Source organism: Cytobacillus firmus DS1 (genome assembly GCF_000565285.1).
Classification (GTDB): domain Bacteria; phylum Bacillota; class Bacilli; order Bacillales; family Cytobacillaceae; genus Cytobacillus; species Cytobacillus firmus_A.
Genome location: NZ_APVL01000009.1, coordinates 1 through 57,671, shown reverse-complemented (window position 1 = coordinate 57,671; position 57,671 = coordinate 1). Strand labels below are relative to the sequence as shown.

Here is a 57,671-nt window from a genome sequence, read left to right as displayed (position 1 = left end):
GAGCGCCAGTCGACAGCCCAGGAATATCTGTCCAGGGGTGATGCCCAGAAGAATGTTATTATTGCTGAAACAGACAGGACCGTCAGGGAAATGCTTGCGAAGGCCCAGGCAGATGCTGAAGTAATTCGGGCGGAAGGGGAAGCGGGAGCTGCGAAGGTCTACAATGAAGCCTTCTCAAAAGATCCTGAATTCTATTCCTTATACCGTACACTTGAATCCTATAAAAAGACTATCAATGGCGAGACTGTAATTGTTCTGCCTTCTGATTCACCATATGCCCGTCTGCTGATGGGGAATACTAATTAAATAGAATTAAAATGGAAGGCCGTTATTTTTCTTTCTCTATCTGCTCATGATAGAATAAAGGAAAATAACGGCTTATTTATTGTGGGCAAGGGCGCTTGCGCTTTTCTTTAGAGGAGGAGATATTAATTGGATAAAAAGAAGCTTGTTCTGATAGATGGCAACAGCATCGCTTATCGGGCATTTTTTGCTTTGCCGCTCTTAAACAATGATAAAGGAATACATACCAATGCTGTATACGGATTTACCATGATGCTGCAGAGGATTCTGGAGGATGAAAAACCGACGCATCTCCTTGTGGCGTTTGATGCGGGAAAAACAACCTTCCGCCATAAAACCTTTAGCGAATATAAAGGCGGCCGGCAGAAAACACCGCCTGAGCTATCAGAGCAGTTCCCTTATATCAGAGAACTTCTCGATGCTTACGGAATCTCCAGATATGAACTGGAAAATTATGAAGCGGATGATATCATTGGGACACTGTCCCTCCATGCCGAAAAAGATGGCTATGAAGTTAAAGTTATATCAGGGGATAAGGATTTGACGCAGTTAAGTTCTGATGCAGTCACAGTCAGCATTACCCGTAAAGGCATTACAGATATTGAAGAATACACACCAGCTCATATAGAAGAAAAATACGGAATCACACCTGACAGAATTATTGATATGAAAGGCCTGATGGGTGATAGTTCAGATAATATCCCGGGTGTGCCGGGAGTGGGCGAAAAAACAGCCCTTAAATTGCTGAAAGAGTTTGGTACCCTCGAAGAGCTCTTGGATTCTGCAGATAAGGTGAGCGGAAAAAAACTGAAAGAAAAGCTGGAAGAGTTCAAGGATCAGGCATTAATGAGCAAAGAACTTGCTACTATCGCGAGGGAAGCTCCCGTTGAAATAAAAATTGAAGATATTGAATATGAAGGTTTTGAAAAAGAAAAGGTTATAAGCATCTTTAAAGAACTTGGCTTTAACTCGCTGCTGGAAAAGATCGGCGGGGACACTGAAGCAATCGAAGAGGTACTGGATGAAATAGAATTTAGCATCGCAGACGAAATTAAAGAAGACATGTTTTCTGATGAAAATGCATTTTATGTTGAGCTTCTAGAGGATAATTATCATTATGCAGACATCATTGGTTTTTCCGTTGCAAATGATAAAGGGAATTTTTTCTTCTCAAAAGATAAGGCTTTAGAGTCAGACGTTTTTAAAAGATGGGCTGAAGATGAAACGAAAAAGAAGACAGTGTATGATGCAAAAAGATCTGAAGTGTCACTCCGGCATCATGGGATTCATCTAAAGGGTGCAGATTTTGATCTTTATATTGCTTCATATATTATTAACCCATCTCAGACTATTGAGGATATAGCATCTATAGCAAAAAATCATGGCTATCATGCCATTCAATCTGATGAAGCTTTCTACGGAAAAGGAGCAAAAAGGCGGATACCGGAAGAAACAGAACTTGCTGTGCATTTAGCAAGAAAAGCAGCAGCTTTGATGACATTGAGGGAAAAGCTCGATAGTGATTTAAAGGAAAATCAGCAATCCGAGCTGTTTTATGACCTGGAAATGCCCCTGTCTTTAATATTAGCAGATATGGAGTCAGCTGGAATTAAAGTGGATTTAGAACGCCTGAGGACAATGGGACAAGATCTGCTCTCCAAATTGGATGAAATAGAAAAGCGGATACATGAGCTTGCCGGGGAAGCCTTTAATATCAATTCTCCTAAACAGCTCGGTGTAATCCTTTTTGAAAAATTGGGGCTGCCAGTTATTAAAAAAACCAAAACAGGCTATTCCACTTCGGCGGATGTTCTTGAAAAACTTGAGAACGACCATGAAATAATCCGGGACATCCTGCACTACCGCCAGCTTGGCAAGCTTCAATCCACTTATATTGAAGGCCTGCTGAAGGTAGTTAACAAGGAAACAGGCAAAGTCCACACCAGGTTCAATCAGGCACTTACCCAGACAGGGAGATTAAGCTCAACTGATCCAAATCTGCAAAATATTCCAATCCGTCTGGAGGAAGGGCGAAAAATCAGGCAGGCATTTGTTCCTTCAGAACCCGGCTGGGCTATCTTTGCTGCAGACTATTCGCAGATTGAACTGAGAGTGCTGGCTCATATTGCAGATGATGAAAAGCTGATTGAAGCCTTTATTGAAGATATGGATATTCATACCAAAACGGCAATGGAAGTATTCCACGTTAATGCCGATGAGGTTACGTCCAATATGCGGCGCCATGCAAAGGCAGTTAACTTCGGAATAGTCTACGGAATCAGTGATTACGGCCTTTCCCAGAGCCTCGGAATCACACGGAAAGAAGCCGGAAAGTTTATTGACCGATATCTTGAAAGCTATCCTGGTGTGAAGCAGTACATGGACGATATTATCCATGAAGCAAAACAGAAAGGATATGTCTCGACCCTTCTTCACAGAAGAAGATATCTGCCAGAAATCACAAGCCGAAACTTTAACCTGCGAAGTTTTGCAGAACGCACCGCTATGAACACACCAATTCAGGGAAGTGCGGCGGATATTATTAAAAAAGCCATGATTGACATGGCTGACCGCTTAAGAAAAGAAGAGCTCAAAGCACGCCTTCTGCTGTCAGTTCATGATGAACTGATCTTCGAAGCACCTGAGGATGAAATAGAGATACTCAAAAAAATCGTACCGGACGTCATGGAAAATGCAGTAGAATTGAAAGTTCCGCTCAAAGTTGATTATTCCTATGGCCCAACATGGTTTGATGCGAAATAAAAGTTGATCTTGAGCCAATGTACTTTGCAAGTAATTCACCTATAATGATTTTCTTCTTGTGAAATGCTAAGTGCTATTAAGACCCCGGCATACAGGATTCAAAATATATCATAAAACAAAGTTCAAAGCATTTTTAACTGATTTACAAAGGGGGGATAACCATGCCGGAACTTCCTGAAGTTGAAACGGTCAGAAGAACATTGCAGGAATTGGTGATCGGCAAAACCATTGCACATGTTTCGGTTTTCTGGTCCAAAATGGTTAAGCATCCGGAAGAGCTTGCCCAATTCAAGGATGCTTTAGCAGGTCAAACCTTTCAGGACATTGGAAGGCGAGGGAAATTCCTAATCCTCTACACCAATGAGTATGCCCTAGTGTCCCACCTGAGAATGGAGGGCAGATACGGCCTTTTTTCAAAAGAGGAACCTGTTGAAAAACATACACATGTGATTTTTCATTTTACAGATGGCACAGAGCTCAGATATAAGGATGTCCGTAAATTTGGAACGATGCACCTATATGCAAAGGGCGAAGAATTTAAGACTCTTCCGCTGGCACACCTTGGACCGGAACCATTTGCAGAAGAGTTTACGGCAGACGACCTTGCTGCGAGACTTTCCCGTACCACCCGCAATATCAAAACTGCACTTCTTGATCAGAAAACGATCGTAGGGCTTGGCAATATTTATGTCGATGAAGCATTATTCCGTTCACGAATTCACCCTGAAAGAGCGGCGAATACTTTAACAAAAAGCGAATTGGAAACACTTCACAAAGAAATTGCAGATACCCTGAGAGAAGCGGTAGATAAAGGAGGGAGCACTATTCGCTCCTATGTTAATTCCCAGGGGCAAATTGGCATGTTCCAGCTTGAGCTTTTTGTTTATGGGCGAAAAGGGGAAGATTGCAAAGTCTGCGGAAGCACACTTGAGCGGATCGTAACTGGAGGCAGGGGTACAGTATACTGTCCGGCTTGCCAGAGAAAATAATAATCCGGAATAGAGCTGAAATTCGTTTCGAATAACATTGGATGGGCTTCTTCCATATACTATCGTAGCGATTGACAGGGAGGAGCTCTATTCTATGGCGCATATATTCTCACTTTTGATACTTGCTTTTGCTGTCAGTCTTGACAGTTTCAGTGTCGGTTTAACTTATGGCTTAAGGAAAATGAGAATACCATTTAAATCGATCAGTATTATCGCCTGCTGTTCAGCTATAACATTAATGGCTGCCATGACAATTGGCCATTTTATAGAAGCCTTTTTATCTCCGGCTTTAGCTGAAAGTTTAGGGGGAATCATTCTGATTTTTCTTGGTGCCTGGGTTCTTTATCAATTTTTCAGGCCGGAGAAGGTTAAGGATGTTCTGCCGCATGAAAAAACGATTGTAAACCTGGAGATCAAATCTCTTGGGCTTGTCATTAATATCCTGAAAAAGCCGATGTCCGCTGATTTTGATAAATCCGGAACCATCACAGGAATTGAAGCACTTATGCTTGGGCTCGCTTTATCGCTTGATGCTTTCGGAGCTGGAATCGGTGCAGCCATGCTTGGGTACTCGCCTTTTTACCTGGCAATGACAGTCGCCGTTATGAGTTCTCTGTTTGTATTTATGGGAATGCAGGTAGGATCCCTCTTCTCCAAAAGCGGATGGGTCCATAAGTTCTCATTCATCCCTGGGATTATATTAATCGTAATCGGGATATTAAAAATCTAGCATTTTATATGAAAGGAACTCCACTATGTCACTGACTGTAGGTTTGACAGGCGGGATTGCAAGCGGGAAAAGCACTGTTTCATCTCTCCTAATCGAAAAAGGGTATACTGTAATAGACGCGGATATAGAAGCCAGGTTAGCTGTTGAAAAAGGAGAGGAAGCTTATCAGGAAATTGTCCGTCATTTTGGGGAAAGGATTCTCCTCAGTGACGGTTCAATTGATCGTGCAGAACTGGGATCCATTATTTTTCATGATGAAACAGAGCGGAATACCTTAAATAGCATTGTACATCCTGCCGTCCGCAAAAGAATGACAGCCAAAAAGGAACAAGCTATCAGCCGTAATGAACAGCTGATTATTCTTGATATCCCGCTTTTATTTGAAAGTAAATTACAATACATGTGCGACAAAACATTATTAGTATATGCAGATGAAGATATACAGCTCCAAAGGCTGATGCAAAGAAATCAGCTGTCCGAGAAAGAAGCAATGGCAAGAATTCAATCCCAGATGCCTTTAAGAGATAAGAAGGCATTGGCCGATGCTGTAATCGATAATAATGGCACAATTAAAGAAACAGAAAAACAACTATGGGGGATTTTTAAAAAATGGAATGCTGTCTGAGGAGCCTGTGATAGGCTCTTTTTTTGATATGCCTAAAACCCAATTAGTATGACAAAAATAATCAACATACGTCTGTAAGTTAGACCATTACCTTATTAAAATGAGAAAAAGCATGGGCTGATATTTCTGAATTGTTGAACATTAAAAAATCCGCATTTTATTTATCACAAATGATTCTTAATATGTTATACTAATTACATCTTAAGGGAATAAAAAGTATAACACTAATGCGGAAGGGGCCGTAACATGAAGGCGAAAATAGCGATTAATGGTTTTGGAAGAATTGGACGTATGGTTTTTAGAAAAGCCATCCTTGATGAAAATCTTGAAGTGGCTGCCATAAATGCTAGCTATCCGGCTGAAACTTTGGCACACTTAATTAAATATGATACCAACCATGGATCATTCGAAGGAAGCGTTGTTCCGGAAGACAATGCTATTGTTGTGAACGGTAAAAGGGTTCAACTTGTCAGCAGCCGGAATCCTGAAGAACTTCCCTGGAAAGAAATGAACATTGATATCGTTATTGAAGCTACAGGAAAGTTTAATTCCCGTGATAAAGCGGCTCTTCACCTCAATGCTGGAGCTAAAAAGGTCATACTTACTGCTCCTGGAAAAAATGAAGATGTGACTATTGTTATGGGCGTAAATGAAAGCGCATTAAAAATTGAAGAACATGATATTATTTCAAATGCGTCCTGTACGACAAACTGCCTTGCACCTGTAGCAAAAGTCCTTGATGAACAATTTGGCATTGAAAACGGACTTATGACAACAGTTCATGCATATACAAACGATCAAAAAAATATTGATAACCCGCATAAGGATTTACGTCGTGCACGTGCTTGCGGACAGTCGATCATCCCGACTTCCACTGGTGCCGCTAAAGCTTTGTCGCTGGTATTGCCTCATTTAAAGGGCAAATTGCATGGAATGGCACTGCGTGTGCCAACTCCCAACGTTTCCTTAGTTGACCTTGTGGTAGACTTAAAGCGCGACGTTACAATTGAAGAAGTGAATGCGGCATTTGCAGCAGCTTCACAAGGATCTCTTCATGGTATCCTGGATATTACTGACGAACCATTGGTGTCGATCGATTTCAACACAAATGAACACTCTGCCATCATTGATGGATTATCTACCATGGTAATCGGCACCAGCAAAGTGAAAGTCCTTGCGTGGTACGATAATGAGTGGGGCTATTCCTGCCGTGTAGTAGACTTGACCAAATATGTTGCACAGGAACTTTTTCAGGCAACTGCCGTAAAAGTTGGATAATTGCCAATCTCTTTTAATATAAAACTACCCATACCCTTAAAGCCTGCCATTCCCCGGCAGGCTCCTTTTTTTGGACAAAATTAAATCCCGAGAAGGAAAAGTCTTCAGAAATTTTGCCGAAAAAAATGTAAAACAATGTGTTGCAAAAAGAAATTAAACAAAGTATACTAATCCTCGTGAACTTCTCCGAGGTTTTGGTATGGTAGCTACTTAAAGGGTTAGGACCTCTCTGGACTAACTTTCCCCCGTGGTAGTTATAGACCAGTATAAATCTGGAATTTCATTAATTAATAGCTTAAAAGTTTAAAGGGGGAAATTTGAATATGGAAACTATGGGTCGTCACGTAATCTCAGAACTTTGGGGATGCGATTTTGAAAAGTTAAATGATATGGATTATATTGAGCAGACATTCGTAAATGCTGCATTAAAATCTGGTGCAGAAATTCGCGAGGTTGCATTTCATAAGTTTGCGCCACAGGGTGTAAGCGGAGTGGTTATCATCTCTGAATCTCATTTAACTATTCACAGCTTCCCGGAGCATGGCTATGCCAGCATTGATGTGTATACGTGTGGAGATCTTGACCCTAACATCGCTGCAGACTTTATTGCAGAAGCGTTAGGAGCTCAAACGCGTGAGAATATCGAAATTCCTCGCGGTATGGGTCCAGTTCAAGTTAAACAAGCTCAAGTACTTTAATACAGAATGATCTTAGGCAATCCAGAGGTGTATTTAATACACCTCTTTTTATTTTGCCTGAAAACCATTGCCTTTAGTATCTTCATAAAAAATAGTACAATAAGGTTACAAATAATATACGGAGGAAAGAGAATGTCAATTTTCAGGCAGCTTGTCAGCCGCTATAAAAAGCAGTGTGAAACAAACGAAAACCACTCTGATCCTGAGCTCACTACAAGATACTATAGAACCAATACAGCACAAATGATGCAGACGATTGAAGAGTTATTCAAAGCAGACCATAATGTGAACATTCTCAGTATTTCCAAAGAACACGGCGAGATTGCAGCCGAACTTAAAAAAGACAAATCCTGTTTTGCCATTGTGACAGTCGTGACTGTCAAGCCTTTTGAAACGGCTGTAGATATCAATATTTCAACTGAGCAGTCCTCACCGGCAGGTGTGCATCCACTTCTTAAGAGAGAAGTTCTTTCGATATATGAAAAATTAAATAAACGGCATGATTTTCTCGGTTCTGCAAGAAACGCAGATAAATAGTTGTACTTGTACTGTCAACTCCTTTTTTATAAGATAAGAGTATCAAATAATATTCGGTAATTAGTCTAAAGCCAACTTATAAAAAAATTCGGAGCTGATTGTATGAGATGCCCTTCATGCCAAAACAATAATACCCGTGTGCTCGATTCCCGTCCTGTGGATGACAGCCGATCCATCCGCCGCAGAAGGGAATGCGAGAAATGCGGATACCGGTTTACGACTTTTGAGAAAGTGGAAGAAATTCCACTAATCGTTGTGAAAAAAGAAGGCACCAGAGAGGAATTCAGCCGGGAAAAAATACTGAGAGGCCTTATTAAAGCATGTGAAAAGAGACCGGTAGCCCTTAAAGACCTGGAGGACATTACTTTTGAAGTGGAGAAAGAACTCCGCAGCAATGGTGTCTCTGAAATAAAAAGCGATGAAATTGGCGAAATGGTCATGGACAGGCTCGCAAATGTGGACGAGGTCGCATATGTACGTTTCGCATCAGTATACAGGCAATTTAAAGATATTAATGTGTTTATTGAAGAACTCAAGGAACTAATTAAAAAAGAACAGTCATAATCAGGTCAGTTTTGCCGCGGCGCTGGTTTTTGATGAAATAGGCTGATGGGCTGAAGGGTTTTCTTTGGCTCTTTTTTTTGCGGGATATGCTTTTGATGAACAGTCTAATAAAAATTTTAATAGAAAAAGGTGAACACCATGGCCCAGCATTGGCAGGAGATGCTCCCCATTGATCGATATACAGTAGCAGCCAGCGGGCTTTTGCATGATTATGACCGGAAAGTGCTGACACTGTTATACCAGCCGCTCATTGGCTCTATGTGCTTCAGTTTGTATATGACTTTATGGGCAGAGCTTGAAGAAAATCGGCTATGGTCATCTTCAAATTCACACCATAGTTTAATGAATTTCATGGGGATGGGGCTTAAGGATATTTATGAAGCCCGCCTCAAGCTTGAAGGGATAGGACTTTTAAAGGTATATGTTAACAAAGAAGAAGAGACAAGGTCATTTATTTACGAACTGCTTCCACCGCTGACACCTGAACAATTCTTCCTTGACGGCATGCTCAATATCTATCTTTATAAGAAATTGGGCAAGAATCAATTCATGAGGCTAAAGCGATTCTTCTCAGATCAGAAGGTGCAGCCGGCCATGGGGTATGAGGAAGTAACGAAGGCTTTCCAGGATGTATTTCAATCCGGGCACCCTGGTTCGTTTGATGATGAAGTGATGCAGCTGATGAATGAAGCGGATGGGGAAGGGTATATTGGAAGACGGGAGCAGGAAGGCATTCAAATCGGAAATGAAGATTTTAATTTTGAATTGCTTCAGGCAGGGCTGAATGAATCGCTTGTACCAAAAAAAGCCCTTACAGTTAAAGTAAAGGAATCCATTAGCAATCTTGCCTTTTTATATGGAATCGACCCTATCCAGATGAAAAATATTGTCATCAGCGCCGTGAATGAAGATAATGAGATAAACATTGATGAATTAAGAAAATCGGCACGTGACTGGTATCAATTCCAAAACCACGATATGCTGCCATCCCTGATTGACAGGGTTCAGCCTGCCAGCCATCAATCTCAAAAAAAACAGCCTGAAACACAGGAAGAAGAATTGATCCGTTATTTGGAAATTACCTCACCAAGGCAGCTTTTAAAAGATATATCCGGAGGAGCGGAACCTTCGAAAGGCGATCTGCAGATTATAGAAGATGTCATGTTCCAGCAAAAGCTTTTACCCGGGGTAATTAATGTGCTGATTCAATATGTTATGCTCAAAACAGATATGAAGCTGACCAAAGGGTACGTAGAAAAAATAGCAGGCCACTGGGCAAGAAAGAAGATTAAAACACCCCAGGAAGCTATTGAATTAGCTAAAAAAGAACATCGCCAATACCTTGATTGGGCAGAAGGAAAGAAAACAGCAGGCCCAGCGGGGAACAAAAAGAAGCCGATCAGGACAGAGATGCTTCCGGACTGGTTTGATGAAAATAGCAGCAAAGCCGCCAAGAAGGAACAAGCCCAGCAGCAAAACAGCGAAAAGGAACAATATGAACGGGAATTGAAAAAAAGGGAACTTAAAGAAAAATTAAAAAAACTGCGATCACAGGAGGTGACTGATTGATGGAAAAAATTAACGAAACATTAAGGCGCCTTGCAGGCAATGAAGGTTTTCAAAAAAGATATGAAATGATGAGGAACCAAACGCTTAATCACCCTGAAGTGAAGGCTTTTATCCAAACTCATCGGGATGAATTGACATCTGAGATGGTTGAAAAGAGCCTTAGCAAGCTCTTTGAGTATACACAGCAGAGCAAGGAGTGTAATAAATGTCCGAGCTTGGAGGGCTGTGTGAATTTTATGCAGGGCTATCATCCGGAACTGGTGATTCAAAGAAGATCAATCGATCTGAAGTATGATAAGTGCCCGCGCAAGATCATGCACGATGAAAAGCGTAGAAATGAAAAACTAATCCAGAGTTTATATGTGCCGTCTGATATCCTTCATGCCACTTTTGATTCGATATATGATGATGACGACCGCATTGAGGCTGTGGATAAGGCGGCATCTTTTGTAATGGACTACCAGCCGGGGTCCAAGCAAAAAGGGATCTATTTTTATGGGAAATTCGGTGTAGGCAAATCTTATTTGCTTGGTGCTATTGCCAATAAGCTTGCAAGCCGGAAAGTATCCTCCATGATTGTCTATGTTCCAGAATTATTCAGGGAATTGAAAAATTCAATTGGTGATCAGACTCTGAACAGCAAGATGGAAACCATTAAAAAAGCACCTGTTCTAATGTTTGATGACATTGGTGCAGAAACCATGTCCAGCTGGACAAGGGATGAGATTTTAGGGCCGATTCTGCAGTTTCGCATGCAGGAAAGCCTCCCAACCTTCTTCACTTCCAATTTTGACCTCCAGGGCCTTGAACATCATCTCTCCTACAGCCAGCGCGGCGAGGAAGAGAAAATGAAGGCAAGAAGAATCATGGAACGCATTAAATACCTTGCTGAACCGGTGCTGGTGGAAGGACCGAACAGAAGAGTATAATCTGAAAGCTGCCGATCAGTGTCCGGCAGCTTTTATTATTAAATTTAGAATAGTTTAATACACTAAAAGGCTAATCACGCTTCTAACTTGGCCAAGTCCGCCATATACATAGAACAGAGATTTGTATAAAGGGGGGATTTGGTTGATCGAAATCATTTTCCAGAGCAGCACGGATGCGAGGAATTTTTATGAGCATCTTTATGAACAGCTGCAGTCTTTTAGTCACTGTGATAATAATATTCTTCATTTTGAAGATCAACATATAGTCAGAGTTTCTGTTGAAAATAGCGGCAATATCCTGAATACTGTTAAGACGGCATTTTTTCAATTTATCGTGAACCAGAAGCAGGATGATTGGTTTAAACGGATACTGATGGAGCATTATTATTATGAGGACGAAGGTGAGCAGCAGCAAATTCTTGAAATTATTCACTCTATCCTGGAAGGAAACCGTGAGGATCTTGCTGCGTTTGTCAGTGGCCTTGATGTAAAAGAAAGCTTAAAAAGTGCAATTGATCAGTTGTTTCAAGATAACATTTCCTTTTCTTTTGATTCATTCGTAAAATTTCGGATGCGCCCGCTTATGAATGAAATGACAAAGTACGTTGAAGTTTCCATCGATGAGTACAAAATGGAACAGGAATATCAGATGTTCATTCATACATTGAGAGATTTTCTGTCAGGCAGGCAGCCAAAAATTAATACGATCCATGTCCTCATGGATGAAGGTGTTTATTTTTATGACGAGCAATTGTGTGAAATTAAGCGCGGAGAGCTCTTAAGAATGATTGACCGCAAGCTATTATCCAATCATCCTGTATATGTGGATTCTGTTACGATTGCGCCGCTGCTCTCAATCGCACCTTCAGCTATTTATCTCTATTCAGATGATTTTGACCAGCCGCTGGTCAGAACAATCCGCAATATTTTTGAAGAAAGACTTCAATTAGTCTCTCTTGCAGCTTTTTATAATTATCAAAACGCCCATTCTTATGCTGATGATGAAAAATGTAAAAGATACCCTTGATTTTCCTGAAATAACAAACTATAATAACGTACATATTACAATAATCAAGCAAAAGTTGCGATGAGGATACGGGTATTCTAATACGGTTTAAAGAGAGGGAAGGCAAGGCTGAAACCTTCCTAACACGATCTGAATGCTTACCGCCTCTGAACTCCAGCCAGGAAATGGGCTGGCGGGAAAAGACCGTTATCTTACTACAGAGTCGCTTGTCTTCTAAGAAAGCGAGAAGTAGGGTGGAACCGCGTGTTAATAATAACTCGTCCCTTTTTAGGGACGGGTTTTTTTATTTTTTGTGTAAAACGCGTTTTAGGAGCAAAATCTGAATCCAGCTCCAGCGCCTAGCCCCTCGAGGTCACAAGTTTGTCTAGTTGCGGCTCCTAGGGACTCGAGACATAAACCAATCCCTTTCAGAAGGAGAAAACGCCTTCTTGCAGGGCTTGTCTTATGCTTGTCGTCCCTGGGCAGTCGCCTCCACATTTCGGGCAATCCTCCAAAAAAGGAAAGAACGCCTTTTTAGGAGGCTCGCCTTGTGCTTGTCGGGGCTGATCGAGGCGCTTGCGCTTTATAAAAAAGGGAGGAAATATCATGTCAGAAGTTGTTAAAGTTTCGTTTCCAGATGGAGCTGTAAAGGAGTTTCCAAAGGGAACGACAACAGAAGCTATTGCAGCTTCGATCAGCCCGGGCCTGAAGAAAAAGGCAATTGCCGGCAAGCTGGATGGAGAGATGTATGATCTTCGCCGTCCAATCGAAAAGGATGCTGCTATTGAAATTGTAACACCGGACTCAAGCGATGCGCTGGAGGTTCTTCGCCACAGCACTGCCCATTTGATGGCTCAGGCGATCAAGCGTTTATATAAAAATGTAAAGCTTGGGGTAGGTCCTGTCATTGAAGGTGGATTTTATTATGACATCGATCTGGAAGAGTCACTTTCACCAGAAGACCTTCCTGTGATTGAAAAAGAAATGAAGAAAATTATTAATGAAAACCTTGACGTTGTCCGAAAGGAAGTCAGCCGTAATGAGGCGGTTCAGATGTACAAGGAAATTGGTGATGAATACAAGCTTGAACTGATTGAAGCTATTTCAGAAGATGAAACAGTGACAATCTATGAGCAGGGCGAATTCTTTGATCTCTGCCGTGGAGTTCATGTTCCGTCAACAGGAAAATTGAAAGAGTTCAAACTATTAAGCATTGCCGGAGCATATTGGAGAGGCGACAGTGATAATAAAATGCTTCAGCGCATTTATGGAACAGCTTTCTTCAAGAAAGAAGACCTGGCTGAGCATTTGCGTCTCCTTGAGGAAGCAAAAGAGCGTGATCACCGTAAAATCGGCAAAGAGCTTAACCTGTTCATGAATTCGCAAAAAGTCGGACAAGGCCTGCCGATGTGGCTTCCAAAAGGCGCAACAATCCGCCGCAATATCGAGCGCTATATCGTCGATAAGGAAGAAAGACTGGGCTATGACCATGTATATACTCCAATCATGGGAAGCGTGGATCTTTATAAAACATCCGGCCACTGGGATCATTATCAGGAAGACATGTTCCCTGTAATGGAAATGGATAACGAACAGCTTGTTCTTCGTCCAATGAATTGCCCGCATCATATGATGATCTATAAGAATGGCATCCACAGCTACCGTGAACTGCCAATCCGTATTGCAGAGCTTGGAACAATGCACCGCTATGAAATGTCAGGAGCCCTATCCGGCCTTCAGCGTGTACGCGGCATGACTCTGAATGATGCACATATCTTTGTTCGGCCTGACCAGATCAAGGAAGAGTTTAAGCGCGTAGTACATCTGATCCTCGAAGTTTATAAAGACTTCGATATCAATGACTACTCATTCCGTCTTTCCTACCGAGATCCGCAGGATACTGAGAAGTACTTTGATGACGACGAAATGTGGGAAAAAGCACAGGCAATGCTTAAAGAAGCAATGGATGAAATCGGCCTCGATTATTTTGAGGCAGAGGGCGAAGCTGCTTTCTACGGTCCTAAATTGGATGTACAAGTTAAAACTGCACTTGGCAAGGATGAGACATTATCTACTGTCCAGCTGGACTTCTTGCTTCCTGAACGTTTTGACCTGACTTATGTAGGGGAAGATGGAAAGCCTCATCGCCCGGTCGTTATCCACCGCGGTGTTGTTTCCACTATGGAGCGTTTTGTGGCATTCCTGATTGAAGAGTATAAGGGAGCGTTCCCAACTTGGCTTGCCCCAGTTCAAGTCCAGGTCATTCCGGTTTCTCCTGATATTCACTTTGATTATGCAAAAAAAGTGCAGGAGCAGCTTCAGGCAGAGGGCTTCCGCGTTGAGCTGGATGACCGCAATGAAAAAATCGGTTATAAGATCCGTGAAGCGCAAATGCAAAAGACTCCATACATGCTTGTTGTTGGAGACAATGAAGTAGCTGAAAAAGCTGTCAATGTCCGCAAATATGGCGAGCAAAAATCAGAAACTGTTTCATTTGAAGATTTCATCTCATCACTAAAAGCTGAAGTTAAACGATAATGATTGAAAGGGCTGCACGGGCTGCAGCCCTTTTTTATGAGTTATTAGTTAGAATCTTTAAGAGCCCGATGAGACAAATGAAAGAGCTGGCATAAAATTCATTTTGAAAAAATATTAAAATCGTATTGCCAAAAGTGAATAATTTTGTTATGCTTTTCTTCGTTGTGATAAAAGTTATTCGTTTGACACGGAGTCATTCTTTGTGATATAGTAGCTAAGGTAAATTGAATACAGTTTGAGGAAAAGAAGAAGCACCCGCTTCTCACCTGATTGACGCAAAGTGCAGTTGGCAGGTTTTACGTGAACATTTTCTGTTTATATACGTAAGTGTGGGTGTTTTCATCCGCACTTTTTTATTTGGTTAAAAACAGCTCTGATTCCGTCACGGAAGAGAAATGTTGCATAACTTGCGATTCAGCTTTGGTCCGGTGCAGCAGACACCTTTAAACCTGTCTGCTAAACAGGCGCTTGCGCTTTTCTTGACCCAAACGTTGTGTTCGCATTAAACCTTGGAGGTGTCTAGCTATTAGCAAAGATATGTTGTTAAACGAGGGCATTCGCGCCCGCGAAGTCCGTCTTATTGACCAAAACGGCGAGCAGTTAGGTATTAAATCAAAATTCGACGCACTTGAAATTGCTTCTCGTGCCAATCTTGATCTTGTTCTGGTTGCACCGGGTGCGAAGCCTCCGGTAGCCCGTATCATGGACTACGGAAAGTTCAAATTCGAGCAGCAGAAGAAAGAGAAAGAAGCTCGCAAAAACCAGAAGATTATCAGTATTAAAGAAGTTCGTCTTAGCCCGACTATTGAAGAGCATGACTTTAATACTAAACTTCGCAATGCTATTAAATTCCTTGAAAAAGGCGATAAAGTAAAAGCATCGATCCGATTCAAAGGACGTGCCATTACGCATAAGGAAATTGGCCAGCGTGTACTAATTCGATTCGCACAAGCATGCAATGAAGTTGCAACAGTGGAATCACATCCAAAAATGGATGGCCGAAGCATGTTTATGGTCTTAGCACCGAAAAACGACAAGTAAGAGGAGGAATTCCCAATGCCAAAAATGAAAACTCACCGCGGCGCTGCTAAGCGTTTCAAAAGAACAGGTTCTGGTAAACTGAAGCGTTCTCATGCTTACAGAAGCCATATGTTCGCCAACAAATCTCAAAAGCAAAAGCGTAAGCTTCGCAAAGGAACTCTTGTTTCTTCAGGCGATTACAAGCGCATCCGTAACTTATTAGTAAATCTTAAGTAATATCTCGAAATTAGGAGGGAAATAATATGCCACGTGTAAAAGGCGGTACAGTTACTCGCAAACGTCGTAAAAAAGTCATCAAATTAGCTAAAGGTTATTTCGGTTCAAAACATACATTATACAAAGTTGCTAACCAGCAGGTTATGAAATCCCTAATGTATGCTTACCGCGACCGTCGCCAGAAAAAGCGCGACTTCCGCAAACTTTGGGTTACTCGCATTAACGCAGCAGCTCGCATGAACGGTCTTTCTTACAGCCGTTTAATGCATGGTTTAAAGCTTGCCGGCATCGAAGTTAACCGCAAAATGCTTGCTGAATTAGCAATCGCTGACGAAAAAGCATTTGCTGAATTAGCATCAGTTGCAAAGCAGCAGCTTAGCAAGTAATAATTCATACATTAGCCATTCCTTATGGGGATGGCTTTTTAATTTGCTTTTGATGGACAGAAAGCTTCCGTTTCATTTAAGCTAATACAGATTTAATACATTCAAAAGGAGAAAGCTCATGATTAAAACAATTGCTCTTATCTATCTGATTATGAATGTGATTGGTTTCTGCCTGATGAAGCTTGATAAAGAAAAAGCAAAACGGAATGAGTTCCGTATAAGCGAGAAGAACCTCTGGATCACAGCCTTTTTGAGCGGGGCAGCGGGAATGGCTCTTGGTATGAAGACCTTCAGGCATAAAACGAAGCATGTTCAGTTTAAATGGGGACTGCCTATTTTGGCATTGCTTGAAGCAGGCCTGCTTGTGTACCTGGTTATTCAATTGTCATAAACAGTCAGTGCCATCCATAAGCTTTAGGGAACAGCAGGAAAGTCATCGGGGAGAGGTGAAGGCATGAATGATCAAATGACTTTATTGTTTGCTATGGCAGAGACTGCTGGAATTCTTGCTCCCATTGCTTTTATCTTTTTTCATATCATCCGGCAGTTTTTATTCATTCCGGTACCGCTTGTCTGCATGACAGGGGGAGTTCTTTTTGGCAGTTTTTTTGGCTCTGTTTTCTCTCTTGCAGGGTTGTTGATCAGCAGCATTCTTTTTTATTTTCTAATCACAAAAATGCCGGGGACACATGAAAAGCTTTCTTTATTAAAGAAGCGGTGGTTCGGGGAGTATCGGAATTTAACTGTCGGCCAGGTTGCAGTTTTAAGGCTTATTCCTTTTATTCATTATCATTTATTGAACTTTTGTCTGATGGAAAGAAATAAGGGATTTAATAAATACCTGAAAAATTCATGGATCACCAATTTGCCGCTGGCTGTTTTTTATACCGTTTTCGGAGAATTCATCAGCAGATTTACTCCTTCAATGATTGTCCTGATTTTGATGTCACTTTTTGTTTTAGTATTTGTACTGAGGGAGAAGGTGACTGTTATTAAATGGAAGGAATTCTTCAAAGCAGCATAAAAAAAACGTTCGGGGCTGCCGAACGTTTTTTAAAGATGATCTTTAATTTCCTCGCTTGGAGAAGCTGTTTTATGCATGAACTCCTTCACAGGACTTTTCCAGTCAATTTTTGCAGTAGGATAAGCCTCGGTTATCTTTCTTTCAATAAAAAGAAAATCTTCCCTTACCATCCCTTTAAGGGCCGATGTGTTGTGCGGCCAGATGAAAATGGAGACCACATCAAAAGCATTATCAGTGGTACCCAAATACTTTTCGCCTTCAAATAAAACCCCTTTATACGTAATCAGGAAGTTCTTCCTGACATTTTCCTGGTCATCCCAAAAATAATATCGTTTCTGTTCGTGGGCAAGCTCTAGCTTTCTCTTGGAATTCAGAAGATATTTTACCGCGGTGTATATAAGAAAAAGAATCAGAGCAAACAATAGCATACGCAGGAGCCACATAGTAACCAGCCCTCCATTATTATTTTCCTTTCTATACGGATGAGATTAAAAAAAGTTTCAACATTTTTTCGATTTGTTATAATTTCTCTGATGGGCATTATAATGGAAGCTAATCTTTAATTTCAAATAGGATGGTGGAAAATGAATTATCAGCAATTATTTCAAATGCAAAAAGGGCTGGACAGTCATATAGAATCAAATCATGGTTTAGAGGAAGAAGATTTATTTGAGCGTAAGATACTGGCGCTGCTGGTTGAATTGGGAGAGCTTGCTAATGAGACAAGATGCTTTAAGTTCTGGAGCCTAAAGCCTTCCTCCCCTCAGGAAACAGTATTGGAAGAGTTTGTTGACGGTATACATTTTATTTTATCACTTGGAATTGAATGCGGATTTGACGGGGATGAGGACTTTACTGTTTTGCTGGAAAAGGCGGCTTCAGTGAATGGCCAGTTCTTGTCTGTTTATGAAGCTATCGGAAAGTTTCAATCCAGCCGTTCTTTAATAGATTATAAAGAGCTTATTGCAGGCTACTTACATCTGGGGGAAATGCTTGGATTTAACTCTTCACATATAGAAAAAGCATATATAGACAAGAATGAAGTAAATTATAAAAGGCAGGCTGAAGGATACTAAATAATTTTTCCGCCTTCAGCCTGAGGGATTATCCGTCTGATAATTCTTTATATTGAATCCGATGTTCGGTATAATATGATTAAATAAATATTAAGGGAGTCGAAATGATGGCTAAATTAGATGAAACATTAACGATGCTTAAAGACTTAACAGATGCGAAAGGAATTCCGGGAAATGAGCGCGAACCGCGCGAGGTTATGAAAAAATACATAGCAGCTTATGCTGATGAAGTGACAACAGATGGACTGGGGAGCCTCATTGCTAAAAAAACCGGCAAAGAAGGCGGACCGAAGATCATGGTGGCCGGCCACTTGGATGAAGTTGGATTTATGGTAACAAACATTGATGATAAAGGTTTCATCCGCTTCCAGACAGTTGGCGGCTGGTGGTCTCAGGTTATGCTGGCACAGCGAGTGACGATTGTAACGTCGAAAGGAGATGTTACCGGGGTAATTGGTTCAAAACCGCCGCATATCTTATCACCGGATGCGCGCAAAAAGCCTGTTGAAATTAAAGACATGTTCATTGATATTGGTGCTTCAAGCCGTGATGAAGCGAAAGAATGGGGCGTAAAACCTGGTGACATGGTGGTTCCATATTTTGAGTTTACGGTTATGAATAATGAAAAGATGCTTTTGGCGAAAGCCTGGGATAACCGCATTGGATGCGCAATTGCCATTGATGTGCTCAAGCAATTGAAAGATGCTGAACATCCAAACGAGGTTTATGGTGTAGGAACGGTACAGGAAGAGGTTGGTCTTCGAGGAGCCCGTACTTCTGCACAAAAAATCGAGCCCGATATCGCTTTTGGTGTAGATGTTGGAATCGCAGGAGACACACCCGGTATTTCTGAAAAAGAAGCCATGAGCAAAATGGGCAAAGGGCCGCAAATCATCCTTTATGATGCATCAATGGTCTCTCACAAAGGCCTGCGTGACCTTGTAACAGACACTGCAGATGAACTGAATATCCCTTATCAATTTGATGCTATCGCTGGCGGAGGAACAGATTCAGGAGCCATTCATGTTACTCATAATGGTGTTCCATCCCTTTCAATCACCATTGCAACACGGTATATCCATTCCCATGCAGCAATGCTTCACCGCGATGACTATGAAAATGCCGTTAAGCTGATTGCTGAAGTAATTAAGAAGCTTGACAGGGAAACAGTTGATAAGATTACATTTGAATAAAATGAAAAAAACTCCGGCTCTTACCGGAGTTTTTCCATTTTATCGCAGTCTAACGGGCAGTAAGACCCCCACTTCAAAACTCAGAGGAATCAAAGGAGGATAAGTGGGGGCCAAACAGCCCGTAAAGGCCCGATTGGTGAGATACAGTGAAACTTGCCGACGCTAAGGCAGAGGCTTAGTTGAACCAATCGGGTTCGTAGTGTCGATTGATCGAAGCGATAGCGGAGATCTTATCGACACTAGAACGCGACTAACAATCAGTGGGGGATAAGGAACCCCCCACTGATTGAAGTTTCACTTTATTTAAGACTGCTCTCCAAGGTTTGAAGCATCTCCAGCTTGTCTTCTTCAGAGGAGTTTTTCCAGATTACCTCAAATAATACACCTAAGCCAGGCAGCATTTTTTCTTCCCCATTTTGAATGGCATCTACGATTGTATCTTTCAGTTCATCCTGAGAGTTGCCTGATACATTGTGTAAAATGGCATTGCGCAGGTTTAAATTCACCTTAATGCACTCCTTCCAGATTTAATTCGTTATTATCTTCTCTAATTTTGCTTTTATTATGTATTTCAAATAAGCTATAATGAAAAAACTGGACAAAAAAATTTTCCGGTTGTACGCGATTTTCTTTAAAAGGAGAGACCGTGTTGAAGCATATACAATCTGCAAAAAACCCAAAAGTTAAAGAATGGAAAAAACTTCTGGCCAGAAAAGAGCGTGACAAAACAGGAACGTTTTTAGTTGAAGGTTTTCATCTCGTGGAAGAAGCACTTAAAGCCAATCAAATAGAAGAAATAATTATTGGTGAAAATAAAGACATGCCTCCTGGTTGGGACTATGGAGACATCTCTTTAACGATGGTTACAGATGAAATCATCGGGCTGCTGGCGGATACCGAAACACCACAGGGAATCTTTGCTGTCTGCAGTCAGGAGCCATCCTCTGATGAAGTAAAAGGAAAACGGTTTTTATTAATTGATGCCGTCCAGGATCCCGGCAATTTGGGTACGATGATCAGGACGGCTGATGCGGCTGGAATCGATGCTGTTATTGTGGGTGAAGGCAGCGTTGACGCATATAACCCGAAGGTGCTCCGCTCTGCACAGGGCAGCCACTTTCATTTGCCTGTTTTAAGAGGAAATCTTTCTGACTGGATTGTCAGACTGAAAGAAAGCAGTGTACCAGTCTATGGAACCGCTTTGGAAAATGCCCGTGAATACACCAAATATGAGTCCTCTGATTCCTTCGCACTGCTCGTTGGAAATGAAGGGAACGGGGTTAATAAAGAGCTCCTGGCTAATACAGCAGCAAACCTTTATATTCCGATATTCGGGAAAAGCGAATCACTTAATGTGGCGGTGGCTGCCGGAATTCTTCTTTATCATCTAAGAAAATAGAAAATGGGCGGCCATTTTTTGAAAACCGTTTGAAACAGCCTCAAGAATGTAATATAATTAACAGCAAAATTATAATAACAAAACGATGACGGAGATCAGTACCTTGCAGTCAGCCTTTTCAGGGAGAAAATGCCTTAGACTGAAAGCATTTTTACAGGTAATGCAAGAGAAGTTTCACCTCCTGAGTTGGCATCGGGACCATTGAAAAGAAATGCTTGGGCGCTCTGATGAGTTGTCCAGCTGCAGCGGCTAGCCCCTCGAGGTCATAAGCCAAGCCTCTCAGAAAGGTAAAGAACACCTTTCCAAGAGGCTCGTCTTATGCTTGTCGGGGCTGAACGCGCCACTTCCGCTTTTCTTTGTAAAGATGTACCGGCATAAGCCGTTATCCCAATGAAGTGAACACGTGCATGAAGTACATAAATGTGTTAAAAAGGGTGGTACCGCGAAACCTCGTCCCTTTATGGGGATAGAGGTTTTTTATTTTGGCCAAAAAAGTATAAGAATTAATTTCAAGGAGGATTTTTAGATGCAAGAGCGTTTAAAGGAACTGCAAACTGAAGCGTTAGAAAAGATCAGCACAGCCGCTGATTTGAAAGAGCTAAATGATATCCGTGTATCCTATTTAGGCAAAAAAGGCCCGATTACTGAAGTACTTAAAGGAATGGGGAAATTGTCTGCGGAAGAGCGCCCAAAAATGGGGGCCCTTGCGAATGAAGTGCGGGACAGCATTGCTGCCGGAATTGAGGAAAAGCAAAAGCATCTGGAGGAAGCGGCTGTTCAGGAAAAACTGGCTGCAGAAAAAATTGATGTCACTCTTCCAGGAAGACCTGTTAAAACAGGCAACCACCATCCGCTGACACGAATTATCGAAGAAATTGAAGATTTGTTCATTGGCATGGGTTATACAGTAGCTGAAGGCCCTGAAGTTGAAAAAGATTATTATAATTTTGAAGCATTGAATCTTCCTAAAGGCCATCCTGCCCGGGATATGCAGGATTCCTTCTATATTACAGAAGACATTCTTCTTCGTACCCATACTTCGCCGGTACAGGCAAGAACAATGGAGAAGCATGAAGGCAAGGGACCAGTTAAAATCATCTGTCCGGGTAAAGTATATCGCCGTGATAATGACGACGCGACGCACTCCCACCAGTTCATGCAAATAGAGGGACTTGTCGTAGATGAAAACATCCGAATGACTGATTTAAAAGGAACATTGGAGATCTTTGCAAAGAAAATGTTCGGGGATGATCGGGAAATCCGTCTTCGCCCAAGTTTCTTCCCGTTTACAGAACCATCTGTGGAAATGGATATATCCTGTAAGATCTGCGGCGGAAAAGGCTGCAGCGTATGTAAAGGCACTGGCTGGATTGAAATTCTTGGCGCTGGAATGGTTCATCCCAATGTTCTCGAGATGGCAGGCTTCGACTCTAAGAAATACACAGGCTTTGCATTCGGAATGGGACCTGAGCGAATTGCCATGCTGAAGTATGGTGTGGATGATATTCGCCACTTTTATACAAATGATGTGCGTTTCTTGAAGCAATTTTCAGTTCATGAATAATTTGAAAGCCCGAAGCTAGGGAATAACTAAGGAGGATCACAAATGTTCGTTTCATATAAATGGCTGCAGGAATATGTTGATTTATCAGGCGTTACACCTGCAGAGCTTGCAGAAAAGATTACTAAAAGCGGTATTGAAGTGGAAGGCGTAGAGGTATTGAATGAAGGCATCAAAGGTGTTGTTGTAGGGCATGTCCTTGAAAGAGAACAGCACCCAAATGCTGATAAGCTGAATAAATGCTTAGTTGATACAGGAGCAGGTAAGCCTGTACAAATCATATGCGGTGCCCCAAATGTGGATAAGGGACAGAAAGTGGCCGTGGCTACAGTAGGTGCTGTGCTTCCAGGCAATTTCAAAATTAAGCGCGCGAAGCTCCGAGGCGAAGAATCAAATGGAATGATTTGTTCGCTTCAAGAACTGGGCATTGAAAGCAAGCTGATTGCAAAGGAATACGCTGAAGGCATTTATGTTTTCCCTAATGATACAGAAGTTGGCCAGGATGCTCTTGAGCAGCTTAATCGTGACGACCAGATTCTTGAGCTTGGATTAACTCCGAACCGATCTGACTGCTTAAGCATGCTGGGTGTTGCCTATGAAGTAGCGGCTATTTTAGGAAGAGATGTAAAGCTTCCTGAGCCGCATGCTGAGACTTCTTCTGAAAAGGCGTCTGATTACATTGAAATTCAGGTGGAAGCAAAAGAAGATAATCCTCTTTATGTGGCAAAAGTGGTGAAAAATGTAAAAATCGGTCCATCTCCTGTATGGATGCAGGCGCGTTTAATGGCGGCAGGCATTCGTCCTCACAATAACGTGGTGGATATTACAAACTACATTTTGCTTGAATACGGCCAGCCGCTTCATGCTTTCGATTATGACCGGCTGGGATCGAAACAAATCCTTGTACGCAGAGCAAATGATGGCGAAGTGATTGTCACTCTTGATGATGCAAAGCGTGAACTGACATCAGATCATCTTTTAATAACAAATGGGACAGAGCCAATTGCACTTGCGGGTGTCATGGGCGGGGCAAATTCTGAAGTGCAGTCTGACACTAAAAATGTGATTATTGAATCAGCTTATTTTAAAGGTGCAACCGTAAGAAAAGCTTCAAAAGACCATGGCTTAAGAAGCGAAGCAAGTGCCCGCTTTGAAAAAGGTGTGGATCCAAACAGGGTTAGAGCTGCTGCAGAAAGAGCTGTTCAACTGCTTGCACAATATGCGGGCGGAGAAGTGCTTGAAGGTTCTGTAGAAGCTGATGCACTGCAAGTGGAACCTGCGGTGGTGTCTGTAACGCTTGAAAAAATCAATCGTGTACTTGGCACGGAATTATCCATGAAAGAAGTAGAGGATATTTTTGCCCGTCTTCAATTTGCGACGAATACTGATAATGATACAATTACGGTTACAGTTCCAACTCGCAGAGGCGACATCACGATTGAAGAAGACCTGATTGAAGAAGTTGGCCGTTTATTTGGCTACGATAACCTGGCATCAACTTTGCCGGTTGGTTCGTCTGCACCAGGGCATCTTTCCCAATACCAGAACAAACGCAGATTGGTCCGCCGCTATCTTGAAGGCGCGGGGCTGTATCAGGCAGTAACTTATTCATTAACAAATGAAGCAAAAGCGACTCAATATGCACTGGAAGAACGCAAGCCTGTGCAGCTGGCAATGCCTATGAGTGAGGATCGCAGCCTGCTCCGGTTAAGTATTGTTCCGCAGCTTCTGGAAGTATTAAAATATAACTCTGCACGCCAGAACGACAGCCTGGCTGTTTATGAAACAGGAGCGGTGTTCCTCTCCAATGGAGAAGAGGATCTGCCTGAAGAGCGTGAGCATCTTGCCGGTGCGGTTACTGGCCTATGGCATAGCCATCCATGGCAGGGGGAAAAGAAGCCGATTGATTTCTTCGTTGTAAAAGGTATCCTTGAAGGATTATTTGAACAGCTGGGACTTTCTGATAAGATTGAATTCCGTCAAGCGCAGAAGGATGGAATGCATCCTGGCAGAACCGCAGAAGTATTGCTTTCCGGGGAACCAGTGGGATTTGTCGGCCAAATCCATCCGACTGTGGAAAAAGAGCTTGATTTGAAAGAAACATATGCGTTTGAGCTTTCCTTAAAAGCGATCCTGGAAGAGGAAGTTTCACCTTTGCAGTATGAAGCTATTCCACGTTTCCCTTCAATCACAAGGGACATTGCACTTGTAGCAGATCAGGGAACAGCAGCGGGCGAGCTTAAAGGCATCATTAAAGAAGCTGGCGGCAAATTATTGAAAGACGTGCATGTTTTTGACTTGTACGAAGGCGAACGAATGGAGCCAGGCAAAAAATCGCTTGCTTTCTCCCTTAAATACTTCGACCCTGAACGTACTTTAACGGATGAAGATGTAACAAAAGCGCATGACAAAGTATTGGAAGCTGTGAAGGAAAAAGCCGGAGCAGTATTGAGAGGATAAAATGAGGAAGGCAGCCCGGGGGTTGCCTTTTCTTTGTTTGGCCGTTAAAAGAGTACATTTGGCCGATAAATTTCTCATTTTGACCGTTAAATACCCAAAAATGGCCGTTAAACTCTGATTATTGGCCGATAAAGATATATTCAAAAGGATTAAGGCCTCACAAAGTAAAAAAGCAGCCAATTTCACTAAATTGACTGCTTCATAATCAGTTATACTTCCTGCTATATAGCTTCATTGCTTTTTCAGTATTCGCAAAGTGCAGTTTTACAAAAGAAGGCAATGCCTCTCGCCCCTTTTCCTTAATAAGCCGGGCAGCTGCCTCATCAACCTTCGGGCCGGCTCCTTTAGTGAGCCGGAAACCGGCCTTTGTGCTAAGGTTTTCAAAGTGGCGCACAAATGCATAGCGTGCCAGGATGGATGCTGCTGCAACTGCCAGATGAATTCCTTCCGCTTTTGTGCTGAAAAAGACCCGCTCCCTCTGTATGGTCTGCTGGTTTTTCAAATAATTGAAGTAAATCTCTTCCTTGGCAAATTGGTCTATCAGAATGGCCTCAGGGTTTTCAGGAGAGATTTTCCCTAAAACATGCCCGATTGCCTGATTGTGCAGCAATGCTTTAATTTTTCCCTGTGACATCCCTGATTGCTGAAGCTTATTGTATTTTTCATTATGCAGTGTTAACAGGCTGTGAGGAACGATATCTTTAATCTGTTTTGCGATTTCAATGATTTTTTCATCTCCCAGATTTTTTGAATCCTTAACTCCAAGCTCCTTCAGCAAAGGGATTTGATCTTTTTTTACGTAAGCTGCAACCACCGTAATGGGGCCAAAATAATCCCCGGTGCCCACTTCGTCTGAACCAATGACTGAGAGGGAACTGATATTTTCCGGCAGGTTTGCTGCGGCAGGGCTGGTTTTTTTGCTGGGCTGTGCACTGCGTGCTGTATCTCCCCACTTTTTAGCTTCTGCCTCACATCCGCTCCCCTGGAAGAGAACCTTGCCTGATTTATAGGCAGTGATCGAACATCCTGGTACTTTTGCAGCAAATACGCTTCCTGGAGGCTGATTTTTATTTAGGCTGCCTGAATAATGAGCCTTCATTTTTGAGATTTCACTAGCTTTTTTTAACAGTACTACCTGGCTCATATTAATTCTCCTCATCTTATATGTACTTTTGAATTAATTCCTTATATTTGGAAAAAATTACATTAACCGAGCTCTTCTGACATGCTTTGACTTCCCACCAATATGCGTTCGTGTTATGATATTGATTAGGATTCTTTAAAGAAGGGGGCATGGACGTTGTCAGAAATGCAAAGAAACCGAACAAGTGTAGATATTTATGGACAGCAATATGTGATAGTTGGCTCAGAAAGCTCCAGCCATGTTCGCCTTGTCGCTTCGCTGGTTGACGATAAAATGCGTGAGATCAGTTCGAAGAATCCTTCACTCGACATTAGTAAGCTGGCCGTGCTGACCGCAGTCAATGCTGTTAATGATTATATAAAGCTAACAGACCGTCTGGAACGGCTGGAAAACGAATTAAATAGAGTAAAGGACGGAAAGTAGTCATGCTGGATCTTGCAATTATCATTATTTTGGTTTTTGGTTTTTTTATAGGCTTGAAAAGAGGCTTTATCCTCCAATTAATTCATTTGACCGGATTCATTATTGCTTTCATTGTAGCCCGTATGTATTACGGTGAGCTTGCGCCTAAGCTGACCTTGTGGGTGCCATATCCAAGCTTTAGCAGTGAATCGGCGATTAAGACGTTATTTGAGAATGCAGATCTTGAAGATGCTTACTATCGCGCCATTGCATTTGTCGTGATTTTTTTTGCGGTAAAAATATTACTGCAGATTATTGGAAGCATGCTCGACTTTGTTGCCCATCTTCCGGTCCTGAAACAGCTGAATGTTTGGGCTGGCGGAATTCTCGGATTTATCGAAGTCTATCTTATCATGTTTATTCTATTATACATAGTAGCACTCGTTCCAATCGAAGTCCTGCAGGGGCCGATCAATAATTCCTTTATGGCAGAATTAATGGTTAAGAATACGCCTGTTCTCTCTAACCAGCTCAAAGAAATGTGGGTTGACTATATGGCTGCGTAACTTCTCTATTTCTAGAGAAGTTTTCTTTTTGAAAGGCTCTTTTGTAAAAAATGTTGTTTTTCTCCAACTATGTTGTCCGTTGATTTCCGCTCCAATCAACTCAGTGAATAATATATAAAAAGCAACAAACCTTGCGAAAAACAGTCTTCTGAAAATAGCCATGATTTGAAGTTGCACTGCAAAATAAGAGATAATACGGATACGAATACAGTTACGGGCAGGTGGTTTTCATGAGTATAAATAAAAAAGATGTTGTCAGACTTTTAGAAACAATCGCTGTTTATATGGAGTTAAAAGGAGAAAATCCGTTCAAAACAGCTGCCTTCCGAAAAGCGGCACTCGCACTTGAATCGAATGATGATAGCTTGACTGAAATTGATGACTTTACAAAGCTGTCCGGCATCGGAAAAGGAACCGCTGCTGTTATTGAGGAGTACATCAAAGAAGGAAAGTCTTCTGTTCTGGATGAACTGAAAGAAGAAGTCCCTGCCGGATTAATTCCTCTGCTTCAGCTCCCGGGACTTGGCGGCAAGAAAATTGCCAAGCTATATAAAGAGCTGGGCGTCGAAAATGCTGCAGACCTTGAGGATGCCTGCCGCAATAAGAAGGTCCGGGGACTGGCAGGCTTCGGGGAAAAATCTGAAGAAAAGATACTCGCTGCCCTTGAAAATGCAGGAACCCGACCGGAACGGCTCCCGCTTGCATTCATGCTGCCGATAGCAGAGGGCATAGAAGCTGCGCTGGCTGAAATGAAGGATATAGAAAAATATTCAAGGGCAGGAAGCTTAAGGAGAATGAGGGAAACAATCAAAGACCTCGACTTTATTATAGCTACTGACCATCCTGCTTCTGTTAAAGAGCAGTTATTAAGTCTGGCCGGCATCAAAGAAGTAATTGCCGCAGGAGATACGAAGGTTTCTGTTGTGTTTCAGCATTCCTATGATATATCGGCTGATTTCCGATTGGTTGAGCCGCATGAATTTGCCACAACACTCCATCATTTTACGGGATCAAAGGACCATAATGTCAGAATGCGTCAGCTTGCAAAAGAGCGCGGGGAAAAAATCAGTGAATATGGAGTCGAAAATACAGAAACAGGTGAAATCCTTACTTTTAAAAATGAAAAGGAATTTTACGCCCATTTTGGGCTTCCATTCTTCCCTCCTGAAATTAGGGAAGATGGAAAAGAAGTAGATGAATACAAGCAAGACATGGAACTTATTTCTCTTGAAGATATTAAGGGTGATCTTCATATGCACTCAACCTGGAGTGATGGCGCCTATTCCATAGAGGAAATGATTGAAGCGTGCCGTGCCCGCGGCTACAAATATATGGCTATAACAGACCATTCCCAATACTTGAGAGTGGCGAACGGTTTGACAGCCGAAAGGCTTCGCAGACAGAAAGAAGAAATAAAGCGGCTTAATGAGCAATTCGATGATTTCACAATATTATCAGGGGTAGAAATGGATATTCTGCCTGACGGATCGCTCGATTATGACGATGAACTTCTGGAGGAGCTGGACATTGTTATTGCTTCCATCCATTCTTCTTTTTCACAGCCGAAGGAAAAAATCATGGCCCGCTTGAAAACCGCGCTGCAGAACGCCCATGTTGACATTATTGCCCACCCTACGGGAAGATTGATAGGCCGCAGGGAAGGCTATGAAGTAGACATGGAAATGCTTATCGAGCTCGCCAGGGAAACAAATACAGCTCTTGAGCTGAATGCAAATCCGAACCGGCTTGATCTTGCTTCCGAACATATCAGGCAAGCTCAGGAAGCCGGTGTGAAAATAGTGATTAATACAGATGCACATAAAATAGACACTTTAAATCACATGGAAATCGGCGTTTCTGCGGCAAAGAAAGGGTGGATCAAGAAAGAATCCGTTCTAAATGCCATGGAAACAGAAGATTTGCTCAAATTTCTGAAAGAACGCCAGTAGGAAAATTGGGCATGAAAGGGGAAAGTCCTCATGCAAGAAAGAGTATTGAAGATACTTGAGTTCAATAAAGTGAAGGAACAGCTGCTGGAACATGTTTCTTCATCCTTGGGAAGAAAAAAGGCCTTAAATATTCTTCCTTCAACTGACTATGAAGAAGTCATCCGCAGACAGGAAGAAACAGATGAAGCAGTAAAAGTGCTTAGAATCAAAGGGAATGTACCGCTTGGCGGCATTTTTGATATTCGTCCTCATGTGAAGCGGGCGGTTATTGGCGGGATGCTCAGTCCCCAGGAACTTAACCAGATATCCAGCACGATTCATGCAAGCAGGCAGATGAAACGATTCATCGAGGAATTTGCCGAGGAAGAAAGCAGCCTGCCGATCCTATTAGGATATACAGATAAAATTATCGTTCTGGCGGACTTGGAAACATCCATCCGCAATGCGGTCGATGACAATGGGGAAGTTCTTGACAGTGCAAGCGAGACTCTCCGTTCCCTTCGAAATCAGCTTCGTACAAAAGAATCGCGCGTAAGGGAGCGCCTGGAGAGCATGATCCGGTCTTCCAGCGCACAAAAAATGCTTTCCGATGCGATTATTACAATTCGAAATGACCGATTTGTCATACCTGTAAAGCAGGAGTACCGGGGGCATTATGGAGGCATTATCCATGACCAAAGTTCATCCGGCCAGACATTATTCATTGAGCCCGCGTCCATTGTCCAGCTGAACAATGAATTACAAGGCATCAGGGTGAAAGAACAGCAGGAAATCGAGCGGATTCTCATAGCGCTCTCTGGACAGACAGCTGAGAATAGCAGTGAACTGGAAACCATTGTAGATGTGCTCGGAGAAATCGATTTTACGTTTGCAAAAGCCAGATACAGTAAACGCATAAAAGCTTCAAAACCAAAAATTAATAATCAAGGGAAAATTTCGTTATTCAAAGCCCGCCATCCGCTTATTTCAATTGATGAAGTAGTGGCAAATGATATTAAGCTCGGAGATGAATATTCAACCATTGTCATTACGGGACCGAATACCGGCGGGAAGACAGTTACGTTAAAAACAGTAGGGCTTTGCACATTGATGGCACAGGCCGGTCTGCAAATCCCTGCGCTTGATGGTTCTGAAACGGCTGTCTTCGGAAATGTTTATGCTGATATCGGAGATGAACAGTCAATTGAACAAAGTTTAAGTACCTTTTCTTCTCATATGGTTAATATCGTGGATATTCTTAACCAGGTTGATTTCAATAGTCTGGTTTTATTCGATGAGCTTGGTGCAGGCACAGATCCGCAGGAAGGTGCAGCTCTCGCGATTTCCATTCTTGACGAAGTATACAAGCGGGGTGCAAGAGTTATCGCCACAACTCATTACCCTGAACTGAAAGCCTATGGCTATAACAGAGAAGGAGTTATCAATGCCAGTGTAGAATTTGATATTGAAACGCTAAGTCCAACCTATAAGCTGCTGATTGGGGTTCCGGGCCGAAGCAATGCCTTTGAAATATCCAAACGGCTTGGTCTCAATGATCAAGTGATTGAGACCGCACGATCCTATATCGGAACAGATACAAATCAGGTTGAAAATATGATTGCTTCACTGGAGGAAAGCCGCAGACAAGCAGAGGCTGACATGGCAGAAGCCAATGACTTTCTGAAAAGTGCAGAAAAACTTCATAAAGATCTGCAAAAGCAAATGGCAGAATTTTATGAGCAAAAAGATGCTATGCATGAGAAGGCTGCAGAGAAAGCCGGCGATATTGTTGAGAAAGCCAAGGCTGAAGCGGAAGAGATTATCCGTGACTTAAGAAAGATGCGGATGGAGAAACATGCTGAGGTGAAGGAACACGAGCTGATAGAAGCAAAGAAACGCCTGTCCGATGCTGCACCTCAGATGAGCACAGCCAAAAATAAACTAAAGTCAAAGAATACTAAACACGTTTTTGAAGCCGGTGATGAGGTTAAGGTTCTGACTTTTGGGCAAAAAGGGCATTTGCTTGAAAAGGTGTCTGAGAAGGAATGGCAGGTTCAGATTGGTATTCTGAAAATGAAAGTTGCCGAAAAGGACCTGGAATACATTAAAAGCCCAAAACCTGTGGAAACAAAACCAGTGGCAACGGTGAAAGGAAGGGACTTTCACGTAAACCTTGAGCTTGATTTACGTGGCGAGCGCTATGAAAACGCCCTCTTAAGAGTGGAGAAATATATCGATGATGCCCTCCTGGCTGGATATCCCCGTGTCTCCATCATTCATGGTAAAGGGACCGGTGCATTGAGGCAGGGTGTTCAGGAATATTTGAGAAATCACAGATCTGTAAAGAAAATCCGGTTTGGTGAAGCTGGAGAAGGCGGCACAGGGGTTACAATCGTTGAATTCAAATAAGTTTCCATCCCCCTTATAATTAGTCAGAGGGGGATGGGATTTAATATCGGCGGGGAGAGTATAAATGAAAGAATTTTGGGAAAATGAATTTATCCAGACAGCTGCTTATTACAGTGTTGTTATTTTGTGTATGATCGTTTTTTTAGCAGTTTTTGAATTAGTCACAAAGTATCGCAATTGGGATGAAATAAAAAGCGGGAATCTTGCTGTAGCGATGGCGACCGGCGGGAAAATTTTTGGGATCGCCAATATTTTCAGGCACTCGATCATGCATAATGATACCTTGCTGACAATGATTACATGGGGAGTTTTTGGCTTCTTTCTTTTGTTAATAGGCTATTTCATATTTGAATTTTTAACACCAAAGTTTAGAATAGACGAAGAAATTGAGAATAATAACAAAGCTGTCGGCTTTATTTCCATGGTGCTGTCAATCGGTTTGTCTTATGTCATCGGTGCAGGTTTATCATAAGGAGAGAATTAACATTGGAAAAGTTAGCAAAGGTTCTGCTGGCTCTTAGCGGAGTATTTCTTCTTATTGGGGCCATTTATATATTTTTCATTGGATAATATTTTTGTGAAATAGGGAAATGAGGAAATCGCCAATTCATATGGCGATTTTTTTATTTTTAATCATTAGAAGAATATTACAAACAGACTGGACAGCCTGTGAAAATATTTCTTCTGAGTGCAAGGTCTTATTCTAATTGTCATAGATCGAGCATTATATTATAATAAGAACGAACAGTTAGAATGTTCAAAAAGTTCAGAAGGAGTTTATCGCTTTTCTAAATGTTTAGCAAGTATAAAGGAGGGACAAAATGACAGAAGCAAAACCATGGCTTAAGCAATATCCGGCAGAAATCCCCTCAACTTTGTCATATCCCAAACAGCCGGTACAGGATTATTTGAAAAATGCTGCAGAAGAATTTCCGGAAAAAATAGCAATCCACTTTATGGGGAAGGAATTCACATATAAATATATATACGAATCTTCCCTGAAGCTTGCTGCATATTTGCAGAGGCTTGGAATTGAAAAGGGCGACCGGGTAGCGATCATGCTTCCGAATACTCCTCAGTCCGTTATCAGTTATTATGGAATTCTGATGGCTGGCGGGATTGTTGTCCAGACAAATCCGCTGTACATGGAACGGGAATTGGAATACCAAATGAAAGATTCAGAAGCAAAAGCGATCATTACAATGGATATATTATTTCCCAGAGTAACCAAAGTGATGCCGCAGACAGAATTGAAGCATATAATTGTAACCGCAATCAAAGATGCACTTCCATTCCCTAAAAATCTAATATATCCTTTTATCCAGAAAAAACAGTATGGCATTGTTGTAAATGTAAAACATGAAGGTCATAATCATTTGCTGACAGAAATATTAAAAAGACCGGCTGAGCCTCTTAGAATCCATGACTTCGATTTTGAAGAAGACTTGGCATTATTGCAATACACAGGCGGCACGACCGGTTTCCCAAAGGGTGTCATGCTATCGCACAGCAACCTGGTATCCAATACAGCAATGTGCAAGGCCTGGCTTTATAAGTGCAGGCGCGGCGAGGAGACTGTGCTTGGCATACTGCCTTTCTTTCACGTGTATGGAATGACAACAGTCATGATTTTATCTGTAATGGATGCGCATAAAATGGTCCTCCTCCCGAAGTTTGATCCTGAAACTACCTTGAAAACCATTCATAAACAAAGACCGACCTTATTTCCTGGCGCACCTACGATTTACATTGGGTTATTGAACCATCCGGATATAAAAAAATATGATCTTTCATCTATAGACTCCTGCATTAGCGGATCTGCTGCCCTGCCAGTTGAAGTCCAGCAGAAATTTGAGGAAATAACAGGGGGAAAGCTTGTAGAAGGCTACGGTTTGACTGAATCATCACCTGTTACACATGCAAATTTCTTATGGGATCGTCCCCGTGTCAAAGGCAGTATAGGAGTCCCATGGCCAGATACAGATGCAGCTATTTTTTCACTGGAGACAGGAGAAGCACTTCCTCCAGGAGAAGTTGGCGAAATTGCGGTTAAAGGGCCTCAGGTAATGAAAGGCTATTGGAACCGCCCGGAAGAGACGGAGCAAACCTTAAGGGATGGCTGGCTGCTCACAGGTGATCTTGGCTATATGGATGAGAATGGATATTTCTATGTAGTGGACAGGAAGAAAGATATGATTATTGCAGGAGGATTCAATATTTACCCGCGTGAAATAGAAGAAGTACTATATGAACATCCAGCAGTACAGGAAGTGGTTGCTGCCGGAATACCGGACCCTTATCGCGGAGAAACTGTAAAAGCTTATATTGTGCTGAAGGAAGGAAAAGAGGCAACGGAAGATGAATTGGATCAGTTTGCAAGAAAGCATCTGGCTGCTTATAAAGTTCCACGGCTATATGAATTCCGCGGAGAGCTTCCTAAGACAGCAGTTGGCAAAATACTGAGAAGGGCGTTAGTGGATGAAGAAAAGAAGAAATTTAAAGAAGAAGAGGAAAAGCGGGCTTAGCTTCAGAGACCGATTTTCAATCGGCTCTTTATTTTTGTGACAATAAGCTTGTCCAGAGTTAAAGGAAATGTAATAATAAAAATAAATTTACAGGGAAATTGTTGACACAAATGAATTGTCCTACTATTATAAAAATATGAATGATGATTCATTCATTTTAGTGCGATTTTGCAAACAATAATAAACCAAGTGGATTAGCTGATCCCGGCAGCAGGAAAGAAATTTTCCCAGCCCTGCTGCTCTATAGAAATCACCCGTTTATTCTGAAAGGAGGGAGCCACATGAAAAAAACAAAGCCTAAATACCGGCAAATTATTGATGCGGCTGTAGTCGTGATCGCTGAAAATGGCTATCACCAGGCTCAGGTATCAAAAATCGCCAAACAGGCTGGTGTCGCTGATGGCACCATCTACTTATATTTTAAAAACAAAGAAGATATATTAATATCCCTCTTTCAGGATAAAATGGGCTACTTTGTTGAGAAAATTGAAGAAAAAATTGCAGGAAAAGAGAAAGCTGCAGAGAAACTATTAATGATGGTAGAATCGCACTTTAGAATGCTCTCGGAAGACAAGCACCTGGCAATTGTAACCCAGCTCGAATTGAGGCAGTCCAATAAAGACCTTCGCCATAAGATTAATGAGGTGCTCAAAGGTTACCTCACTTTAGTGGAAAGGATTCTTGATGACGGCAGGGGGAGCGGTGAGTTTCCAGCAGACCTGGACATCAGGCTGGCGCGTCAGATGATCTTTGGCACCATGGACGAAACAGTGACTACATGGGTAATGAATGAGCAGAAATATGATCTTACTGCATTGGCAGAGCCTGTTCATAAACTTTTAATCAGCGGGTGCGGAAAACCTTGAAGCTGTTAAAGTGCTCACTAATATAGTAGGAGGGATAGAATGGAATACTTGAATTGGTCCCATAAGGACTTCGTAGCGACGATTACAATTGAACGTCCGCCTGCGAATGCTCTTTCGTCAGGTGTATTGAAAGAGCTTTCAGCTGTACTGGATGAAGTTGAAGATAATAATGATGTTAGAGTTATCCTAATTCACGGAGAAGGCAGATTCTTTTCAGCAGGTGCTGATATAAAAGAATTTACAACTATTGAAAGCGGAGAAGATTTTTCAAGCTTAGCGACCTATGGACAAAATCTCTTTGAGCGAATGGAAAAGTTCCCTAAGCCAATTATTGCAGCCATTCATGGTGCAGCACTTGGCGGCGGCCTGGAGCTTGCGATGGGCTGTCATTTCCGTCTTGTAGCTGAAAACGCAAAGCTCGGTCTTCCGGAGCTTCAGCTTGGATTGATTCCCGGTTTTGCAGGAACTCAGCGGCTTCCCCGCTATGTAGGTGCTGCTCGTGCAGCTGAAATGCTGTTCACAAGCGACCCAATTACCGGGCTTGAAGCAGTGCAATATGGTTTGGCTAACCATGCCTATCCTGAGGAGCAGCTTTTGGAAAATGCCTATAAGATGGCAAAGAAAATTGCCAAGAAGAGCCCAGGCTCCATCAAGGCGGCCATTGAGCTATTAAACTTCGGAAAAACAGGACAATTCTACGAAGGTGTAAAAAAAGAAGCGGAATTGTTTGGAGAAGTATTTGTATCTGAAGATGGGAAGGAAGGCATATCTGCATTTATTAATAAGCGGGAGCCAAACTTTACCGGAAAATAGTGCTTAAGAGATTTGAGCTGAAAGATTACATTCATCCTGATAATCTATTATAATATACATGTAAGCTGTTGATTTAATCTTCAGAAGATTCATTGGTTAAGTTGTGGTCTGTGAGCGAGCGCCCGCTCAATTTTAAAATAGCGGGCAGTTCCAAGCAGATGAACCTTTCTGTACGCATTAAATATTTTCAATCTTTAGAAGTGAAGAAATGTTTTAATTAATGGCTTTGTTATATGACAATGCTTAATTACTAGGAGGGAAATCATGAACATCTACGTATTAATGAAGAGAACATTTGATACTGAAGAAAAAATTACAATCTCCGGCGGCAAAATCAATGAAGATGGTGCTGAATTCATCATTAATCCATATGATGAATATGCAATTGAAGAAGCAATCCAGGTTCGCGATGCGAATGGCGGAGAAGTAACAGTTGTTTCTGTGGGAACAGAAGAAGCTGAAAAGCAGCTCCGTACCGCTCTTGCGATGGGTGCCGATAAAGCTGTTTTAATAAATACAGAAGATGATATTGAAAATGGGGATCAGTTCACCACAGCAAAAATCTTATCCGAATTCTTGAAAGACAAAGATGCTGACTTAATCATTGCTGGAAATGTAGCAATTGATGGGGGTTCCGGACAGGTTGGACCGCGTGTAGCAGAAATTTTGGGCATTTCTTATGTAACTACTATCACTAAGCTTGATATTAATGGCAGCTCTGCCACAGTAGTGCGTGATGTTGAAGGGGATTCAGAAGTAATTGAGGCATCTCTTCCATTATTAGTCACTGCACAGCAGGGTCTGAATGAGCCGCGCTATCCATCCTTGCCGGGAATCATGAAGGCGAAAAAGAAGCCTCTTGATGAGCTTGAGATTGACGATCTTGATCTGGATGAGGACGATGTTGAAGCTAAGACAAAGACAATTGAAATCTATATGCCGCCTAAAAAAGAAGCAGGGAAAGTTCTTGAAGGCGAATTGGAAGATCAAGTTAAGGAACTGGTGAAGCTTCTTCATACTGAAGCTAAAGTTGTCTGATCATCAATAACTGATTAATAATAACGCAGGGGGTAAAACATATGGCTAGAAAAGTATTAGTGTTAGGTGAAGTCCGAGACGGTTCATTGCGTAATGTATCCTTCGAAGCTGTTGCAGCCGGTAAGACTGCATCAGAAGGCGGAGAAGTTGTAGGTGTTTTAATTGGTGATTCTGTAAGCGCTTTAGCAAATGGGATGATTCACTATGGTGCTGACCGTGTTGTAACAGTCGAAGATGAGAAGCTGAAGCAGTATACGCCTGATGGCTTTTCACAGGCTTTAATGGCTGTGATTGATTCCGAAAGTCCGGATGGCCTGATTTTTGGACATACAGCAATGGGGAAAGATCTTGCTCCTAAAATTGCTGCCAAGCTTGAGTCAGGTTTAATCTCTGACGTAACAAGCCTTGAAGAAGCAGGCGGCAATCTGGTCTTCACACGCCCGATTTATTCAGGCAAAGCCTTTGAAAAGAAAATTGTGACAGATGGCCTCCTTTTTGCAACAATCCGTCCCAATAACATAGCTCCTATGGAAAAAGATGAATCAAGATCAGGAGATGTTGCTTCTGTTGCTGCAGAAATCAAAGATCTTCGCACAATCATTAAGGAAGTTGTCCGCAAAGCGAGTGAAGGCGTTGATTTATCAGAAGCTAAGGTTATTATTGCCGGCGGCCGCGGTGTTAAGAGCGAGGAAGGCTTTGAACCTTTAAAAGAGCTTGCATCTGTTCTTAATGGAGCAGTGGGTGCATCACGCGGAGCATGTGATGCTGATTATTGCGACTACTCGCTGCAAATTGGACAAACCGGTAAGGTTGTAACACCTGATCTATATATTGCATGCGGTATTTCAGGAGCTATTCAGCACTTAGCTGGGATGTCCAACTCCAAAGTAATCGTAGCCATTAATAAAGATCCGGAAGCCAATATCTTTAAAGTAGCTGATTACGGTATTGTCGGAGATCTGTTTGAGGTTGTTCCGCTGTTAACAGAAGAGTTCAAAAAGCTTAAAGTAAACGCATAAGATAGTACAGCTAATGGGCGGCAGATGGCCGTCCATTATACATAATGCCCATAGGGAAAGAAAAAGAATAATCTGCTTCAAATAGGGTAAATTACGATCGAGCAGATTGTTCGCAACATAGTATAAGTGATGATATACTGTCGTTAGTATTTGAGTTAAATTTTAGGAGGCATATCAAATGGCTATTACACACGCAACTGACCAAAACTTCACTGCTGAAACTGGTTCGGGATTAGTATTGGCAGATTTCTGGGCTCCATGGTGCGGCCCTTGTAAAATGATCGCTCCTGTATTAGAAGAACTTGATTCTGAAATGGGCGATAAAGTGAAAATTGTAAAAATCGATGTTGACGAAAACCAGGAAACAGCCGGAAAGTTTGGCGTAATGAGCATCCCGACTCTGATCGTTCTAAAAGACGGTGAAGTGGTTGATAAAGCGGTTGGTTTCCAGCCGAAAGAAGCTCTTGCTGAATTACTTTCAAAGCATGCTTAATCTATAAGAAATTTCCCGGTGTCCCATGCGGACATCGGGATTTTTTTATCATGTGTGTCTAGCAGTTATGCTGTAGTTCTCCCAGCTGATATAATAAGATGGGAATGCAGTGCCACCGTCTTCATTATACAAATTAATCTTCATGACCAACTTGCATGCCATGTGGTTATGAAAATTTAATAAATATATGTTAGATAAAATCTTTGCTGGAAGGAGCCTATCAATAAGAAAATTTTTAACCGGGGAGGTGGAGTGCCATGAATGAATCGATAAAGAATAAACTGATGCTTCTGCCTGCCCAGCCAGGCTGCTATTTAATGAAGGACAGACAGGGAACCATTATCTATGTGGGGAAAGCCAAAATCCTCAAAAACCGGGTCAGGTCCTATTTTACAGGCTCACATGACGGAAAAACATTAAGACTTGTTAATGAGATTGTGGACTTTGAGTACATTGTCACTTCTTCAGATATGGAAGCATTGATTCTTGAGATGAATCTGATCAAGAAATATGATCCCAAATATAATGTCATGCTGAAGGACGATAAAAGCTACCCTTTTATTAAATTGACGGCTGAACGCCATCCCCGTTTGATTACAACCAGAAAAGTAAAAAAAGACAGGGGAAAATACTTTGGGCCTTATCCCAATGTGCAGGCTGCCAATGAAACAAAAAAGCTGCTCGACCGTATTTACCCGCTCCGTAAATGTTCAACTCTTCCAGACAGAGTTTGCCTTTATTATCACTTAGGCCAATGTCTTGCACCATGCGTAAAGGAAGTAAGTGAAGACCAATATAAGCAAATGACAGATGAAATTGCAAAATTCTTAAATGGCGGATACAAAGAGATTAAAAAAGACCTAATTGCAAAAATGACAGCCGCTGCAGAAGAATTGGACTTTGAAAGAGCAACAGAGCTAAGAGATAAAATTGCCCATATAGATGCAACGATGGAAAAGCAAAAAATGACAATGACAGATTTTACCGACCGGGATGTATTTGGCTATGCGGTTGATAAAGGGTGGATGTGTGTCCAGGTCTTCTTCATCAGGCAGGGCAAACTCATCGAACGGGATGTATCAATGTTCCCGATTTATAATGAGCCGGAAGAGGAAATTTTAACGTTCCTCGGCCAGTTTTATACTAAAGCAAATCACTTTAAACCCCGTGAAATATTGGCACCTGATTCCGTTGATGCAGTCATGGCAGAACAGCTTCTTGATGTAAAAGTGCTAAAGCCGCAGCGCGGGCAAAAAAAGGACCTGGTGAAGCTTGCTTATAAAAATGCAAAGATTGCTCTCCAGGAAAAGTTTTCTTTAATAGAGCGTGATGAAGAACGGACTATTAAAGCTGTTGAAAATCTGGGGGATCAGCTTGGAATTTATACTCCTCACCGGATTGAAGCATTTGATAATTCAAATATCCAGGGAACGGACCCTGTTTCAGCCATGATCGTTTTTATTGATGGCAAACCAGAGAAAAGAGAGTACCGAAAATATAAAATAAAGTCTGTCAAAGGTCCTGATGATTATGAATCCATGAGAGAAGTAGTCCGGCGCAGGTATACAAGGGTACTGAAAGAAGAACTGCCGCTTCCGGACTTAATCTTGATTGATGGAGGAAAAGGGCATGTTGAAGCTGTACGGGATGTGCTTGAAAATGAGCTTGGTCTGGATATTCCGATTTCAGGCCTGGTGAAGGATGAAAAGCACAGGACTTCTCAGCTCTTATATGGTAATCCGCTTCAAATTATTCCGCTTGCAAGGAACAGCCAGGAATTCTACCTGCTGCAGAGAATTCAGGATGAAGTTCATCGCTTTGCGATTACTTTTCATCGCCAGCTTCGCGGAAAAAGTGCCTTCCAATCTATTCTGGATGAAATTCCGGGCATAGGCGAAAAGCGAAAGAAACAGCTGCTGAAGGCCTTTGGATCTGTTAAGAAAATGAGAGAGGCATCAATTGAGGAGTTTAGAAAAATAGGCATTCCTGCCAATGTTGCTGAGGAGTTAAAGCAAAAGCTTGAGGAACAAAATGGGAACTCCAAGTCTTAAATGGATATAGACAGAAAAATTCAGACATGTTATACTAATTGAAACTTTATATCAATATCACTTTATAGCGATAAAGCGCATGTCCATATAGTTTAAACAAGGTAACGGAACTATTGGACTTAATCGTTAAGTGAAGGTAGAGGTGCGAACTTCATCAGTAAAAGCTTGGAGAAGAATGAGCTTCCATGAAAAGCTTTGAAAGGGTATGTTCGCCGAAGTGGAGAAAATCTCATCATTTTTTCTGCTGGTTCTGCATTGAATAAATGCAGAATTGTCAGGACATTGCCGTCCTGGAGGGCTATCTCACTGTGTTTGCTCACTTATACATTATGGCTGCACAGCAATGGGATAGTAAACTATTCCATTGCTTTTTTTATTGCCCAAAAGGGGTATTTTAGATGTAAGGCCAAAGTCAAATACAGCAGAGTGAACTGTCATGCTTCGCTTACATAGGACGGCAAATCATAAAATTACGAGTTCTTTAGAAAGAAGGGAAAGCTGTGGGAATCATTGTGCAGAAATTCGGAGGCACCTCCGTGGGGTCTGTAGACAGAATTCAAAATGTCGCCAATAGGGTAATTGAAGAAAAAAACCGGGGAAATGATGTTGTTGTGGTTGTTTCAGCAATGGGCAAAACGACTGATCAGCTGGTTGGAATGGCGAGGGAGATTTCCCCCTCCCCGGATAAAAGGGAAATGGACATGCTGCTTACAACCGGTGAACAGGTGACCATCTCTTTATTAGCAATGGCATTAAATGCAAAGGGGCATCCCGCTGTTTCTTTTACAGGGTGGCAGGCTGGTATTAAGACAGAAGCAGTCCATGGCAATGCGAGGATAGTGAATATTGATCCAGGTACCATTCAAGGGGAATTAAACCAGGGGAGAATTGTGATTGTAGCAGGTTTCCAGGGAATGACAGAAGATGGTTCCATCACCACACTTGGCCGCGGCGGATCTGATACAACTGCTGTTGCACTGGCTGCAGCACTTAAAGCAGATAAATGTGATATATATACTGATGTTACCGGTGTGTTTACAACGGACCCCCGCTTTATAAAGAATGCCAGAAAGTTGCATTCTGTGTCCTATGATGAAATGCTTGAGCTGGCCAATTTGGGGGCTGGTGTGCTCCATCCACGAGCAGTTGAATTTGCTAAAAACTACGGACTTCCGCTTGAAGTGCGTTCAAGCCTTGAGAAGGAAGCCGGAACAATCATTGAGGAGGAAGTAAAAATGGAACAAAATTTAGTCGTGCGCGGTGTGGCTTTTGAGGATGACATTACAAGGGTAACGATTATTGGTCTTCCTAATTCACTGACTGGGCTGTCTACTATTTTCTCGGCGCTTGCCAAAAATCATATTAATGTTGATATCATTATCCAGAGCATGACAGAAGCCAAGACAACTAACCTGTCGTTCTCAATCAAGAATGAAGATCTGACGGATACAGTAAAAGTTCTGGAAAAGCATAGAGAACAATTAAATTATGACCGCATTGAGTGGGAATCCGGACTTGCCAAGGTTTCGATTGTCGGCTCTGGCATGATTTCCAATCCGGGTGTTGCTGCAGAAATGTTCGAAGTGCTTTCAGCGAATGAAATTCAGGTGAAAATGGTAAGCACTTCAGAAATTAAAGTATCGGCGGTAGTGGAAAACAGTAAAATGATTGATGCGGTTGATGCTTTACATGAGGCATTTAAGCTGTCTGTTTCTGCAGTTAAGGCATAATTCCAAAGACAATAAGCTATCAGAAAATGATAGCTTATTGTTTGTACATATCAGATGTTAATCAGCAGGATCCTTTTTATCCCACTTTACCGTAATAAGGATTTTGCCGGTTTTCTTGCGGGGATGTTCGAATGCCTCACAAATAACTTCTTTTTGAAATTCAAACTGCTGTGCTATGAAACCAGCCTCGAGCTGAAATGTGCAGTTATTGTTTTTTTGCAAGCGGCCGGCAATCAGCGGGCTTGATAATATCATTTCAAGTTCATGTTTAGATTCGTTTGCGATCGAAAGGCTGCCCCAGCCGGCATTTGTAAAAAACTCGGCAATCTGTTCGGCTGTTTCCAGAGGATACATGCGTGCAAGCCTTTTGCCGGCCCAATATAAAATTTCCGGTGCTTCATTTCCTAAAAGGTCAGGCAAAAGCACTTCCCGGATTAGTTCATAGCCAAATACCGGTACTGACTGTATGTGATCTTCATTAGTGGATTTCGCAGATGCTAATTCGCTCAATAATCTCCCCTCTTTCTATGATTCTATTATATACAATATGCTTGGGGAGTTAACATCAATTCGGGAAAAAATAGAACGATTTGCATAGAAATAATTACTATTTCAGTATACCGGAGAGCTGCATTTAGGTCAGATTGGACCTCAGAAACTTATATGTTTTTTAGCTGTTAGTATTTTTAAAAAATTTTATTAATATGGAACAATTTATGTATCCGTTTTCTTGACGCTCTTTTATCTTGGGAGTAAAATGGACATGTCACATAATTGTAAGAAAATGAATAACATTTTCGAGATGATGTCCTGAGCGGGGGCTCAGCATCGTTTTTTTTAAAATCAGGGGGGGAAAGTTTATGGCAGGTAATCGTGAGTTTTTTAATCGCAGATTGCATTCATTACTTGGAGTAATACCAGTTGGATTGTTTTTGGTGCAGCACCTTGTAGTGAACCATTTTGCAACAGGGGGAGAGGAATCTTTTAATAATGCAGCGCATTTTATGGAAAGTCTTCCATTTAGAATATTCCTTGAAACGTTTGTAATCTATTTACCTTTGCTGTTCCACGCAATCTATGGCCTTTATATTGCTTTTACTGCGAAAAATAACACAAGCAGATACGGATATTTCCGTAACTGGATGTTCATGCTTCAGCGCGTTTCCGGTGTCATTACGCTGGTTTTTGTTGCATGGCATGTTTGGGAAACACGTGTGCAGGCTGCCTTTGGAGCAGAAGTTAACTTTCAGATGATGGAAAATATCCTGTCTAATCCATTTATGTTCTGGTTCTATATTATTGGAGTTATTTCTGCAATTTTCCACTTTGCTAATGGGCTTTGGTCATTCCTTGTCAGCTGGGGACTTACAGTATCTCCTCGTTCACAGGTTATTTCCACTTACGTAACAATCGGAATTTTCATTGCACTATCTATTGTTGGCGTACGTGCTCTGACAGCATTTATTTAATAGACATGAGAGATTATTAGACTTGATCGGATAAAAAGGGAATTGGGCAGCTGCCCGGCTCCGCATCATTGAAAGCGCAAGGCAAAATGCAGCACTTTTGGCAGAGTTAACGCCTTCGGAAGCCACAAGGGGGCCGTTAAGCGGGTGCTGGCGCTTTTCTTACAAGTATTAAGGGAGTGAGTCACGATGGGTAAAGGAAAAGTTATAGTTGTCGGCGGCGGACTAGCCGGTTTGATGGCGACAATTAAAGTAGCAGAATCTGGGACTCCGGTTGAATTATTTTCTCTGGTACCGGTTAAACGTTCTCACTCTGTTTGTGCCCAGGGCGGCATCAACGGAGCGGTAAATACAAAAGGGGAAGGCGATTCTCCTTGGATTCATTTTGACGATACAATTTATGGCGGTGACTTCCTGGCAAACCAGCCGCCTGTAAAAGCAATGGCAGAGGCTGCACCTGGCATCATTCATTTATTTGACCGTATGGGTGTTATGTTTAACCGTACACCTGAAGGTCTGCTGGACTTCCGCCGCTTCGGTGGAACACAGCATCACCGTACTGCTTTTGCCGGTGCTACAACTGGGCAGCAGCTGCTTTATGCAATGGACGAGCAGGTCCGCCGCCATGAAGTGGCAGGATTAGTGACAAAGTATGAGGGCTGGGAATTTCTTGGGGTTGTCATCGATGATGACGGAGCTTGTAAGGGTGTCGTTGCCCAGAACCTGACTTCTATGGAAATTAAGTCTTTTGCTGCAGATGCAGTTATTATGGCATCCGGCGGACCGGGAATTATTTTCGGAAAATCCACTAACTCTGTCATAAACACAGGCTCAGCGGCTTCAATCGTTTATCAGCAGGGTGCTTATTACGCAAATGGGGAATTTATTCAGATTCATCCAACCGCTATCCCTGGAGATGATAAGCTTCGCCTAATGAGTGAATCTGCACGCGGTGAAGGCGGACGAGTATGGACATATAAAGATGGCAAACCATGGTACTTCCTTGAGGAAAAATATCCTGCTTACGGAAACCTGGTGCCTCGTGATATCGCAACGCGTGAAATTTTTGACGTATGTGTTAACCAGAAGCTTGGCATTAATGGGGAGAATATGGTATATCTTGATCTTTCCCATAAAGATCCTAAAGAGCTCGATATTAAGCTTGGCGGAATCATTGAAATCTATGAGAAATTCCAGGGTGAAGACCCTCGTAAAGTGCCAATGAAAATCTTCCCTGCTGTCCACTATTCAATGGGCGGATTATGGGTTGACTATGATCAGATGACAAATATTCCTGGCTTGTTTGCAGCGGGTGAATGTGATTATTCACAGCATGGAGCCAACCGTCTTGGCGCCAACTCACTTCTATCAGCTATTTATGGCGGTATGGTAGCAGGCCCGAATGCTGTCAAGTATATCAGCGGATTAGATAAGAGTGCTGAAGATCTGCCATCATCATTATTTGACCGCCATGTAAAACAGGAAGAAGAAAAATGGAATAATATCATGTCTCTTGATGGCACAGAGAATGCATATGTCCTTCATAAAGAGCTTGGAGAGTGGATGACAGACAATGTAACGGTTGTCCGCCATAATGACAGGCTGTTGAAAACAGATGAAAAAATTGTTGAACTTATGGAGCGCTATAAAAACATTAATATTAATGATACTGCGAAGTGGAGCAATCAGGGGGCAAGCTTTACGCGCCAGCTGCAAAATATGCTTCAATTGGCACGTGTTATTACAATTGGTGCCTATAACCGTAATGAAAGCCGCGGTGCACACTATAAGCCGGACTTCCCTGAACGTAATGATGAGGAATTCATGAAAACAACAATGGCGAAGTTTGTTGATGCAAATTCCGCTCCTGCATTCCATTACGAAGACATTGATGTAAGCTTAATTCCACCGCGTAAGCGTGACTATTCCAAAAAGAAAGGGGAGAACTAAATCATGCAAGAAACAAAAACTAAAACAGTACGTTTTGTAATCAGCCGCCAGGATACTCCTGATTCAGCCCCTTATCAGGAAGAATTTGAAATTGATTACCGTCCGAATATGAATGTTATTTCAGCCCTTATGGAGATTCGCCGCAATCCGGTTAACGTGAAGGGTGAAGATACTACCCCAATCGCATGGGATATGAACTGCCTTGAAGAAGTCTGCGGTGCTTGTTCAATGATTATTAATGGAAAGCCCCGCCAGTCATGTACGGCACTTGTAGATCAGCTGGAACAGCCGATCCGTCTTGAGCCGATGCGCACGTTCCCTGTAGTCCGTGACCTGCAGGTCGATAGAAGCCGTATGTTTGATTCTCTGAAAAAGGTTAAAGCATGGATTCCGATCGATGGCACGTATGATTTGGGACCGGGACCGCGTATGCCTGAGAGAAAGCGCCAATGGGCATATGAGCTTTCAAAATGCATGACATGCGGTGTTTGCCTGGAAGCATGTCCGAATGTTAACAGCAAATCTGACTTTATCGGACCGGCTCCTTTATCACAGGTTCGCTTGTTCAATGCTCACCCAACTGGTGAAATGAATAAAGCTGAACGTCTGGAGCAAATCATGGGTGATGGCGGACTTGCCAATTGCGGTAACTCTCAAAACTGTGTACAATCCTGCCCGAAAGGCATTCCTTTAACAACATCCATTGCGGCACTAAACCGTGATACAACATTCCAATCTTTCAAAAACTTCTTCGGAAGCGACCAGATCTAAACATGATAAAACCCCTTTCCTTTTGGAGAGGGGTTTTTAGTCTATATTCGTACAATTTGTTTTTTTAAACAGCAATTAGTATTTAACCACTGAGTTGATTGGAGTGGAAGGTGCGAGATCTTCGAAAATGCATCCGCATTTTCTTCGTGCGGTGTGGATTCAAGGAAGCTTATTCAACGTCCTACGGGAGTAGCGTACCAAGGGAGACCCCGCAGACGCGGAGCGGTGAGGAGGCTCCCGGCAGCCCTGTGGGTTCGCTGAGTGCCTGCAACGGAAATCAACGGGCTGGGTTAATTTTCATAATTAGATTAGAGGCATAATCTTTTATTTAACATATGGTGATAGGTTTTCAAATAATTCAAAAAACACTATAATGAAATATAACAGAGTGAATGCTCATTCATAAAAAATTGGGAGGAACCAGCATGAAAAAATTGGGCTATATAGATGATTTTAAAAAATGGGAAGAAGAATTCATTTTCTTTCATCCAGTAAAAGTCAGATTTTCTGAAACTGATATGTTTGGACATTTGAACAATACCATTCCATTTACATATTATGAAGAAGCACGGATAGAATTCTTTAAAAGCAAGGGCTTTATGCAGGACTGGGTAAAGGATGATAATGAAACCATACCAGTTGTAGCAGACCTCCAATGCGATTTTATCAGCCAGGTTTTCTTTGATGAAGAGATACAAATATACGTTAAAGCTGCTTCAATAGGGAATTCTTCTGTTGATCTTCATTATATGGGCAGGAAATCAGACGGTTCAGTTTGCTTCACCGGCAGGGGGACGATGGTGCAGATATCAAAGGTGACAGGCAAGGGTGTGCCTTGGACCGAAAAAATGAAAAAAATGCTGAAAAGCGGGGTTAAAGTACGAGCCTAGCGGCACAATGGCACATTTCCTGAAAATAACTTTCTCCTTTCACTAAATATAGTCACTTCGGCTGTTTTGCTGACATATGATATGGTGACTAAATATATACCCATCCCGCGGTTCATAGCTGGCGAAAGGCAAGGAGGGTTACAATACTTGAAGGAGAATGAATATACTCACAAGCCGTTACTCACCAAACGAGAAAGAGAAGTATTCGAATTGTTAGTACAAGATAAAACAACAAGGGAAATCGCTGGTGAATTGTTTATAAGTGAAAAAACGGTTCGGAACCACATTTCTAATGCCATGCAAAAGCTTGGTGTAAAGGGGCGATCACAAGCTGTTGTAGAGCTCCTTCGAATGGGAGAGCTAGAACTTTAATTTAGACCGGCTATCCTTCTGGGAAGCCGGTTATCACATTATATAGGGAATATTTCATTATTGGATTTATTTCTGTCTTGAAATTTATTAGGAAAAAGGTGAAAATAAATGCACAAGGGCAGAAAACATCGTAAAAGCTTAAATGGGAGTGTTTATGAATGAAGCTGGAAGATCCTAAAACAAATGAAATAAATGATGTTGTAGCTGATATTGAAAAAGACTTAAGATACATATCCGGCATTATCAAGCAAAAGGGAAGGGAAATTCTAAGTGATTTTACCATTACCCCTCCTCAGTTTGTGGCATTGCAATGGCTGTTTGAAGAAGGCGATATGACTATCGGCGAGCTTTCAAATAAAATGTATCTTGCATGCAGCACGACAACAGATCTTGTTGACCGAATGGAGAAAAACAGCCTTGTGAAAAGAGTGAAAGACCCAAATGACCGAAGAGTAGTACGGATCCATCTGCTTGATGAAGGTGAGCGGATTATTGAAGAAGTTATTAAAAAACGCCAGGATTACTTAAAAGAGGTTCTTAAAAATTCTTCACATAATGAGGTCTTGTTCTTAAAAGATAACCTAATGAAATTACACCATGATATGCGCGGAGAATGAGGCGGTACTTTTGAAACAACCTATAGGAATCATTGACTCCGGAGTGGGGGGCTTAACGGTCGCAAAAGAAATCATGAGGCAGCTGCCAAATGAAGACATTGTATACCTCGGAGATACAGCACGATGCCCGTACGGCCCGCGTCCTGGTGAAGAGGTGAAATCCTTTACCTGGCAAATGACGGAGTACTTGCTTAATGAAAACATTAAAATGCTTGTTATAGCCTGTAATACAGCTACTGCTGTCGCTCTGGAGGAAATACGCAAAGAACTTCCGATACCGGTTATCGGTGTCATTTTCCCAGGCGCAAGAACAGCTATTAAAGTGACGGAAAATCATATAATTGGTGTCATTGGCACAGAGGGGACAGTCAAAAGCAAGGCATATGAAAATGCGCTGATTCAGATAAACAGCAGGTCTGCCGTGCATAGTCTTGCATGTCCAAAATTCGTTCCTCTTGTAGAGAGCGGGGAGTATGAAGGCTCAGTTGCCAAAAAAATAGTGGCTGAGACGCTTCAGCCCTTAAAAGGAAAAGGAATGGATACGCTCATTCTTGGATGTACTCATTATCCTTTATTAGAACCGATTATTAAAAATGTAATGGGTAAAAATGTAAAGGTCATCAGCTCAGGTGAGGAAACAGCAAGGGAAGCAAGTACCATTCTGCACCACCATGGCCTTCTTAAAGCTGGGGATGAGAATCCTGAATATAAATTCTGTACAACTGGCTCCAAGGCCATTTTTTCTAAAATTGCTTCAAAGTGGCTTGGGTTCTCTGTAAATGATGTTGAAAAAATTTCGCTTTAATATACGCAGACACCTTCTGAACTTTTTCAGAAGGTGTTTTTATGAGAATAAAATTCTGATTGTTTCTTTTAGATTACTTTTTAAGCAAGCTTTGGTATCATGAAACAGAAAGAAAAACTATACTTAATTGAGTTGGTGATCAATTTGCTGGCACAAGCCGAAAACTATTTGAAAAAATATTTTGGATATACTTCTTTCCGTCCCGGCCAACAGGAGATTATTCAGAATATCCTCTCACAAACCAATACTCTTGGCATTCTCCCAACTGGAGGCGGAAAGTCAATCTGCTTTCAAATACCCGCTCTTGTACTCCCCGGAACGGCCATTGTGATTTCTCCCTTAATTTCCCTGATGAAGGATCAAGTAGATGCCCTTAGCACTGCAGGCATCCATGCTGCTTTTATAAACAGCACACTGTCATCTGCTGAGTACCAGCACATTGTGGCTGGAATACGCAATGGAGAATATAAGCTCGTGTATGTGGCACCGGAACGATTTGGGTCGATTGCCTTTTTGGAATTGTTAAACGATATTTCAATCAATGCGATCATCTTTGATGAAGCACATTGCATTTCTCAATGGGGACATGACTTCCGGCCAAGTTATCGTTCCGTTGTCTCAGAGCTTAGCAATCTGTACCAGAAACCTGTGATCGCTGCTTTGACCGCAACAGCAACAAGGGATGTCGCAGAAGATATTCGCAGGCTTCTAAACATCGGTGAGGAAAATACGTTTATAACTGGCTTTGCAAGGGATAATCTATCCTTTCACGTATTGAAGGGTGTTAACAAAAGAGATTTTCTATTGCAGACCATAAATAAACATAAAAACGAAGCAGGAATTATTTATACTTCTAGCCGCAGGGAGACAGACCAACTGTACCAGTTCTTAAAAGGCAAGAATTGCTCAGTTGCCAAATATCATGCAGGCTTAAAGGAAGAAGAACGAAAAAAAGCACAGGATGCCTTTGTATACGATGAATCAGATATTATGGTCGCAACAAATGCTTTTGGAATGGGGATTGATAAATCCAATGTCAGATATGTCATCCACTATAATCTTCCGCGGAACATTGAAGCTTATTATCAGGAAGCGGGAAGGGCAGGAAGAGATGGAGAGGATAGCATATGTTATTTGCTGTTTGCTCCCCAGGATATCCAGCTGCAGAAATTTTTGATTGAGGAGAGCAGTCTGGATCCCCGGAAAATGGAGCAGGAATACAGCAAGTTAAAGGATATGGTTAATTACTGCCATACAGAGCAATGCCTTCAATCCTATATCATTGATTATTTTGATGAGAATGCCGAACCTATTCTCTGCGGCAAATGCAGCAGCTGCCTGGATGAACGGACAAGCATCGATATTACTCAGGAAGCTTTAATGATTTTTTCGTGCATTAAGAGGATGGGAGAAAGATTTGGCGTTACTTTGACTGCCCAGGTTTTAAAAGGCTCCAATAATAAAAGAATCCATGAGCTTAATTTTAATCAACTTTCCACATTTGGATTGATGAAAAACCGTAAAGAGAAAGAGATTGCTGATATGATCAACTACCTGCTGGCTGAGGAGTATCTCATTTTAACAGATGGAAAATATCCGACAGTAAGGCTGTCAGCAAATGCAGTTCCTGTCTTGAAAGGACAGAAAAAACTATCCATGAAAATTAGTGAACCTGTACCTGTTCAGGAAGCAGATGAAAACATTGAACTTTTTGAGATGCTGAGGAAACTCAGGAAAAAGATTGCAGATGAAGAAAATGTTCCTCCTTTTGTTGTATTTGCTGATACCGCATTAAAAGAAATGTGCCGTTATTTTCCCGTGAGCAAAGACATGATGTTAAATATAAAAGGTGTAGGGCAAATGAAGTTTGATAAGTATGGGGAGTATTTTATTCAGGCAATCAAAGAATTTGCCGAAGAACATAATATTTCCCCTATGCCTGCAGCAGAGGCGCCTTCAATGACAGAGGAACCACAGGATGAACGTCCAAGCTACCAGATTTCCTTTGATTATTATAAGGATGGAAACTCCATAAGTGAAATAGCCAAAAAGCGAAACTTTTCCCCTATAACGATTCAGGAGCATATCTTCCGCTCCATCAAAGAAGGCAATGCAATTGACTGGTCAGATATCTTCAATGAAACGGAAGAAAAGCTTGTTTTACAGGCAGCTGAAAAAGCTGGAAGAGATAAACTTAAGCCAATTAAAGAAGAACTTCCGGACGAAATAGATTATTTTAAAATCAAAGCAGTCCTGGTAAAAGACGAACTGCAGAAGCAAAATTGACTAAGAAGCTCCTTATTGGGGCTTCTTTCTATGATAGATAAGAGAATTTTGAACGTCGATAACTGTCTAGCGCAAGCAGCCTGCCCCCTCGAGGTGTCGGGGGTGGGCAAGGCGCTTGCGCTTTCAGATTGTCCAAATTTGTCAAAAATCTATTCACAGTTTTATCCCAAAAGACGGTCTAAATTACAGATAGGCTCGTATACATGTAGTACAAACTGTCTCAGGGGGGATTATGTATGTCTATAAATAAAAAAACGTCTATAGTGTCAGCTGTGCTGGTATCATCTGTATTATTATCAGGCTGCGGATTGTTTGGAAGCCAGGGGAAAGAAAAGGTCGATCCGCCAAAAGCAGTATCTTATACCGATGAAGGCGAAAGTGTCGCCGAAGAAACAGCTGGAAAAGAAACAGCCGAAAATGAAGAGGGTGTTACGGCAAATCTTAAAACAGAGCTTTACTTGATTGATAAAAATGGGTATGTCGTTCCCCAGACAATTGAACTTCCAAAAACGAATTCAGTTGCTACACAGGCGTTAGAATACCTTGTGGAAAACGGTCCTGTTACAGAGCTTCTTCCTAATGATTTTCGTGCAGTTCTTCCGGCTGACACAAAAGTTTCTGTAAATATTAAAGATAAAGTGGCAACGGTCGATTTTTCAAAAGAGTTTCAGGAATATGCTAAGGAAGACGAAAAGAAGATTCTCCAATCAGTTACCTGGACACTTACACAATTTGATTCTATTGATAAAGTTAAGCTGACATTAAACGGACATGAATTAAAAGAGATGCCTGTGAATGGCACTCCGGTCAGTTCGGCGTTAAGTAGAGCCAATGGAATAAACATGGATACAACAGAAGTAGTAGATATCACGAATACGAAGCCGGTGACCGTTTATTATCTGGGCGGGGATGAAGAAAATTATTATTACGTGCCTGTTACCAAGCGTGTAAGCAATGATATGGACAATAAAGTTGAAGCTGTTGTATCCGAACTGATAAAAGGGCCGAACTATGCATCCAATTTGGTGACAGATTTCCTTCCGGATGTAGAGCTGCTTGAAGCTCCAAAAATTGATGACGGAAAAGTCACATTAAACTTTAATGAAAATGTTTTCAGCAGCTTCGAAGAGAAAATGATTTCCAAGCACTTGCTGAACGCACTTGTCCTTTCCCTCACTGAACAAAAGGGCATCGAAAGCGTAGCTGTTACAGTCGATGGCAAAGCAGAGATTGTTAATGAAGATGGGGAAAAACTATCCGAGCCTGTAACACGTCCTGAAAATGTGAATACAGGAAGTTTTTAATATAGCAGATTTTGTTATACTATATAGTAACAGGAAAAAGAGGTTGGCATTTAATGCCGCCTCTTCTTTGTTGGTAAAATAGGCATGCCAATATAACTGGGCAAATGCCCATGTTCAATATAAGCAAATGAAGGGGGAATCAGCTTATGCGCGCAGATGGACGTGAACCAAAGCAGCTTAGGCCAATACATATTGAAACTGATTATTTAAAGCATCCTGAGGGCTCTGTACTCATTACTGTGGGAGACACAAAGGTGATTTGTACAGCAAGCATTGACGAAAGGGTCCCTCCTTTTATGAGAGGACAGGGAAAAGGCTGGATAACCGCTGAATATTCCATGCTTCCCAGGGCAACAGAACAGAGAAATATCAGGGAATCTGCAAAAGGAAAAATTACAGGGAGAACAATGGAAATTCAGCGTCTGATCGGCCGTGCACTCCGCGCGGTAGTGGATCTTGATGCGCTTGGCGAAAGAACGGTATGGCTTGATTGCGACGTAATACAGGCTGATGGAGGGACACGGACAGCTTCCATTACAGGAGCCTTTATTGCAATGGCCCAGGCGATGGATAAGCTTTACAGCAGCAAGAAGCTTTCAAGCTATCCAATCAATGATTTCCTTGCGGCCACAAGCGTGGGAATTCTTACTGACAAGCAGGCTGCAGTGGATTTGAATTATATTGAAGACTCCTCTGCTGAAGTGGATATGAATGTCGTCATGACTGGCAGCGGGGAGTTTGTAGAGCTTCAGGGAACTGGAGAAGAAGCGACTTTTTCTTATGGACAGCTTCAGGAAATGCTTGGTGCTGCACAGGAAGGGATATCAGAGCTGCTTGAACTTCAAAAGTCGGCACTTGGAGAGAATATCTCAAGGAGCATTCAAAGCAAAAGAGAAAAGCTTGCGGGGAGGGCATAACATGCAGGAAGTCATAATCGCTACTAAAAATGCAGGCAAAGCCAGCGAGTTTGAACGGATGTTCAAGCCTCTTGGATACGAAGTAAAAACCCTGCTGGATTATCCTGATTTTCAGGATGTTGAGGAGACAGGCAGCACGTTTGAAGAGAATGCCATTCTCAAAGCGGAAGCTGTTTCAGAAGCTTTCGGAAGAATGGTAATTGCCGATGATTCAGGATTGATCATTGATGCGCTTGGAGGAAAGCCGGGCATCTATTCCGCCCGCTATGCAGGAGAAGAAAAAAACGACCAGAAAAACATGGAAAAGGTTCTTGATGAGCTCGAAAGCATTCCGGATCATAAGCGGCAGGCGCGGTTCTATTGCGCTCTTGCAATCGCTGCACCAGGGAAAACTACACTAACAGCTGCAGGAACATGTGAAGGCCATATTTTAAGAGAAAAAAGAGGGACTAATGGTTTTGGCTATGATCCTATTTTCTTTGCAGAAGAGAAAGACAAAGCAATGGCTGAATTAAGGCCGGAGGAAAAAAGCCAGATCAGCCATAGGGCAAATGCGCTCAAAAAGCTGGAGGAGCTGCTTCCTTTTTTCGTGGCCGGAGCTGAGAAATCATGAAGGTTCTGATAGTCAGTGATAGCCATGGGTTAACCTCTGAACTCAGCCAAATCCGCGAAATGCATCCTGATATGGATCTGATGATTCATTGCGGAGATTCTGAGCTTCAGGCAGATCATGACTCATTAGAAGGCTATGCTGCTGTAAGAGGCAATTGCGACTTTGATGCAGCATTCCCGGAGGATAGAATAGAAGAAGCTGGAGGACTCCGCTTTTTTGTCACACACGGCCACAGATATAACGTTAAGTCTACCTTAATGAACCTTTCATACAAGGCACGTGAAATGAAAGCAGATATCGTATGCTTTGGCCATTCACATGGTCTGGGAGCTGAAATGTCTGAGGGGATATTATTTATTAACCCTGGAAGCATACGGCAGCCTAGAGGAAGAAAGGAAAAAACATATGTCATTCTGGAAGCCAGGGGAAAGGATATTACACTGGATGTGTATGACTTATCTAATGGGATAATTCCTGAACTGACACAAAATTTTTCACTGGTAAAAAGCGAGTAATTTGAATATAATTATTGAGGGAAGCCGGTCTTCCCTCAATAATAAAAAAATATTTTACAAAGTGTTGACTTCTTAACATTTGTCTAATATAATAAATCTTGTCGTTGAGTTATTAATCTCAATCAAGAAAAAATATTCAATACGTCCCAGTAGCTCAGCTGGATAGAGCAACGGCCTTCTAAGCCGTCGGTCGGGAGTTCGAATCTCTCCTGGGACGCCACTTACACATCTGGAAACACTACATATCTTACCGAATTTTACTCACCTTTTTGGTGGGTTTTTTTGTTTTTAAATGAGTCTGAATGACAGCAACCCGCCAGTGTTTTTTTTAATTGCCCCTATAACCCTCAACAGCTGTGTTATCTCCCTTATTAAAAAAATAAAAAAAAATTTTGTCCCATGGAATGTGAATATATCAACAATGTAAGCGGATACAGAATAACAGATTAATCTAAATTATCAAATAATTCATAAAAAGGGTGTTGACGGCTGATAAAAATGGGCGTAAGATAGTCCTCAATATAAGAAATTTACACCATCAAGTTAAGTGGAACAATAAACGTCATCCAAGTTAAATCTATCTCGCAATATGAAGTTTTGGGTTTTTTTAATCTATTAATTCAATGGTTTAAAGCGTTATTGTGTTGAGGTTAAATCTCAGAATAGGAAAAGCGTAGAAGAGGATAAGTAGTTTTATGACAGGCATTCACAGAGAGCCGGATCTGCTGAAACCCGGTAATGCCCTCTTAAAATGAACTCACCTCTGAGCGCAGTCCTGAAAGATGATCGACTAGGGGCTGCCGGGTGTCCTTCACCCGTTATCAAAACGAACAGCACATCGCTGTTCATGAGTGCACGCATCATAAGCGTGAATCAGGGTGGTACCGTGGAACAGGTGATCAAAGCCTTTTCATCCCTTATACCTACAATCGTTAGGTTTCTTTAGGGGTGGAAGGGCTTTTTATATTGGAGTTTAAAAACATGAGGAGGTTATCAACAAATGCTGCAGGAAGCTGCCTTAACAGAAACAAAAACGGAGACACATCCTGTCACCGGCGCTGATCTGTTATTAAGAGCCTTGGAGAAAGAAAATGTTGAAGTGATTTTTGGTTATCCTGGAGGAGCTGTTCTTCCACTTTACGACAAGCTGTATCATTCAAAGATTCTTCATGTGCTGCCGCGTCATGAACAGGGAGGAATTCATGCTGCCGAAGGGTATGCCCGGATATCTGGAAAGCCCGGTGTCGTAATTGCCACTTCAGGACCAGGAGCCACTAATATTGTTACCGGTCTTGCAGACGCAATGATGGATTCACTTCCGCTGATTGTTTTTACAGGCCAGGTAGCAACGGGAGTCATTGGATCGGACGCCTTTCAGGAGGCAGATATCCTGGGGATAACCACTCCAATTACAAAATACAATTATCAGGTCCGCAGCATTGAAGATATCCCGAGAATTGTTAAAGAAGCTTTTTATATAGCTTCAACCGGCAGACCAGGACCAGTGCTGATCGATATCCCCAAAGATATCGCTGCGGGAATTTCAGATCAGCCCGAGGAAGAAAAGGAAGTGAATCTGCCGGGATATCAGCCAACATTAAAACCAAATTACCTGCAAATAAGGAAATTAACTGAAGCGGTCAGCAGATCAAAAAAGCCTGTTATCCTGGCTGGTGCCGGCGTGCTTCATGGAAGAGCATCCAAAGAGTTAAAAGATTACGCAGAGCAGCAGAAGATTCCTGTTATTCACACACTCTTGGGCCTTGGAGGGTTCCCGGCAGATCATCCATTATTCATCGGAATGGCAGGGATGCATGGCTGTTATGCAGCAAATATGGGACTCACGGAATGTGACTTGCTGATAAATATTGGAGCCCGTTTTGATGACAGATTAACGGGGAATTTACAGCATTTTGCACCACATGCAACAGTCGCCCATATTGATATTGACCCTGCTGAAATCGGTAAAAATGTTCCAACGTCCATCCCGATTGTCGCAGATGCAAAAGAAGCTCTTGAGCAGCTGATTCTGCAGGATGGAAAACCGCCGGCCCATAAAGAATGGATGGAAACCATCCTGAGGTGGCAGGAGGAATATCCATATTTCTATGATAAAGAATCCGGACGGCTGAAGCCCCAGAAAGTCATGGAAATGCTTCATTCAAAAACAGAAGGGAACGCTATCGTCGTAACAGATGTAGGACAGCATCAAATGTGGGCAGCCCAATATTACCGCTTTAATAAGGCAGACAGATGGGTGACATCAGGGGGTCTTGGAACAATGGGATTTGGTTTCCCTGCAAGCATCGGCGCTCAGCTGGCTGACCCGGATGCATGCGTACTCGCTATTTGCGGAGATGGAGGGTTCCAAATGTCAACGCAGGAGCTAGCCATTATACAGGAAATGAACCTGCCGGTAAAAATTATCATTTTTAATAACATGGCCCTTGGCATGGTTCGGCAATGGCAGGAGATTTTTTATGAATCCCGCTTCTCTCACAGCAAAATCCCGGTACAGCCTTCTTTCGTAAAATTGGCAGAAGCCTACGGGATAAAAGGATATGTCATTCAATCTGAGGCAGAGGCTGAAGAGGTATTGGATGAAGTGCTTCATAGCCGCGAACCAGTGCTTATCGATTTCAGGGTGGATCCGGATGAAAATGTGTATCCGATGATTGCGCCAGGAAAAGGACTTCATGAAATGGCAGGTGTAAAACCATGAAACGAATCATATGCCTGACTGTGATGAATCGGCCGGGTGTTCTAAACAGAATCACAAATCTATTTTCCAAAAGAAACTTTAATATTGAAAGCATTTCAGTCGGCCTGTCCGAACATGAAGGGATGTCGCGAATAACTTGTGTGGTCCATGTTGAGGACTCCGGTGCCAGCGAACAAATTACAAAACAGCTGAACAAGCAAATCGATGTGATAAAAGTAACGGATATCACGGATCAGTCAATAGTCGCAAGAGAGCTTGCCCTTATTAAAGTTCAGGCAGTCCCATATACAAGAAATGAGATTTACTCTTTAATTGAACCTTTCAGAGCTTCTGTGATAGATGTCAGCAAGGATAGCATGACCGTTCAGATTACAGGTGAATCTGATAAAGTAGAAGCATTTATTGAACTCATTAAACCATACGGAATCAAAGAGCTTGCCAGGACGGGAACAACCGCATTCCCTAGAGGAACACAGCGTACTTCCCAGCAGTCCAAGTCATACTCTATTGTTTAATTATTAATTACTGAGTGTGCGAGACTCCTGCGGGAGTAGCGGGACAGGTGAGACCCCGC

Annotated in this window: 54 protein-coding genes, 1 tRNA gene, 1 riboswitch and 2 other annotated features (1 of these 58 running past the window's edge); of the genes, 51 read left to right on the top strand and 4 right to left on the bottom strand. The window is 42.1% G+C overall.

Annotated features, from left to right (window positions below):
• The 18 genes from hflC to PBF_RS13080 all read left to right on the top strand — a co-directional run.
• A protein-coding gene (gene hflC / locus PBF_RS13165) for a protease modulator HflC (protein ID WP_035330285.1) crosses the window boundary here: on the top strand, window positions 1–306 show its end. The gene continues 627 nt to the left of window position 1, outside the view; 306 of the gene's 933 nt are visible here — the last part of the coding sequence; the start codon falls outside the window, past its left edge; its stop codon occupies window positions 304–306.
• Window positions 307–432: 126 nt separating this feature from the next.
• Window positions 433–3,066, top strand: coding sequence for a DNA polymerase I (polA, locus tag PBF_RS13160; RefSeq protein ID WP_035330284.1), 2,634 nt, complete (start codon window positions 433–435; stop codon window positions 3,064–3,066).
• A 161-nt stretch (window positions 3,067–3,227) separates the two neighbouring features.
• The gene (gene mutM / locus PBF_RS13155; RefSeq protein ID WP_035330283.1) at window positions 3,228–4,055 is read left to right on the top strand and encodes a DNA-formamidopyrimidine glycosylase; all 828 of its coding nucleotides are present in this window, start codon (window positions 3,228–3,230) and stop codon (window positions 4,053–4,055) included.
• Between the two features lie 94 nt (window positions 4,056–4,149).
• The gene (gene ytaF, locus PBF_RS13150; RefSeq protein ID WP_035330282.1) at window positions 4,150–4,785 is read left to right on the top strand and encodes a sporulation membrane protein YtaF; all 636 of its coding nucleotides are present in this window, start codon (window positions 4,150–4,152) and stop codon (window positions 4,783–4,785) included.
• Window positions 4,786–4,810: 25 nt separating this feature from the next.
• Window positions 4,811–5,410 carry a dephospho-CoA kinase gene (coaE, locus tag PBF_RS13145; protein WP_035330281.1) on the top strand — a complete coding sequence of 200 codons (600 nt, stop codon included), beginning with the start codon at window positions 4,811–4,813 and terminating at the stop codon, window positions 5,408–5,410.
• Window positions 5,411–5,656: 246 nt separating this feature from the next.
• Window positions 5,657–6,688, top strand: coding sequence for a glyceraldehyde-3-phosphate dehydrogenase (locus PBF_RS13140; protein ID WP_035330280.1), 1,032 nt, complete (start codon window positions 5,657–5,659; stop codon window positions 6,686–6,688).
• Between the two features lie 323 nt (window positions 6,689–7,011).
• On the top strand, window positions 7,012–7,386 hold the full coding sequence (gene speD / locus PBF_RS13135; RefSeq protein WP_035330279.1) for an adenosylmethionine decarboxylase: 375 nt from the start codon (window positions 7,012–7,014) through the stop codon (window positions 7,384–7,386).
• A 132-nt stretch (window positions 7,387–7,518) separates the two neighbouring features.
• Complete coding sequence (locus tag PBF_RS13130) at window positions 7,519–7,923, top strand: hypothetical protein (protein ID WP_035330278.1); 405 nt, start codon at window positions 7,519–7,521, stop codon at window positions 7,921–7,923.
• A gap of 102 nt (window positions 7,924–8,025) precedes the next feature.
• On the top strand, window positions 8,026–8,487 hold the full coding sequence (gene nrdR, locus PBF_RS13125; protein ID WP_035330277.1) for a transcriptional regulator NrdR: 462 nt from the start codon (window positions 8,026–8,028) through the stop codon (window positions 8,485–8,487).
• Between the two features lie 138 nt (window positions 8,488–8,625).
• Window positions 8,626–10,056 carry a replication initiation and membrane attachment family protein gene (locus PBF_RS13120; protein WP_035330276.1) on the top strand — a complete coding sequence of 477 codons (1,431 nt, stop codon included), beginning with the start codon at window positions 8,626–8,628 and terminating at the stop codon, window positions 10,054–10,056.
• Entirely contained in the window at window positions 10,056–10,985 is a 930-nt protein-coding gene (gene dnaI, locus PBF_RS13115; RefSeq protein WP_035330442.1) for a primosomal protein DnaI, read from the top strand. Before PBF_RS13120 ends, dnaI begins: the two co-directional genes overlap by 1 nt.
• A gap of 142 nt (window positions 10,986–11,127) precedes the next feature.
• Window positions 11,128–12,012, top strand: a complete 885-nt coding sequence (gene ytxC, locus PBF_RS13110; protein ID WP_035330275.1) for a putative sporulation protein YtxC — start codon at window positions 11,128–11,130, stop codon at window positions 12,010–12,012.
• Between the two features lie 585 nt (window positions 12,013–12,597).
• A complete protein-coding gene (gene thrS, locus PBF_RS13105; protein ID WP_035330274.1) occupies window positions 12,598–14,529 on the top strand; it encodes a threonine--tRNA ligase in 1,932 nt (643 codons plus the stop codon).
• A 237-nt stretch (window positions 14,530–14,766) separates the two neighbouring features.
• Window positions 14,767–14,890, top strand: a sequence feature (ribosomal protein L20 leader region).
• 176 nt (window positions 14,891–15,066) lie between these two features.
• Window positions 15,067–15,570: a translation initiation factor IF-3 gene (infC, locus tag PBF_RS13100; RefSeq protein ID WP_035330273.1), complete on the top strand. Its 504-nt coding sequence runs from the start codon at window positions 15,067–15,069 to the stop codon at window positions 15,568–15,570.
• Window positions 15,571–15,585: 15 nt separating this feature from the next.
• Window positions 15,586–15,786 carry a 50S ribosomal protein L35 gene (gene rpmI, locus PBF_RS13095; protein WP_009333215.1) on the top strand — a complete coding sequence of 67 codons (201 nt, stop codon included), beginning with the start codon at window positions 15,586–15,588 and terminating at the stop codon, window positions 15,784–15,786.
• Window positions 15,787–15,812: 26 nt separating this feature from the next.
• Window positions 15,813–16,172 (top strand): 50S ribosomal protein L20, encoded by a 360-nt coding sequence (rplT, locus tag PBF_RS13090; RefSeq protein WP_009333214.1) that lies wholly within the window; start codon window positions 15,813–15,815, stop codon window positions 16,170–16,172.
• 118 nt (window positions 16,173–16,290) lie between these two features.
• The gene (locus PBF_RS13085) at window positions 16,291–16,563 is read left to right on the top strand and encodes a DUF1294 domain-containing protein (protein WP_035330272.1); all 273 of its coding nucleotides are present in this window, start codon (window positions 16,291–16,293) and stop codon (window positions 16,561–16,563) included.
• A gap of 63 nt (window positions 16,564–16,626) precedes the next feature.
• Window positions 16,627–17,196, top strand: a complete 570-nt coding sequence (locus PBF_RS13080; RefSeq protein WP_035330271.1) for a TVP38/TMEM64 family protein — start codon at window positions 16,627–16,629, stop codon at window positions 17,194–17,196.
• Window positions 17,197–17,225: 29 nt separating this feature from the next.
• Here the strand turns inward: PBF_RS13080 and PBF_RS13075 are convergent, their stop codons facing one another.
• Window positions 17,226–17,639 (bottom strand): hypothetical protein, encoded by a 414-nt coding sequence (locus PBF_RS13075; RefSeq protein ID WP_035330270.1) that lies wholly within the window; start codon window positions 17,637–17,639, stop codon window positions 17,226–17,228.
• 141 nt (window positions 17,640–17,780) lie between these two features.
• Here PBF_RS13075 and PBF_RS13070 point away from each other — a divergent pair, with 141 nt between their 5' ends.
• Both PBF_RS13070 and PBF_RS13065 read left to right on the top strand, forming a co-directional pair.
• Window positions 17,781–18,272, top strand: coding sequence for a dUTP diphosphatase (locus tag PBF_RS13070; protein ID WP_035330269.1), 492 nt, complete (start codon window positions 17,781–17,783; stop codon window positions 18,270–18,272).
• Window positions 18,273–18,379: 107 nt separating this feature from the next.
• Window positions 18,380–19,465: a M42 family metallopeptidase gene (locus tag PBF_RS13065; RefSeq protein ID WP_035330268.1), complete on the top strand. Its 1,086-nt coding sequence runs from the start codon at window positions 18,380–18,382 to the stop codon at window positions 19,463–19,465.
• A gap of 299 nt (window positions 19,466–19,764) precedes the next feature.
• Here PBF_RS13065 and sspI read toward each other — a convergent pair whose 3' ends face one another.
• Entirely contained in the window at window positions 19,765–19,971 is a 207-nt protein-coding gene (gene sspI, locus PBF_RS13060; protein WP_035330267.1) for a small acid-soluble spore protein SspI, read from the bottom strand.
• A 143-nt stretch (window positions 19,972–20,114) separates the two neighbouring features.
• On the opposite strand from sspI, the gene PBF_RS13055 reads away from it, so the two are divergent.
• The 3 genes from PBF_RS13055 (at window position 20,115) to pheT (ending at window position 24,885) form a co-directional block, all read left to right on the top strand.
• Entirely contained in the window at window positions 20,115–20,864 is a 750-nt protein-coding gene (locus tag PBF_RS13055; RefSeq protein ID WP_035330266.1) for a TrmH family RNA methyltransferase, read from the top strand.
• A 526-nt stretch (window positions 20,865–21,390) separates the two neighbouring features.
• A complete protein-coding gene (pheS, locus tag PBF_RS13050) occupies window positions 21,391–22,428 on the top strand; it encodes a phenylalanine--tRNA ligase subunit alpha (protein ID WP_035330265.1) in 1,038 nt (345 codons plus the stop codon).
• 42 nt (window positions 22,429–22,470) lie between these two features.
• Window positions 22,471–24,885, top strand: coding sequence for a phenylalanine--tRNA ligase subunit beta (pheT, locus tag PBF_RS13045; protein ID WP_035330264.1), 2,415 nt, complete (start codon window positions 22,471–22,473; stop codon window positions 24,883–24,885).
• A 205-nt stretch (window positions 24,886–25,090) separates the two neighbouring features.
• Here pheT and rnhC read toward each other — a convergent pair whose 3' ends face one another.
• On the bottom strand, window positions 25,091–26,029 hold the full coding sequence (rnhC, locus tag PBF_RS13040) for a ribonuclease HIII (protein ID WP_035330263.1): 939 nt from the start codon (window positions 26,027–26,029) through the stop codon (window positions 25,091–25,093).
• Window positions 26,030–26,185: 156 nt separating this feature from the next.
• Here rnhC and zapA point away from each other — a divergent pair, with 156 nt between their 5' ends.
• The 13 genes from zapA (at window position 26,186) to PBF_RS12975 (ending at window position 41,869) form a co-directional block, all read left to right on the top strand.
• Window positions 26,186–26,452 carry a cell division protein ZapA gene (zapA, locus tag PBF_RS13035; RefSeq protein WP_035330262.1) on the top strand — a complete coding sequence of 89 codons (267 nt, stop codon included), beginning with the start codon at window positions 26,186–26,188 and terminating at the stop codon, window positions 26,450–26,452.
• A 2-nt stretch (window positions 26,453–26,454) separates the two neighbouring features.
• Entirely contained in the window at window positions 26,455–26,997 is a 543-nt protein-coding gene (locus PBF_RS13030; protein WP_035330261.1) for a CvpA family protein, read from the top strand.
• Between the two features lie 230 nt (window positions 26,998–27,227).
• Window positions 27,228–28,946, top strand: a complete 1,719-nt coding sequence (gene polX, locus PBF_RS13025) for a DNA polymerase/3'-5' exonuclease PolX (RefSeq protein ID WP_035330260.1) — start codon at window positions 27,228–27,230, stop codon at window positions 28,944–28,946.
• Window positions 28,947–28,976: 30 nt separating this feature from the next.
• On the top strand, window positions 28,977–31,334 hold the full coding sequence (locus PBF_RS13020) for an endonuclease MutS2 (protein WP_035330259.1): 2,358 nt from the start codon (window positions 28,977–28,979) through the stop codon (window positions 31,332–31,334).
• Window positions 31,335–31,398: 64 nt separating this feature from the next.
• Entirely contained in the window at window positions 31,399–31,806 is a 408-nt protein-coding gene (locus PBF_RS13015) for a DUF350 domain-containing protein (protein WP_035330258.1), read from the top strand.
• 349 nt (window positions 31,807–32,155) lie between these two features.
• Complete coding sequence (locus tag PBF_RS13010; RefSeq protein ID WP_035330257.1) at window positions 32,156–33,859, top strand: long-chain-fatty-acid--CoA ligase; 1,704 nt, start codon at window positions 32,156–32,158, stop codon at window positions 33,857–33,859.
• 281 nt (window positions 33,860–34,140) lie between these two features.
• Window positions 34,141–34,725, top strand: coding sequence for a TetR/AcrR family transcriptional regulator (locus PBF_RS13005; protein WP_035330256.1), 585 nt, complete (start codon window positions 34,141–34,143; stop codon window positions 34,723–34,725).
• 39 nt (window positions 34,726–34,764) lie between these two features.
• Entirely contained in the window at window positions 34,765–35,538 is a 774-nt protein-coding gene (locus PBF_RS13000; RefSeq protein ID WP_035330255.1) for an enoyl-CoA hydratase, read from the top strand.
• Window positions 35,539–35,802: 264 nt separating this feature from the next.
• Entirely contained in the window at window positions 35,803–36,576 is a 774-nt protein-coding gene (locus PBF_RS12995) for an electron transfer flavoprotein subunit beta/FixA family protein (protein ID WP_035330254.1), read from the top strand.
• A 41-nt stretch (window positions 36,577–36,617) separates the two neighbouring features.
• Window positions 36,618–37,595, top strand: coding sequence for an electron transfer flavoprotein subunit alpha/FixB family protein (locus PBF_RS12990; protein WP_035330253.1), 978 nt, complete (start codon window positions 36,618–36,620; stop codon window positions 37,593–37,595).
• A gap of 178 nt (window positions 37,596–37,773) precedes the next feature.
• Window positions 37,774–38,088: a thioredoxin gene (gene trxA / locus PBF_RS12985; RefSeq protein ID WP_035330252.1), complete on the top strand. Its 315-nt coding sequence runs from the start codon at window positions 37,774–37,776 to the stop codon at window positions 38,086–38,088.
• 257 nt (window positions 38,089–38,345) lie between these two features.
• Window positions 38,346–40,139, top strand: coding sequence for an excinuclease ABC subunit UvrC (uvrC, locus tag PBF_RS12980; protein ID WP_035330251.1), 1,794 nt, complete (start codon window positions 38,346–38,348; stop codon window positions 40,137–40,139).
• A gap of 129 nt (window positions 40,140–40,268) precedes the next feature.
• Window positions 40,269–40,448, top strand: a riboswitch (Lysine riboswitch).
• A 191-nt stretch (window positions 40,449–40,639) separates the two neighbouring features.
• A complete protein-coding gene (locus PBF_RS12975) occupies window positions 40,640–41,869 on the top strand; it encodes an aspartate kinase (protein ID WP_035330250.1) in 1,230 nt (409 codons plus the stop codon).
• A 57-nt stretch (window positions 41,870–41,926) separates the two neighbouring features.
• On the opposite strand, the gene PBF_RS12970 is transcribed toward PBF_RS12975, so the two are convergent.
• Window positions 41,927–42,379, bottom strand: a complete 453-nt coding sequence (locus tag PBF_RS12970) for a YslB family protein (RefSeq protein WP_035330249.1) — start codon at window positions 42,377–42,379, stop codon at window positions 41,927–41,929.
• 350 nt (window positions 42,380–42,729) lie between these two features.
• Between PBF_RS12970 and PBF_RS12965 the strand changes: the two genes are divergently transcribed.
• The 15 genes from PBF_RS12965 to ilvN all read left to right on the top strand — a co-directional run bounded on the left by PBF_RS12965 (window position 42,730) and on the right by ilvN (window position 57,612).
• Entirely contained in the window at window positions 42,730–43,338 is a 609-nt protein-coding gene (locus PBF_RS12965; RefSeq protein ID WP_035330248.1) for a succinate dehydrogenase cytochrome b558 subunit, read from the top strand.
• Between the two features lie 186 nt (window positions 43,339–43,524).
• Complete coding sequence (gene sdhA, locus PBF_RS12960; RefSeq protein ID WP_035330247.1) at window positions 43,525–45,285, top strand: succinate dehydrogenase flavoprotein subunit; 1,761 nt, start codon at window positions 43,525–43,527, stop codon at window positions 45,283–45,285.
• A 3-nt stretch (window positions 45,286–45,288) separates the two neighbouring features.
• Window positions 45,289–46,056: a succinate dehydrogenase iron-sulfur subunit gene (gene sdhB / locus PBF_RS12955; RefSeq protein WP_035330246.1), complete on the top strand. Its 768-nt coding sequence runs from the start codon at window positions 45,289–45,291 to the stop codon at window positions 46,054–46,056.
• A 425-nt stretch (window positions 46,057–46,481) separates the two neighbouring features.
• Window positions 46,482–46,946, top strand: coding sequence for an acyl-CoA thioesterase (locus PBF_RS12950; RefSeq protein ID WP_035330245.1), 465 nt, complete (start codon window positions 46,482–46,484; stop codon window positions 46,944–46,946).
• Window positions 46,947–47,093: 147 nt separating this feature from the next.
• Entirely contained in the window at window positions 47,094–47,318 is a 225-nt protein-coding gene (locus tag PBF_RS12945) for a helix-turn-helix domain-containing protein (protein ID WP_009333184.1), read from the top strand.
• A 158-nt stretch (window positions 47,319–47,476) separates the two neighbouring features.
• On the top strand, window positions 47,477–47,935 hold the full coding sequence (locus PBF_RS12940) for a MarR family winged helix-turn-helix transcriptional regulator (protein WP_035330244.1): 459 nt from the start codon (window positions 47,477–47,479) through the stop codon (window positions 47,933–47,935).
• Window positions 47,936–47,945: 10 nt separating this feature from the next.
• Window positions 47,946–48,740, top strand: coding sequence for a glutamate racemase (racE, locus tag PBF_RS12935; RefSeq protein WP_035330243.1), 795 nt, complete (start codon window positions 47,946–47,948; stop codon window positions 48,738–48,740).
• A gap of 99 nt (window positions 48,741–48,839) precedes the next feature.
• On the top strand, window positions 48,840–51,026 hold the full coding sequence (recQ, locus tag PBF_RS12930; protein WP_235192255.1) for a DNA helicase RecQ: 2,187 nt from the start codon (window positions 48,840–48,842) through the stop codon (window positions 51,024–51,026).
• A gap of 236 nt (window positions 51,027–51,262) precedes the next feature.
• Window positions 51,263–52,330 (top strand): GerMN domain-containing protein, encoded by a 1,068-nt coding sequence (locus PBF_RS12925; protein ID WP_035330242.1) that lies wholly within the window; start codon window positions 51,263–51,265, stop codon window positions 52,328–52,330.
• A gap of 146 nt (window positions 52,331–52,476) precedes the next feature.
• On the top strand, window positions 52,477–53,247 hold the full coding sequence (gene rph, locus PBF_RS12920; RefSeq protein WP_035330241.1) for a ribonuclease PH: 771 nt from the start codon (window positions 52,477–52,479) through the stop codon (window positions 53,245–53,247).
• 1 nt (window position 53,248) lies between these two features.
• Window positions 53,249–53,860, top strand: coding sequence for an XTP/dITP diphosphatase (locus tag PBF_RS12915; RefSeq protein WP_035330240.1), 612 nt, complete (start codon window positions 53,249–53,251; stop codon window positions 53,858–53,860).
• Window positions 53,857–54,375: a metallophosphoesterase gene (locus PBF_RS12910; protein WP_035330239.1), complete on the top strand. Its 519-nt coding sequence runs from the start codon at window positions 53,857–53,859 to the stop codon at window positions 54,373–54,375. The genes PBF_RS12915 and PBF_RS12910 overlap by 4 nt, the downstream gene beginning before the upstream one ends.
• Before the next feature lie 143 nt (window positions 54,376–54,518).
• Window positions 54,519–54,595, top strand: a tRNA-Arg gene (locus PBF_RS12905).
• 445 nt (window positions 54,596–55,040) lie between these two features.
• Window positions 55,041–55,296, top strand: a binding site (T-box leader).
• A 79-nt stretch (window positions 55,297–55,375) separates the two neighbouring features.
• Complete coding sequence (gene ilvB / locus PBF_RS12900) at window positions 55,376–57,097, top strand: acetolactate synthase large subunit (protein WP_035330238.1); 1,722 nt, start codon at window positions 55,376–55,378, stop codon at window positions 57,095–57,097.
• On the top strand, window positions 57,094–57,612 hold the full coding sequence (gene ilvN, locus PBF_RS12895) for an acetolactate synthase small subunit (RefSeq protein WP_035330237.1): 519 nt from the start codon (window positions 57,094–57,096) through the stop codon (window positions 57,610–57,612). The genes ilvB and ilvN overlap by 4 nt, the downstream gene beginning before the upstream one ends.
• Window positions 57,613–57,671 lie beyond the last annotated feature (59 nt).

What these genes read in the sequence shown, in the direction of transcription:
- mutM (WP_035330283.1), top strand. Translation starts at nt 3,228, where the DNA reads ATGCCGGAACTTCCTGAAGTTGAAACGGTCAGAAGAACATTGCAGGAA.
- ytaF (WP_035330282.1), top strand. Translation starts at nt 4,150, where the DNA reads ATGGCGCATATATTCTCACTTTTGATACTTGCTTTTGCTGTCAGTCTT.
- coaE (WP_035330281.1), top strand. Translation starts at nt 4,811, where the DNA reads ATGTCACTGACTGTAGGTTTGACAGGCGGGATTGCAAGCGGGAAAAGC.
- PBF_RS13140 (WP_035330280.1), top strand. Translation starts at nt 5,657, where the DNA reads ATGAAGGCGAAAATAGCGATTAATGGTTTTGGAAGAATTGGACGTATG.
- speD (WP_035330279.1), top strand. Translation starts at nt 7,012, where the DNA reads ATGGAAACTATGGGTCGTCACGTAATCTCAGAACTTTGGGGATGCGAT.
- PBF_RS13130 (WP_035330278.1), top strand. Translation starts at nt 7,519, where the DNA reads ATGTCAATTTTCAGGCAGCTTGTCAGCCGCTATAAAAAGCAGTGTGAA.
- nrdR (WP_035330277.1), top strand. Translation starts at nt 8,026, where the DNA reads ATGAGATGCCCTTCATGCCAAAACAATAATACCCGTGTGCTCGATTCC.
- PBF_RS13120 (WP_035330276.1), top strand. Translation starts at nt 8,626, where the DNA reads ATGGCCCAGCATTGGCAGGAGATGCTCCCCATTGATCGATATACAGTA.
- dnaI (WP_035330442.1), top strand. Translation starts at nt 10,056, where the DNA reads ATGGAAAAAATTAACGAAACATTAAGGCGCCTTGCAGGCAATGAAGGT.
- thrS (WP_035330274.1), top strand. Translation starts at nt 12,598, where the DNA reads ATGTCAGAAGTTGTTAAAGTTTCGTTTCCAGATGGAGCTGTAAAGGAG.
- infC (WP_035330273.1), top strand. Translation starts at nt 15,067, where the DNA reads ATGTTGTTAAACGAGGGCATTCGCGCCCGCGAAGTCCGTCTTATTGAC.
- rpmI (WP_009333215.1), top strand. Translation starts at nt 15,586, where the DNA reads ATGCCAAAAATGAAAACTCACCGCGGCGCTGCTAAGCGTTTCAAAAGA.
- rplT (WP_009333214.1), top strand. Translation starts at nt 15,813, where the DNA reads ATGCCACGTGTAAAAGGCGGTACAGTTACTCGCAAACGTCGTAAAAAA.
- PBF_RS13085 (WP_035330272.1), top strand. Translation starts at nt 16,291, where the DNA reads ATGATTAAAACAATTGCTCTTATCTATCTGATTATGAATGTGATTGGT.
- PBF_RS13080 (WP_035330271.1), top strand. Translation starts at nt 16,627, where the DNA reads ATGAATGATCAAATGACTTTATTGTTTGCTATGGCAGAGACTGCTGGA.
- PBF_RS13075 (WP_035330270.1), bottom strand. Translation starts at nt 17,639, where the DNA reads ATGTGGCTCCTGCGTATGCTATTGTTTGCTCTGATTCTTTTTCTTATA.
- PBF_RS13070 (WP_035330269.1), top strand. Translation starts at nt 17,781, where the DNA reads ATGAATTATCAGCAATTATTTCAAATGCAAAAAGGGCTGGACAGTCAT.
- PBF_RS13065 (WP_035330268.1), top strand. Translation starts at nt 18,380, where the DNA reads ATGGCTAAATTAGATGAAACATTAACGATGCTTAAAGACTTAACAGAT.
- pheS (WP_035330265.1), top strand. Translation starts at nt 21,391, where the DNA reads ATGCAAGAGCGTTTAAAGGAACTGCAAACTGAAGCGTTAGAAAAGATC.
- pheT (WP_035330264.1), top strand. Translation starts at nt 22,471, where the DNA reads ATGTTCGTTTCATATAAATGGCTGCAGGAATATGTTGATTTATCAGGC.
- rnhC (WP_035330263.1), bottom strand. Translation starts at nt 26,029, where the DNA reads ATGAGCCAGGTAGTACTGTTAAAAAAAGCTAGTGAAATCTCAAAAATG.
- PBF_RS13030 (WP_035330261.1), top strand. Translation starts at nt 26,455, where the DNA reads ATGCTGGATCTTGCAATTATCATTATTTTGGTTTTTGGTTTTTTTATA.
- polX (WP_035330260.1), top strand. Translation starts at nt 27,228, where the DNA reads ATGAGTATAAATAAAAAAGATGTTGTCAGACTTTTAGAAACAATCGCT.
- PBF_RS13020 (WP_035330259.1), top strand. Translation starts at nt 28,977, where the DNA reads ATGCAAGAAAGAGTATTGAAGATACTTGAGTTCAATAAAGTGAAGGAA.
- PBF_RS13015 (WP_035330258.1), top strand. Translation starts at nt 31,399, where the DNA reads ATGAAAGAATTTTGGGAAAATGAATTTATCCAGACAGCTGCTTATTAC.
- PBF_RS13010 (WP_035330257.1), top strand. Translation starts at nt 32,156, where the DNA reads ATGACAGAAGCAAAACCATGGCTTAAGCAATATCCGGCAGAAATCCCC.
- PBF_RS13005 (WP_035330256.1), top strand. Translation starts at nt 34,141, where the DNA reads ATGAAAAAAACAAAGCCTAAATACCGGCAAATTATTGATGCGGCTGTA.
- PBF_RS13000 (WP_035330255.1), top strand. Translation starts at nt 34,765, where the DNA reads ATGGAATACTTGAATTGGTCCCATAAGGACTTCGTAGCGACGATTACA.
- PBF_RS12995 (WP_035330254.1), top strand. Translation starts at nt 35,803, where the DNA reads ATGAACATCTACGTATTAATGAAGAGAACATTTGATACTGAAGAAAAA.
- PBF_RS12990 (WP_035330253.1), top strand. Translation starts at nt 36,618, where the DNA reads ATGGCTAGAAAAGTATTAGTGTTAGGTGAAGTCCGAGACGGTTCATTG.
- trxA (WP_035330252.1), top strand. Translation starts at nt 37,774, where the DNA reads ATGGCTATTACACACGCAACTGACCAAAACTTCACTGCTGAAACTGGT.
- uvrC (WP_035330251.1), top strand. Translation starts at nt 38,346, where the DNA reads ATGAATGAATCGATAAAGAATAAACTGATGCTTCTGCCTGCCCAGCCA.
- PBF_RS12965 (WP_035330248.1), top strand. Translation starts at nt 42,730, where the DNA reads ATGGCAGGTAATCGTGAGTTTTTTAATCGCAGATTGCATTCATTACTT.
- sdhA (WP_035330247.1), top strand. Translation starts at nt 43,525, where the DNA reads ATGGGTAAAGGAAAAGTTATAGTTGTCGGCGGCGGACTAGCCGGTTTG.
- sdhB (WP_035330246.1), top strand. Translation starts at nt 45,289, where the DNA reads ATGCAAGAAACAAAAACTAAAACAGTACGTTTTGTAATCAGCCGCCAG.
- PBF_RS12950 (WP_035330245.1), top strand. Translation starts at nt 46,482, where the DNA reads ATGAAAAAATTGGGCTATATAGATGATTTTAAAAAATGGGAAGAAGAA.
- PBF_RS12940 (WP_035330244.1), top strand. Translation starts at nt 47,477, where the DNA reads ATGAAGCTGGAAGATCCTAAAACAAATGAAATAAATGATGTTGTAGCT.
- recQ (WP_235192255.1), top strand. Translation starts at nt 48,840, where the DNA reads ATGAAACAGAAAGAAAAACTATACTTAATTGAGTTGGTGATCAATTTG.
- PBF_RS12925 (WP_035330242.1), top strand. Translation starts at nt 51,263, where the DNA reads ATGTCTATAAATAAAAAAACGTCTATAGTGTCAGCTGTGCTGGTATCA.
- rph (WP_035330241.1), top strand. Translation starts at nt 52,477, where the DNA reads ATGCGCGCAGATGGACGTGAACCAAAGCAGCTTAGGCCAATACATATT.
- PBF_RS12915 (WP_035330240.1), top strand. Translation starts at nt 53,249, where the DNA reads ATGCAGGAAGTCATAATCGCTACTAAAAATGCAGGCAAAGCCAGCGAG.
- PBF_RS12910 (WP_035330239.1), top strand. Translation starts at nt 53,857, where the DNA reads ATGAAGGTTCTGATAGTCAGTGATAGCCATGGGTTAACCTCTGAACTC.
- ilvB (WP_035330238.1), top strand. Translation starts at nt 55,376, where the DNA reads ATGCTGCAGGAAGCTGCCTTAACAGAAACAAAAACGGAGACACATCCT.
- ilvN (WP_035330237.1), top strand. Translation starts at nt 57,094, where the DNA reads ATGAAACGAATCATATGCCTGACTGTGATGAATCGGCCGGGTGTTCTA.